This window comes from Rhizobium aethiopicum (genome assembly GCF_900094625.1).
Classification (GTDB): Bacteria; Pseudomonadota; Alphaproteobacteria; order Rhizobiales; family Rhizobiaceae; genus Rhizobium; species Rhizobium aethiopicum.
In genome coordinates this window covers 285827-342208 of the sequence record NZ_FMAJ01000006.1, presented here as the reverse complement: position 1 = coordinate 342208, position 56382 = coordinate 285827, and the positions used below count along the sequence as shown (strand labels likewise).

55 protein-coding genes and 1 riboswitch (2 of these 56 only partly in view) are annotated in these 56382 nt (G+C 61.4%); of the genes, 28 read left to right on the top strand and 27 right to left on the bottom strand.

The genetic code is table 11. The features are described 5' to 3' along the window. On the bottom strand, positions 1–933 hold the 5' portion of the coding sequence (locus GA0061105_RS15810) for a LacI family DNA-binding transcriptional regulator (protein WP_092751364.1). The gene continues 93 nt to the left of window position 1, outside the view; the window shows 933 of its 1026 coding nt (coding positions 1–933); it begins with the start codon at positions 931–933; the stop codon falls past the left edge of the window. A 172-nt stretch (positions 934–1105) separates the two neighbouring features. Between GA0061105_RS15810 and GA0061105_RS15805 the strand changes: the two genes are divergently transcribed. From GA0061105_RS15805 to GA0061105_RS15780, 6 genes are all read left to right on the top strand, one after another. Next, entirely contained in the window at positions 1106–2365 is a 1260-nt protein-coding gene (locus GA0061105_RS15805) for an ABC transporter substrate-binding protein (RefSeq protein ID WP_092751363.1), read from the top strand. 60 nt (positions 2366–2425) lie between these two features. Then, complete coding sequence (locus tag GA0061105_RS15800) at positions 2426–3307, top strand: carbohydrate ABC transporter permease (protein ID WP_092751361.1); 882 nt, start codon at positions 2426–2428, stop codon at positions 3305–3307. Next, positions 3300–4136 (top strand): carbohydrate ABC transporter permease, encoded by an 837-nt coding sequence (locus tag GA0061105_RS15795; RefSeq protein WP_064695716.1) that lies wholly within the window; start codon positions 3300–3302, stop codon positions 4134–4136. The genes GA0061105_RS15800 and GA0061105_RS15795 overlap by 8 nt, the downstream gene beginning before the upstream one ends. A 13-nt stretch (positions 4137–4149) precedes the next feature. Next, a complete protein-coding gene (locus GA0061105_RS15790) occupies positions 4150–5292 on the top strand; it encodes an ABC transporter ATP-binding protein (protein ID WP_092751359.1) in 1143 nt (380 codons plus the stop codon). Between the two features lie 55 nt (positions 5293–5347). Next, positions 5348–6709, top strand: coding sequence for a NosD domain-containing protein (locus GA0061105_RS15785; RefSeq protein WP_092751357.1), 1362 nt, complete (start codon positions 5348–5350; stop codon positions 6707–6709). Between the two features lie 99 nt (positions 6710–6808). Beyond that, positions 6809–8467, top strand: coding sequence for a glycoside hydrolase family protein (locus tag GA0061105_RS15780; RefSeq protein WP_092751355.1), 1659 nt, complete (start codon positions 6809–6811; stop codon positions 8465–8467). A gap of 134 nt (positions 8468–8601) precedes the next feature. Here GA0061105_RS15780 and GA0061105_RS15775 read toward each other — a convergent pair whose 3' ends face one another. Continuing rightward, on the bottom strand, positions 8602–9009 hold the full coding sequence (locus GA0061105_RS15775; RefSeq protein WP_092751353.1) for a carboxymuconolactone decarboxylase family protein: 408 nt from the start codon (positions 9007–9009) through the stop codon (positions 8602–8604). Positions 9010–9301: 292 nt separating this feature from the next. On the opposite strand from GA0061105_RS15775, the gene GA0061105_RS15770 reads away from it, so the two are divergent. Then, positions 9302–10231 (top strand): TauD/TfdA dioxygenase family protein, encoded by a 930-nt coding sequence (locus tag GA0061105_RS15770; RefSeq protein WP_092751351.1) that lies wholly within the window; start codon positions 9302–9304, stop codon positions 10229–10231. A 46-nt stretch (positions 10232–10277) separates the two neighbouring features. Here GA0061105_RS15770 and aspA read toward each other — a convergent pair whose 3' ends face one another. The 12 genes from aspA to GA0061105_RS15710 all read right to left on the bottom strand — a co-directional run bounded on the left by aspA (position 10278) and on the right by GA0061105_RS15710 (position 24330). Then, positions 10278–11705, bottom strand: a complete 1428-nt coding sequence (gene aspA, locus GA0061105_RS15765; protein WP_092751349.1) for an aspartate ammonia-lyase — start codon at positions 11703–11705, stop codon at positions 10278–10280. 100 nt (positions 11706–11805) lie between these two features. Beyond that, positions 11806–12909 carry an asparaginase gene (locus tag GA0061105_RS15760; protein WP_092751347.1) on the bottom strand — a complete coding sequence of 368 codons (1104 nt, stop codon included), beginning with the start codon at positions 12907–12909 and terminating at the stop codon, positions 11806–11808. 66 nt (positions 12910–12975) lie between these two features. Continuing rightward, a complete protein-coding gene (locus tag GA0061105_RS15755) occupies positions 12976–14445 on the bottom strand; it encodes an amino acid permease (protein ID WP_092751345.1) in 1470 nt (489 codons plus the stop codon). A 228-nt stretch (positions 14446–14673) separates the two neighbouring features. Continuing rightward, positions 14674–15381 (bottom strand): FadR/GntR family transcriptional regulator, encoded by a 708-nt coding sequence (locus GA0061105_RS15750; protein ID WP_092751344.1) that lies wholly within the window; start codon positions 15379–15381, stop codon positions 14674–14676. Between the two features lie 48 nt (positions 15382–15429). Next, positions 15430–16149: a FadR/GntR family transcriptional regulator gene (locus GA0061105_RS15745; RefSeq protein ID WP_092751342.1), complete on the bottom strand. Its 720-nt coding sequence runs from the start codon at positions 16147–16149 to the stop codon at positions 15430–15432. 96 nt (positions 16150–16245) lie between these two features. Further along, positions 16246–17067, bottom strand: a complete 822-nt coding sequence (locus tag GA0061105_RS15740; RefSeq protein ID WP_092751340.1) for a bifunctional allantoicase/(S)-ureidoglycine aminohydrolase — start codon at positions 17065–17067, stop codon at positions 16246–16248. A gap of 55 nt (positions 17068–17122) precedes the next feature. Continuing rightward, positions 17123–18979 carry an ABC transporter ATP-binding protein gene (locus GA0061105_RS15735; protein WP_092751338.1) on the bottom strand — a complete coding sequence of 619 codons (1857 nt, stop codon included), beginning with the start codon at positions 18977–18979 and terminating at the stop codon, positions 17123–17125. Between the two features lie 33 nt (positions 18980–19012). Next, the gene (locus GA0061105_RS15730) at positions 19013–20209 is read right to left on the bottom strand and encodes an aminotransferase class V-fold PLP-dependent enzyme (protein WP_092751336.1); all 1197 of its coding nucleotides are present in this window, start codon (positions 20207–20209) and stop codon (positions 19013–19015) included. A gap of 133 nt (positions 20210–20342) precedes the next feature. Next, complete coding sequence (locus GA0061105_RS15725; RefSeq protein WP_092751334.1) at positions 20343–20855, bottom strand: RidA family protein; 513 nt, start codon at positions 20853–20855, stop codon at positions 20343–20345. Positions 20856–20909: 54 nt separating this feature from the next. Next, the gene (locus GA0061105_RS15720; protein WP_092751333.1) at positions 20910–21779 is read right to left on the bottom strand and encodes an ABC transporter permease; all 870 of its coding nucleotides are present in this window, start codon (positions 21777–21779) and stop codon (positions 20910–20912) included. After that, positions 21779–22720: an ABC transporter permease gene (locus GA0061105_RS15715; RefSeq protein WP_167358559.1), complete on the bottom strand. Its 942-nt coding sequence runs from the start codon at positions 22718–22720 to the stop codon at positions 21779–21781. Before GA0061105_RS15715 ends, GA0061105_RS15720 begins: the two co-directional genes overlap by 1 nt. An 83-nt stretch (positions 22721–22803) precedes the next feature. Further along, positions 22804–24330, bottom strand: a complete 1527-nt coding sequence (locus tag GA0061105_RS15710) for an ABC transporter substrate-binding protein (protein ID WP_092751331.1) — start codon at positions 24328–24330, stop codon at positions 22804–22806. A 222-nt stretch (positions 24331–24552) separates the two neighbouring features. Here GA0061105_RS15710 and GA0061105_RS15705 point away from each other — a divergent pair, with 222 nt between their 5' ends. The 12 genes from GA0061105_RS15705 to GA0061105_RS15650 all read left to right on the top strand — a co-directional run bounded on the left by GA0061105_RS15705 (position 24553) and on the right by GA0061105_RS15650 (position 35483). Further along, positions 24553–25137, top strand: coding sequence for a DUF1349 domain-containing protein (locus GA0061105_RS15705; RefSeq protein WP_092751329.1), 585 nt, complete (start codon positions 24553–24555; stop codon positions 25135–25137). Positions 25138–25267: 130 nt separating this feature from the next. Then, positions 25268–25364: riboswitch (TPP riboswitch) on the top strand. 41 nt (positions 25365–25405) lie between these two features. Beyond that, positions 25406–26209: a hydroxyethylthiazole kinase gene (gene thiM / locus GA0061105_RS15700; RefSeq protein ID WP_092751327.1), complete on the top strand. Its 804-nt coding sequence runs from the start codon at positions 25406–25408 to the stop codon at positions 26207–26209. Further along, a complete protein-coding gene (gene thiE, locus GA0061105_RS15695; RefSeq protein WP_092751325.1) occupies positions 26206–26841 on the top strand; it encodes a thiamine phosphate synthase in 636 nt (211 codons plus the stop codon). The genes thiM and thiE overlap by 4 nt, the downstream gene beginning before the upstream one ends. After that, on the top strand, positions 26838–27647 hold the full coding sequence (thiD, locus tag GA0061105_RS15690) for a bifunctional hydroxymethylpyrimidine kinase/phosphomethylpyrimidine kinase (protein WP_092751323.1): 810 nt from the start codon (positions 26838–26840) through the stop codon (positions 27645–27647). Before thiE ends, thiD begins: the two co-directional genes overlap by 4 nt. Before the next feature lie 209 nt (positions 27648–27856). Further along, complete coding sequence (locus tag GA0061105_RS15685; RefSeq protein ID WP_092751320.1) at positions 27857–28336, top strand: GNAT family N-acetyltransferase; 480 nt, start codon at positions 27857–27859, stop codon at positions 28334–28336. 24 nt (positions 28337–28360) lie between these two features. Further along, positions 28361–29383 (top strand): glycoside hydrolase family 3 N-terminal domain-containing protein, encoded by a 1023-nt coding sequence (locus GA0061105_RS15680; RefSeq protein ID WP_092751318.1) that lies wholly within the window; start codon positions 28361–28363, stop codon positions 29381–29383. Between the two features lie 42 nt (positions 29384–29425). Continuing rightward, positions 29426–31072 carry an ABC transporter substrate-binding protein gene (locus GA0061105_RS15675; protein WP_092751316.1) on the top strand — a complete coding sequence of 549 codons (1647 nt, stop codon included), beginning with the start codon at positions 29426–29428 and terminating at the stop codon, positions 31070–31072. Positions 31073–31182: 110 nt separating this feature from the next. After that, the gene (locus tag GA0061105_RS15670; RefSeq protein ID WP_064697250.1) at positions 31183–32160 is read left to right on the top strand and encodes an ABC transporter permease; all 978 of its coding nucleotides are present in this window, start codon (positions 31183–31185) and stop codon (positions 32158–32160) included. A gap of 1 nt (position 32161) precedes the next feature. Then, positions 32162–33040, top strand: coding sequence for an ABC transporter permease (locus GA0061105_RS15665; protein ID WP_092751314.1), 879 nt, complete (start codon positions 32162–32164; stop codon positions 33038–33040). Further along, positions 33037–33840 (top strand): ABC transporter ATP-binding protein, encoded by an 804-nt coding sequence (locus tag GA0061105_RS15660; protein ID WP_092751312.1) that lies wholly within the window; start codon positions 33037–33039, stop codon positions 33838–33840. The genes GA0061105_RS15665 and GA0061105_RS15660 overlap by 4 nt, the downstream gene beginning before the upstream one ends. Beyond that, entirely contained in the window at positions 33837–34736 is a 900-nt protein-coding gene (locus tag GA0061105_RS15655) for an ABC transporter ATP-binding protein (protein WP_092751310.1), read from the top strand. Before GA0061105_RS15660 ends, GA0061105_RS15655 begins: the two co-directional genes overlap by 4 nt. Positions 34737–34805: 69 nt before the next feature. Beyond that, on the top strand, positions 34806–35483 hold the full coding sequence (locus tag GA0061105_RS15650) for a spermidine synthase (RefSeq protein ID WP_092751308.1): 678 nt from the start codon (positions 34806–34808) through the stop codon (positions 35481–35483). Between the two features lie 7 nt (positions 35484–35490). On the opposite strand, the gene GA0061105_RS15645 is transcribed toward GA0061105_RS15650, so the two are convergent. The 3 genes from GA0061105_RS15645 to GA0061105_RS15635 form a co-directional block, all read right to left on the bottom strand. Further along, complete coding sequence (locus tag GA0061105_RS15645) at positions 35491–36285, bottom strand: HpcH/HpaI aldolase family protein (RefSeq protein ID WP_092751306.1); 795 nt, start codon at positions 36283–36285, stop codon at positions 35491–35493. Positions 36286–36347: 62 nt separating this feature from the next. Beyond that, positions 36348–36548: a hypothetical protein gene (locus tag GA0061105_RS15640; RefSeq protein ID WP_092751304.1), complete on the bottom strand. Its 201-nt coding sequence runs from the start codon at positions 36546–36548 to the stop codon at positions 36348–36350. Between the two features lie 90 nt (positions 36549–36638). After that, positions 36639–37544, bottom strand: a complete 906-nt coding sequence (locus tag GA0061105_RS15635) for a choline sulfate utilization transcriptional regulator (RefSeq protein WP_092751302.1) — start codon at positions 37542–37544, stop codon at positions 36639–36641. 98 nt (positions 37545–37642) lie between these two features. Between GA0061105_RS15635 and choX the strand changes: the two genes are divergently transcribed. Beyond that, positions 37643–38593 (top strand): choline ABC transporter substrate-binding protein, encoded by a 951-nt coding sequence (choX, locus tag GA0061105_RS15630; protein WP_092751300.1) that lies wholly within the window; start codon positions 37643–37645, stop codon positions 38591–38593. Positions 38594–38611: 18 nt separating this feature from the next. Next, positions 38612–40126 (top strand): choline-sulfatase, encoded by a 1515-nt coding sequence (betC, locus tag GA0061105_RS15625; RefSeq protein WP_092751451.1) that lies wholly within the window; start codon positions 38612–38614, stop codon positions 40124–40126. A gap of 6 nt (positions 40127–40132) precedes the next feature. On the opposite strand, the gene GA0061105_RS15620 is transcribed toward betC, so the two are convergent. Next, positions 40133–40993: a sugar phosphate isomerase/epimerase family protein gene (locus tag GA0061105_RS15620; protein WP_092751298.1), complete on the bottom strand. Its 861-nt coding sequence runs from the start codon at positions 40991–40993 to the stop codon at positions 40133–40135. A 66-nt stretch (positions 40994–41059) separates the two neighbouring features. Then, positions 41060–42430: an amidase gene (locus tag GA0061105_RS15615; protein WP_092751296.1), complete on the bottom strand. Its 1371-nt coding sequence runs from the start codon at positions 42428–42430 to the stop codon at positions 41060–41062. 271 nt (positions 42431–42701) lie between these two features. Here GA0061105_RS15615 and GA0061105_RS15610 point away from each other — a divergent pair, with 271 nt between their 5' ends. Together GA0061105_RS15610 and GA0061105_RS15605 are read left to right on the top strand one after the other, a co-directional pair. Then, positions 42702–42980 carry a hypothetical protein gene (locus tag GA0061105_RS15610; protein ID WP_208601657.1) on the top strand — a complete coding sequence of 93 codons (279 nt, stop codon included), beginning with the start codon at positions 42702–42704 and terminating at the stop codon, positions 42978–42980. A gap of 93 nt (positions 42981–43073) precedes the next feature. After that, positions 43074–43511 carry a DUF1810 domain-containing protein gene (locus tag GA0061105_RS15605; RefSeq protein ID WP_092751292.1) on the top strand — a complete coding sequence of 146 codons (438 nt, stop codon included), beginning with the start codon at positions 43074–43076 and terminating at the stop codon, positions 43509–43511. A gap of 58 nt (positions 43512–43569) precedes the next feature. On the opposite strand, the gene GA0061105_RS15600 is transcribed toward GA0061105_RS15605, so the two are convergent. Continuing rightward, positions 43570–43758, bottom strand: a complete 189-nt coding sequence (locus GA0061105_RS15600) for a hypothetical protein (protein ID WP_064697264.1) — start codon at positions 43756–43758, stop codon at positions 43570–43572. Positions 43759–43883: 125 nt separating this feature from the next. Continuing rightward, positions 43884–44507, bottom strand: a complete 624-nt coding sequence (locus GA0061105_RS15595) for a TetR/AcrR family transcriptional regulator (protein ID WP_064697265.1) — start codon at positions 44505–44507, stop codon at positions 43884–43886. Between the two features lie 126 nt (positions 44508–44633). Between GA0061105_RS15595 and GA0061105_RS15590 the strand changes: the two genes are divergently transcribed. Then, on the top strand, positions 44634–44849 hold the full coding sequence (locus tag GA0061105_RS15590) for a hypothetical protein (protein WP_009994565.1): 216 nt from the start codon (positions 44634–44636) through the stop codon (positions 44847–44849). 53 nt (positions 44850–44902) lie between these two features. On the opposite strand, the gene GA0061105_RS15585 is transcribed toward GA0061105_RS15590, so the two are convergent. Further along, positions 44903–45433 (bottom strand): winged helix DNA-binding protein, encoded by a 531-nt coding sequence (locus GA0061105_RS15585; RefSeq protein WP_092751290.1) that lies wholly within the window; start codon positions 45431–45433, stop codon positions 44903–44905. A gap of 86 nt (positions 45434–45519) precedes the next feature. Between GA0061105_RS15585 and GA0061105_RS15580 the strand changes: the two genes are divergently transcribed. Further along, positions 45520–49131 carry a hydantoinase B/oxoprolinase family protein gene (locus tag GA0061105_RS15580; protein WP_092751288.1) on the top strand — a complete coding sequence of 1204 codons (3612 nt, stop codon included), beginning with the start codon at positions 45520–45522 and terminating at the stop codon, positions 49129–49131. Between the two features lie 93 nt (positions 49132–49224). On the opposite strand, the gene GA0061105_RS15575 is transcribed toward GA0061105_RS15580, so the two are convergent. Further along, positions 49225–50082 carry an SDR family oxidoreductase gene (locus tag GA0061105_RS15575; RefSeq protein ID WP_092751450.1) on the bottom strand — a complete coding sequence of 286 codons (858 nt, stop codon included), beginning with the start codon at positions 50080–50082 and terminating at the stop codon, positions 49225–49227. 342 nt (positions 50083–50424) lie between these two features. Here GA0061105_RS15575 and GA0061105_RS15570 point away from each other — a divergent pair, with 342 nt between their 5' ends. Continuing rightward, positions 50425–51258, top strand: a complete 834-nt coding sequence (locus GA0061105_RS15570) for an IclR family transcriptional regulator (protein WP_064697269.1) — start codon at positions 50425–50427, stop codon at positions 51256–51258. A gap of 30 nt (positions 51259–51288) precedes the next feature. Here the strand turns inward: GA0061105_RS15570 and GA0061105_RS15565 are convergent, their stop codons facing one another. Then, complete coding sequence (locus tag GA0061105_RS15565) at positions 51289–52497, bottom strand: amidohydrolase/deacetylase family metallohydrolase (protein ID WP_092751286.1); 1209 nt, start codon at positions 52495–52497, stop codon at positions 51289–51291. Between the two features lie 243 nt (positions 52498–52740). Next, a complete protein-coding gene (locus GA0061105_RS15560) occupies positions 52741–53607 on the bottom strand; it encodes a sigma-70 family RNA polymerase sigma factor (protein WP_092751284.1) in 867 nt (288 codons plus the stop codon). 108 nt (positions 53608–53715) lie between these two features. On the opposite strand from GA0061105_RS15560, the gene GA0061105_RS15555 reads away from it, so the two are divergent. Continuing rightward, positions 53716–54174, top strand: a complete 459-nt coding sequence (locus GA0061105_RS15555) for a carboxymuconolactone decarboxylase family protein (protein WP_092751282.1) — start codon at positions 53716–53718, stop codon at positions 54172–54174. Positions 54175–54239: 65 nt separating this feature from the next. Here the strand turns inward: GA0061105_RS15555 and rhaI are convergent, their stop codons facing one another. Beyond that, positions 54240–55532 (bottom strand): L-rhamnose catabolism isomerase, encoded by a 1293-nt coding sequence (gene rhaI, locus GA0061105_RS15550; RefSeq protein WP_092751280.1) that lies wholly within the window; start codon positions 55530–55532, stop codon positions 54240–54242. Positions 55533–55610: 78 nt separating this feature from the next. On the opposite strand from rhaI, the gene GA0061105_RS15545 reads away from it, so the two are divergent. Continuing rightward, positions 55611–55769: a YqaE/Pmp3 family membrane protein gene (locus GA0061105_RS15545; protein WP_064697274.1), complete on the top strand. Its 159-nt coding sequence runs from the start codon at positions 55611–55613 to the stop codon at positions 55767–55769. Between the two features lies 1 nt (position 55770). Here GA0061105_RS15545 and GA0061105_RS15540 read toward each other — a convergent pair whose 3' ends face one another. Beyond that, positions 55771–56382, bottom strand: partial view of a bifunctional rhamnulose-1-phosphate aldolase/short-chain dehydrogenase gene (locus GA0061105_RS15540; protein WP_092751278.1) — the 3' end only. It continues 1485 nt past the right edge of the window; 612 of the gene's 2097 nt are visible here — the last part of the coding sequence; its start codon lies off the right edge, out of view; it ends in the stop codon at positions 55771–55773.

Sequence of the window (56382 nt, the reverse complement as noted above, 5' to 3'; positions counted from 1 at the left end):
GTTCAGCCACTTCGCACCCTCTCGACCGAGATCGTAGTATGGTAACGCCGCAGTCGTCAGCTCTGGCTTCAGCGCCATAGTGACTGTTCGAAAATCGTCAAAGCCGACGATGCTGACGTCTTGTGGAATCCGCAACCCCAGTGCCATAGCGGCAATGTAGATTTGAATTGCCATTTCGTCGTTGCCGCTCATGATCGCGGTCGGGCGGTCGTCTTGTTTGAGCATTTCGGTCGCTGCAGCAAAGACGTAGTTGTTTTCTGCCCCAACAGGCCCATCCATGCCAAGGCTGATAGAGAGATCGTTCTCTGTGAGACCGAATTCGCTTGTCGTTCGGCGAAATGCCTCCAGGCGCAGTTCGGCTCCCAACAGGATCGGATTGAGCCGGATGTAACCGATTCTGCGATGACCCCGTTCAAGGAGGTACTGGGTAAGATCTCGCGCCCCTTGATAATCATCGGGCTCGATAGACGGCAGGAGCTCCCTTGTTTGCGGCCGACAATTTATCATCACGGTCGGAATGCTGACATCGCCCGTCTCCGGATCCACAATGCGGCGGTACATGGTTACATACAAGACTCCATCAATGCGATGGGACTGGAACATTTTCCAGATTTCCACCTCTCGCTCGGAAGAACCACCGGTGTTGGCTATCAGGATGGTTTTCCCATTCGCATTGGCCCAATCCTGAATTCCGCGGACAATATCGACCGAATAAGGCGTCGTGGAAACATAATCGGTGATAATCCCAAAGGTATTGGAGCGGCTGGATCGTATGAGGCGCGCCGCCATATTCGGGATATAGCCGAGGTCCCGAATAGCCTTTTCCACCCTCTCCCGGGTTTGCTCGGTCACGTAGGGCTCGCCGTTGATAACGCGAGAGACTGTTTTATTCGAAACCCCGGCCGCTTTCGCGACGCTGACGATGCTCACCATTTCCGTCAATTCTCCTGATGCGGGTCTGTTGTAATCCACACGCATGACAACGTCGACATATTTTTCTGACAACGTCGACAATCGCAATTGACAACGTCGTCATAGCGCGCCTATGGTCCTGACAATGGAGCAGCCTGAGGCAAGTGCTTCCGGCGGAACAAGGGAGGAACTCATGAAAAAACTGCTTGGCGCCAGCGCGCTCGCGCTCGTTTGCATTACGGCCTCCGCCAAGGCCGAAACCATCAATATCCTTGTGGAAGGCGGCGGCGAAATGCTGCAGAAGGCAGCCGCAGAGAAGTTCACCGCCGAGACCGGCATCAAGGTGGACTTCACCGTCGTTCCCTATCAAGGCGTCTTCGACAAGTTTTCAGCCGAAATCGCCTCCGGTTCGTCGGCGTTCGATGTGGTAACGATCGACGTCGTGTGGAATGCGAAATTCGCAAGCCATGTCGAAGACCTCGCGCCGCTCTTCACCGATGCAGTTCGCAAGGACCTGCCGCCTGCCTTGCTCGCCGACGCGAAGATCGGTGACAAACTGATCGGCATGCCTGCTTGGGCCAATGCCGAAATTGTTTTTTATCGCAAGGACCTCTTCGACAAGCCTGAGGAACAGAAATCGTTCCAGGAAAAATATGGTTATCCCCTCGCGCCGCCGAAGACTTGGCAGCAATGGCGCGACATCGTAACATTCTTCACCCGAGACACAGATGGTGACGGCAAGACCGACTTTTGGGGCACCGACACCATCGGCAGCTTCTCCGAAGAATGGATGGCGCATGTGCTTCAGGCGGGCTCGCCAGGTGTGATCCTCGACAAGGAGGGGAAGGTGATCATCGACAACGAAGCGCATAGGAAGGCGCTCGAATTCTACGTCGCGCCGCACTGCATCGATCATTCCGTGCCCGAAAACGTGAACGAGATCGGCTGGGGCGAAGCTCAGAACCTGTTCTATCAAGGCAAGACAGCGATGATGAAATTCTGGGCGCACGCCTACAAGATGACGCCCGCCGATTCCAAGGTCAGCGGAAAGGTTGGCGTCGCCCCAATGCTGGCCGGCGATGCAGGAGTCGGCGCAATTCCGGGTCCTTGGTACAATGTCGTTCCGTCGACCTCCCAGCACAAGGACGCGGCCAAGAAGTTCATAGCCTTCGCGATCGCCAACAATGCCCTGGGCATCGAAGCGCCGCTTGGGTTAGCTGCGACGAACTCGGCCTATAGCGGCTATGCCAGCAAGCCCGGTTATGAGCATTTCACGCCGCTGCTTGAGACGTTGAGTGCTCCTGCGACGCAAGGCCGTCCGCTGAACGAAAAATATCAGGAAATTGTCGACGAAGCGGTTCTTCCAGCCGTGCAGCAGGCCCTGACGTGCAAAGCGGATGTCGGCAAGGTGCTGGCGGACGCCAAGGAAACGATCGAAGACATCCTCGACTAATCCCTCGTCCGCGAGGAGGGCGGGTGGTCCTCCTCGCATCATCAGCTTTCGGAGAGCGCCATGTCGGGTGAAGACCGATTCGTGCTGTGCATGCTTGCGCCAGCCCTCGCCATCCTTGGCTTGCTGGTCGCATACCCGGTAGGGCTTCTGGTGTTCGATTCCTTTTTCAAGGTCGACACCATTACTCCCCATATACGAGAGTGGATCGGGCTCAAGAACTATATCGATGCGCTAACCTCGAAGCGCGTCGCGGAAAGCGCATTCAGAACAATTCAGTACTCGATCTTTGCGCTGTTCTTCGAATTTACCTTCGGTTTCTGCGCGGCTCTGCTGTTCACGGCGCTCCCCGGTCGGTCGCGCTGGCACCGCACGATCTTCACGCTGCCATTGATGGTGCCGCCCATTGTCGCCGGCCTCTTGTGGCGCTTTCTCCTGGTCGGGAACATCGGCATCTTGAATTACGGGCTCGTCCATCTGGGCGTCATCAGCGACCCCGATGCGATTGCCTGGTTGTCCGACGAAGATATCGTAATCTATTCCGTCTCTTTCGCCGATATCTGGCTGACGACATCCTTTGTCGCCCTGGTCTCCTATGCCGGATTGACAAACATTCCCAAAGACCTGCTCGAGGCGGCGCGGATCGACGGCGCGAATGCGTTCAAACGCTTCTGGCATGTCACGCTGCCGCTGATGCGCCCGGTGATCGCCGTTGTCGTCATCGTGCGTGGGGTGGATGCGGCCAAGACCTTCGACCTCATCTGGATCCAGACGCAAGGTGGCCCCAACCACGCTTCTGAAGTGTTTTCGATGAACATCTATCAGCGCATGGTGCGCTTCGGCGATCTTGGCGAGGCGTCGGCCTCCGGCACGCTGTTTCTGATCGTCATGATGCTTCTGGCCGCCGCTGCCTATTGGAAGATATGGAGGCCGGTCCATGCTTAGTGCGCGCCGCTTCAATCTCAACGGCATCGTGATTAATGCCGCCGCGCTCGTCCTCGTCCTGTCCTATGCGCTGCCCTACGTTTATCTGCTCATGACGTCGATCAAGCCGGCAGCGGATGTCCAGCAAATTCCGCCGAGCTTCTTTCCCGTCGTGACCTCTTTCCAGAATTTTCGCGAAGTCCTGCAATCATCGACCCTGCCGCGGGCCTTCGCAAGCTCGCTGACGGTGGCGGTACTGACAACCATCCTTTCCCTCGCTGTGGCGGTTCCGGCCGCTTATGTCGCGACCCACTACCGGCGCCGGATCACCACCCTGTTCCTGCTTTTCGCGCTGGTCACGCGCATGGTACCCTCGGTGTCGCTCGGCGTGCCATTGTTCCAGCTTCTGAAGTCGCTCGGTTTGTTGGATACCGTTCCCGGTCTGGTGCTCGCCCACACATCAGCCGCGGTACCTCTTGCGCTTCTTCTCATGGCAGCCTTCTTTGAAGGCGTTCCGAAGGATCTGGAAGAGGCGGCGCGCATGGACGGCTGCACCCGTTTCCAGGCTTTTCTGAAGGTCATTCTTCCGATCATGACGGGCGGAATCGCCGTCACCGCGCTCTTTACCTTCATCACGAGTTGGAACGAGTTCCTCTACGCACTGCTGCTGACGTCAGAGGCGACCAAAACGGCACCGATCGTCATTGCTGAATACAACTCCGTCTATGGGCTCGCCTGGGGAGCGATGACGGCGGCGGCCGTGCTCTATTCACTGCCCGTCATCATCGTAACGCTCGCACTTCAAAAGCAGATCGTCGGCGGCCTGACTTTCGGCGCTGTAAAAGGATGAGGGAGGCTAAGATATGGCCGGTATAGAACTACGCAACGTCAACAAGATCTACGGCAACAGCTTTCATGCGCTACACGACCTGAATTTCAACATCAGGGATGGTGAGTTCATGGTATTTGTCGGTCCCTCGGGATGTGGGAAATCGACGGCGCTTCGGATGATCGCCGGCCTTGAGAGCGTTTCGAGCGGCGAACTCAGGATCGGGGACAGGGTCGTCAACAATGTCGATCCCAAGGATCGCGACATCGCGATGGTCTTTCAATCTTACGCGCTGTACCCGCACAAGACCGTGCGCGAAAACATCGCCTTTCCACTGCTGATGGCGGGGTTGCCAAAATCCGACATTGCCAGGCGGGTGGATGAGGCCGCGCGCATCCTCGAACTGGAGGCTCTGCTCGACCGCAAACCGGCGCTGCTCTCCGGTGGCCAGCGGCAGCGCGTCGCCATGGGGCGGGCGATCGTCCGCCAGCCGTCCGCCTTCCTGATGGATGAACCGCTATCTAATCTCGATGCAAAACTGCGTGTGCAGATGCGCGCCGAGATTGCCAGCCTCCAGAGAAAACTAAACGTCACCACCATCTACGTCACTCACGATCAGGTCGAGGCAATGACGATGGGGGACCGTGTCGCTGTCATGAAGGGCGGTGTGCTGCAGCAAGTCGACACACCGCAAAACCTGTACAGCCGCCCTGACAACGTCTTTGTTGCGGCTTTTATCGGATCGCCCTCGATGAACTTGTACGAGGCCGTTCTGAATGGAAGGACGGTGACCCTGGGCAGCAACAGTTTCGAAATTCCTGAAAGGGTTTTCGAATGCCGTCCCTCGCTGAACGGTGCGTCTAACCGTCAAATTCTCCTCGGTATCCGGCCCGAGCACATGAACGACGCTGCAATCCGGCCTTCTCCCGCCGAGATATCGGCCCCGGTCATTCTTGTTGAGGCGCTAGGTTCTGAATCCATGGTGCATCTGAATATCGATGCACCTTGGGTCGATGCGGGCGACCCGGACGCCATCGCCGATATCGGCGACGAAAAAGCTGCTGTAGCCCGTTTTTCCCCAAAGAGCACGGTTCGAGCAGGTGACATCGCGCGCATAGCTGTCGATGCCGAGGAACTTCACTTCTTTGACCCGGGCACCCGCACCAGCATCTGGTGATGGCACAGCCAAAAGAACACAAGATCAACCCTCGCTGTCCGAGGAGAAATAACAAATGCTCAGCGAAAATTGTTATGACGTCACGAGGTATCCATCAGGCAATCCTCGCGAGGATATTGGCGCCGTCATCAATAACATCATTGCGGATATTAAAAACAGGCAAGCGGCTGTCGATGCAAATGACGGCGGAAAACCTGGATCGGTTATCTATATACCGCCAGGCGATTATCGTCTTGTCACTCAGGTCGTTATAGACGTGAGCTATCTAAAAATCGTTGGCTCTGGGCATGGTTTTACGTCGTCGAGCATCCGTTTCAACACACCCGCAAGCGAGTTGGCCCACTGGCACGAGGTGTGGCCGGGCGGAAGTCGTATACTTGTGGACACTTCTCCAGAGGCCGCAGACGGTGAGGCTGCTGGTGCCGCGTTTTATGTCAAGCGCGGCGGAAATCCTCGTATAAGCTCTGTGGAATTTGCTGACTTTTGCATCGATGGCCTGCACTTCATTGATGATGGTTCGGGGCCAAACGACGCAGAAAACACATACAGGAATGGCAAAACGGGAATCTACGTCGGCAGCGCCAATGACTCATTCCGAATAACCGGAATGGGCCTTATCTACTTGGAGCATGGAGTTACTGTTCATGATGCAGATGCGCTCGCGATAGATAACAATTTCATCGCAGAGTGCGGCAACTGTATCGAACTGAAAGGTATGGGGCAGGCCTCAAGAATTGCAAATAATTTTGTCGGCGCCGGATATAGAGGACACTCAATTTACGCTGAGAATTATGCCGGCATTCTGGTTTCCTCGAACAACGTATTTCCTCGAGGAGCGAGCAGTGTCTATTTCTCCGGCGTGGTGCGTTCCTCGGTCACGGGAAATAGGTTCCATTCCTTCTATCCCGGAATGTTGGTTTTTGCTGCTAACTGCTGCGAGAATTTGGTCTCCTCAAATCACTTTCTGCGAGATCGCGAGCCATGGGCGCCGATGCAGAATTACGACAATGGCTTGGATGATCTGTTTGGGCTATTGCAGATTGACGGCAGCAACAATTCGCTGATCGCGAACCATATTTCGGAAACCATAGACACTCAATATATCAGGCCCCCCGCAGCAAAACCCGTCATAATCAATGTAGTTTCCGGCAGTGGAAACTACATAGCCAACAACCACATTGTGGCCACCACCGGAATACCTCAAAATGACCGGAGCGATGCGCCAAACAGTGCCTGTTTTTCCACACAGGTGAGCGCTTTGCTTTCAATCGGGAATTCGACATTGCTCGACGTAACGACAGTGCTGGTGCAAAGGAACTCCGTCGGGAATACGGTCCTGGACTGCGGAAACGTCGAACAAGTGGTGATGGACCGAATGGTAAATGCATTCAGGGGCACCCCGGTTCCTGGGCAATAGAAGGCTTTTTCCGCCGTCATGGGACCGAAATTCCTCCTCCCGGGTATAATTTGAGCCAGTCTTCGGACCGGCCGTTCTTCACTCAGATTGCGTCTCCAAATGGCTAAAGCGACTGTCTCTTTTGCTTCGGGCGAGCGTCTGGAATTCTGGGCAACCGGCCCTGGGGCCGTCACCATTTCACGAGGTGGTGAGACCCTCTGGCATGTACCCGCTTTCGAAGCTCATCCATCATACTATTCCTATCACCACCGCGAGGCCGGCAGCGTTGTCGTTGAATGGGACCGGCCGGAAGCATTCCTTTGGGCCTACTCCTACAATCCGGCAACCGTTGCGGAGGCCGGCATAAAGCTATGGGAATTCGACACGGTTGAAATTCTAATTCGCGCAGGAAAGGAAATTGGCACATGGCTGCGAAGCGATCCTCAGCGGCCGCGAATTCATTTTTCTCCTTGTCGCAACTGGATGAACGATCCCGTGGGTCTCTGCAGGATCGGCGACTGCTGGCACCTGTTTTATCAATTCCATCCATGCGGCGGCGACTGGGGGCCAATGCACTGGGGACATGCTACCAGCCCTGACCTGTTCACCTGGACACACATGCCGGTTTTCCTCCATCCGGAGCAGAACCTCTGGCGTCTCGGTGCAACCGGAGGCGCATTCTCCGGCAACGCATTTCAGGACAGGGATGGCAGCCTGATGTTCTTCTATACGGAACGCCTGCCCGCCTATGACCTTTTCAAAGGCTATCGAGAAATACAGAAGATCGCCCGGCCTGACCGGCGGATGATCAAGGCGGAAAGCATCTCGACCGTGCTCGAGCAGCGCCCCGAAGGAATTGAGCACGATTTCCGCGATCCAAAGGTGTGGTGGGATGAAGCCTCCGGCGCTTATCGCATGGTGCTCGGCGCTTCTATTCACGGCGACCCGGCAGTCTTGCTTTACGGTTCGGAGGATCTGCTTGAGTGGGAATACCTGGGACCGCTGTACCGGGCACCGCCCTTCTTCCGCGAGCAGGGCGCCAGGGCAGTTGAATGCCCTGACTTTTTTCCGATCCAAGGCAAATGGGTGCTGATCATGGGACTTGTCGGACACTGTGATCCTGACAGCGGGCGACACAACCTGCTCTATGGGCTCGTCGGAAGTTTCGTCGATGATCGCTTCATTCCGGACTCCGACGCGCTGCAACTCCTCGATTTCGGCAGCGACTTTTATGCGATGCAGAGCTTCGCGACGGGTGGCAGGCAGATTGCCTTCGCGTGGCTCTTCAATTGGGAGTTCCGCAAGCCTGCCGGATCGCCGTATTCCGGCGAGTTGTCCTTACCCCGCCAGCTATCGCTGGATGCGCGCAACAGGATCTGTATGAGACCCGCTGACGAAGTGGAGGAGGCCCTCACTCGTACGCCTCTGTCTTCCGCAGAGCCCGGCAGATATGTTCTGGACGAAGCGTCCGTCGATATCCGACTGAACGGGATACTCGACGGAACAAGGATCACCGCGACCGAAGCCGGACGATTGTCATTTTCCATCCTGGTGGAAGATCAAAGCATCTCCGTGCAGCTGCCACAAGACGACGGATCGATCCGTTACTCCGCGGCCATTGCCGATGCGACGGATCTGAGAGTCATCCACGACAAGGGAATCTTAGAGATTTTTGCTGACGGAGGAGCCGTCTGCGGCACACGGCGCAACTATCTCAACGTCAGACCGGACAATCTTGTTATTCTATCAAAGGCACATCTGAGCGTTTTAGGGGAGTAATCGCATCGTGCTGAAGTCGCTCTAACAGGTAGCCGCGAAGTTAAGCAAAGTTGGATATGACACTCCCCGCATTTGATGATGCGGGAGACTGCGGACGGGACTGGTCGCATGTGCTTGATCCGAGACGTCGTTTCCTATCGCACCTCGAATTCCGGATCTGTGGGAACCTGCATGGCGAGAGCAAGATGATTTGTCTGCGCGGCAAGCCCGATGATCGTTAGCAGTTCGCCATGTTGGGCATCGGTCATGCCGCGCGCCCGGGCGGCTGCAGTGTGGGATTGAATGCAGTACTGGCAGGCATTGGCCGTCGACACGGCGATGTAGATCATCTCCCGCGTCAACGGATCGATGGCGCCGTCGACCATCATCACCGACTTGAGCGTATCCCATACCCGCTTGAGATTTGCGGGATCGTTTGCGAGAGCACGCCAGAAATTGTTGATGAACTCGGTCTTGCGTGTCGCCCTGATGTCATCGAACACGGCTTTCACGGCTGGAATGGCTGCGGCCTCTTCATCCGACAGGAGTTTGACTGTTGCCATCGAAAGTTCCTTTCCGGGCGCCGATCTGGCCTCATGATTTTGCGGCGATTCCGCGCTGACCGCGGAACATACGAAGAAATGACAATGGCCGCCAGCCTCTCTCCCGGCGATGAAATTGAAGACGGCTGTTTCAGGAACGTAGACAAAATTAGAAATTATTGTCTACAGATTTTATAGGTTATACGGTTCCATAGCCCTGTCGACTTTCAGCGATGAGATTTCGAACGCTCGATGAATCCTTCTTCGGGCGCAGTGACCTGCCGACCTCGTCCAATTTCAACAGGAGATTTCCATGAGCAATCCGGTTCTCGTCAATCTGATCATTCCCGAGTCCGATGTCGTCCCGCTGACCGGCCGTGTCGGAGCCGAAATCAAGGGTATCCGCCTTGGCGGAGATCTTTCGGATGCAACGGTGGCGGCCATCAACCAGCTTCTGCTGAAACACAAGGTCATCTTCTTCCGCGATCAGGAACATCTTGACGATTCCGAACAGGAGGCCTTCGCACGCCGCCTCGGCGATCTCGTGCCGCATCCGACTCAGGGTCCGGTCGCCGGCACAGCTTCCATCCTCAATCTCGATTCCAGCCGCGGCGGCGGCAGAGCCGACCAGTGGCACACCGACGTCACCTTCGTCGATGCCTATCCTAAATTCTCCGTCCTTCGCGGCGTCGTCATTCCGGCGGCCGGCGGTGACACGATCTGGGCCAATACCCATGCCGCATATGAAAGCCTGCCGGCGCCGCTCAAACTGCTGGCTGACAATTTGTGGGCCATTCACAGCAACGCCTATGACTATGCCGCCGTGCGCCCTCGCGCCACCGCCGAAGAGAAGAAGTTTTTCGAGGAAGTTTTCACCTCGACCATCTACGAGACCGAGCATCCGGTCGTGCGTGTCCATCCGGAAACCGGCGAAAGAACGCTGCTGCTCGGCAACTTCGTTCAGCGCCTTGTCGGCCTGTCGAAGAGCGACTCCGTAAAACTCTACGAGGTGTTCCAGTCCTACGTCACCGCCCCGGAAAATACCGTGCGCTGGCGCTGGAGAGCCGGGGATGTCGCGATCTGGGACAATCGCGCCACCCAGCATTATGCCGTCAACGATTATGGCGACCAGCACCGCGTCGTGCGCCGCGCCACGGTTGACGGCGATGTTCCCGTCAGCATCGACGGCCGGCGCAGCGTAACCCACGTCAAGGCTGCCAAGCCGCAAGCAAAGGCGGCGTGATCAGCTCCAGAGAGTGTCGCCCGGAAGCAACGTGAGCCGCACGCCTTTACGAGAAGGAAAGCTTCTCGCTCGGCCGGGTCAGGGTTTCCGGGCGCAGGATCGCATCGAGATGCTCCTTCTGCATCAGGCCGCGTTCGAGAAGGATTTCATAGACGCCCCGTCCCGAATGATGCGCTTCCAGCGCAACCTCCGTAGCGTTGCGGTAGCCGATATAGGGATTCAACGCCGTCACGATGCCGATCGATTGCTCGACGGTCTGCCGCAGCCGCTCGCGGTTAGCGGTGATGCCTTGAATGCAATTCGCTTCGAGCGTCAGGCAGGCATTGGTCAGGTGGCTCAGGCTGCGATAGAGGCTGTAGAAGATCACCGGCTCGAATGCATTCAACTGAAGCTGTCCCGCCTCGGCGGCCATGGTGATCGTCACGTCATTGCCGATCACTTCGAAGGCGACCTGGTTGACGACCTCAGGGATGACCGGGTTGACCTTGCCCGGCATGATCGAGGAGCCGGCCTGCCGCGCCGGCAGGTTGATCTCGTTCAGCCCGGCGCGCGGTCCCGATGACAGCAGCCGCAGGTCGTTACAGGTTTTGGACAGCTTGACCGCCACGCGCTTGAGCACGCCCGAAAGCTGCACGAAGGATCCGCAATCCTGCGTCGCCTCGACCAGATCCGGCGAGGTCACCAGATCGACGCCGACGATCTCAGACAAGCGCTCGCGCACCAGTGCGGCATATTGCGGATGGGCGGTGATGCCGGTGCCAATGGCCGTGGCGCCGAGGTTGATCTCGCGGATCAGCGAGACGGCTTCGGTAAGGCGCGCCTCGTCCTCCGCGAGCATTAGCGCATAGGTTCCGAATTCCTGTCCCAGCGTCATCGGCACGGCGTCCTGCAACTGGGTGCGGCCCATCTTAAGGACGTCGGCAAACTCGATCGCCTTGGCCTCGAATGCCCGGCGCAGGACCGCCATGGCGTCGACGAGACGGTGAACGCCGATCCAGGCGGCAAGCTTCAGCGCCGTCGGATAGACGTCGTTGGTGGATTGCGAGAGATTGACATGCTCGTTCGGATGCAGGTGCTGATAATCGCCTCGCCCGTATCCGAGGATTTCAAGCGCCCGGTTCGCAATCACCTCGTTGGCGTTCATGTTGGTCGAGGTGCCGGCACCACCCTGGATCAGATCGACGACGAAGTGATCGTGCAGCGCACCGTCGCGGATCTCGACACAGGCCGCGATGATGGCGTCGGCGCGTGCCCGGTCGAGAAGGCCGAGGCTTGCATTGGCCTGAGCCGCCGCTTGCTTGATCGCAGCGAGCGACGCGATCAGGTCCGCCGATTCCCGCAGCGTCTGACCGGTGATGGGGAAATTTTCGACCGCACGCAGCGTGTGCACACCGTAATAGGCCGAGGCCGGCACGTAGCGATCGCCGATCAGGTCATGCTCGACGCGGATTTTCGCAATATCGGAGATAGTCATGGCTGAACTTTCGAGAAGCGGCGCTGCGGACCTGAACTGCGGCGGCAGGCCGGAAAAGATGATCGGTTCAGACGCGGCAGAATTGCCGCGTCGTCAAGCGTCATTGTACCAAAGCTGCAGGACGGGAATACTCCCCCTCCGGCTCGGATCCGCGCAGCTGGAACGGAAAGGACAAGCCGCCGGTCGAGACACCCATGGTGTTCACGCGCTTGGGATGATGGAACGCTGCAAGCTCTCCGCGGAGTTCCGGCGAACCGATGCCGAGCCGCTCGAGGATTTCCGTCACAACCGCGTAGAGGATTTCGATGTTGCCGTCCTCGATCTTGACCGAAATGCCGAGCGCCCCATCCGCTCCCAATCGCCTGGTGTCATGCGAGGCGCGCACACCAATTGCATAGCTGGCATCGGCGCCGAGCTTGCCGATCAGCGCGCCGTTGAACACGCGCATCAGCACCGTGCAGTAACGCCCCTCACCCGCGACCAGTTCGGGGTGGCGGGCCATCGCCTGGAAAATGCGAGCGAGCGCTGCGCCACGCGGCGACGACTCTTCACGCCCTTCGACTCCATCTGCTGCCGAAGCAAGCTTGGCATAGATGCGCGCCAATCGATCCAATGGAAAGGCGGGCGTTGGCAGATTGCATCCGTCGACCCCCCATTCCACGTCCCGCGGATCAAGATCGCACAGTTCGGCGACTGTACGCTTCACGATCAACTGCATCGGATGATCCGGCAGGTGATAGCCTTCCACACCCGCTCCGATGGCTTGGGCGCCGGCAATCATTCCGACGTGCTTTCCCGAACAGTTGCTGCAGACCGCCGTCGGCGCATAATCCTGCTTGATCCAGGCGCGGTTCACCGTCTCCGATAGGGAAGGATGGCCGCCGCAACGAAGATCGGCCTCTTCGGCCTTGATTTTCGACAGCATGGCCCGCGTCCGCGCGATATGGCGCTCTTCGCTGCTGTGGGAAGCGCACATCAGCGCAAGATCCGCCTCATCGAATGAGTAACGAGCAAGACCACTCGCCTCCAGGATGGCGAGCGCCTGAGCCGGCTTGGCCGCAGACCGGGCAAGCGTCTGGCGCATCGGGTTTCCCAGCGCGTAAAGCAGCCTGCCTTCTGCATCGACGACCGCCGCATGGACGCGGTGACGGTTCTCGACGATTCCGCCACGATCGGTGACGACGTAATCCTCACTCGGGATCATTTCTCTCTCCATTGATGCGCCCCGGCGGCTTTCGGCCCGCCGGGGCAAGCCCTGCTGTCGCGCGGGTCAGGCCAGATCGAAATCGCGATCATCGCCTTGTTCGGCCGCGATCATGTGGATGCGCTCCCGCATCAGAAGCCAGCCGACGACCAGCGCCGGAATGATCAGCAGCAGAGACGCGACCGTGTAGGTGCCGACAGGATAATCGAGGGCCATCAGGATGACGACGACCACCAGGAAGCCGAGCGTCAGTACGCCGGTATAGGGAGCGCCGAACATCCGGAATTCCGGCCGCGCCAGCTTGCCCTGACGTGACAGGTGCCACAGCTTGAGCTGGCACAGGACGATGACGCCCCACGCCGCAATGATGCCGAGCGCGGCGACATTCAAGCCGATCTCGAAGGCTGCTGCCGGAACGACGGCGTTCAGCACGACGCCGAAGGCGGTCACGACAGCCGTCACCGCAATGCCGCCATAGGGCACGCCTGAGCTGTTCATCTTCGCCAGCGCTGCCGGCGCGGAACCCGAAATCGCCATGGAATGCAGGATGCGGCCGGTCGAATAAAGGCCTGCATTGAGGGACGACAGGACGGCGGTCAGCACGACGAGGTTCATGACGACGTCGGCGCCTTCAACGCCGATCTTGCCGAAGAAGGTCACGAACGGGCTTTCGCCGCCCTTATAGGAGGTATAGGGCAGCAGCAGCGATAGCAGCAGAACCGAGCCGACATAGAAGACCACCAGGCGCAGCACGACCGTCCGGATCGCGCGGGGCATGACCTTGCGGGCATTTTCGGTTTCGCCTGCGGCGGTGCCGATCAGCTCGATCGAGGCATAGGCGAAAACCACGCCCTGTATCACGACCAGCGCCGGCAAGATCCCGCTCGGAAACATACCGCCGAAGTCGGTGATCGTATTCAGCCCCGGAACATGGCCGTCGATCGGTGTGCCGGTGACGACGAAGTATATGCCGACGATCAGGAAGACGACGAGAGCGAGAACCTTGACGAGGCTGAACCAGAATTCCAGTTCGCCGAAGACCTTCACCGACAGGAGGTTCATGGCGAGAACGAGGACCAGCGCCGTCAGTGCGAATACCCACTGATCGATCATGGCGATCCATGGAATGTATGCCTTGAAGAAATTCATGTAGAGAGCCACTGCGGTGACATCGGCGACGGCTGTCATCGCCCAGGTCAGCCAGTACAGCCAGCCCACCGCGAAGGCGAGCTTTTCGCCGTAAAATTCGCGGGCATAGGAGACGAAGGAACCCGAGGTCGGGCGATGCACGATCAGTTCGCCGAGAGCTCTCAGCACGAGGAATGCGAAAAAGCCGCACAGGGCATAGACCAACACGAGCGCCGGGCCGGCGGCGGCAAGCCGTCCGCCCGCGCCAAGAAACAGCCCGGTGCCGATGGCGCCGCCGATGGCGATCATCTGGATCTGACGCGGCTTCAGCGCCTTTTTGTAGCCGAGATCCTCCTCGGCGAAAATTTGGCCATCGGCCTCGGTTCTGGTGGATTCCATGACTGTCATATCTCCTCCCTATCCTGGGTTCGGCAGCCTCCCCGGCCGCCCCTCCGCGCAGTAGATCAACAAGGTGTTAATCTGCTATGCGGTCTGACAGGTTTGTGGAATAGCTGAGGATCCGCGCCACGGTCAAGGGTATTTCGTTCGATAGTGTGCATATATGAACGCCGGTTCGCCGATCAGGCAGCTGCCGATGCCAGGACACATGGTGTTGGAGGAAGCGTTCGCGGCTGCTTAACGCACTTTGGCGCCGAGGATGCGATTGACCGCCGTCTCGACCTTTCGGAGATGAACCTCCATCGCGGCCCGGGCTTCGATCTCCGAGCCTGCACGGATCGCTTCGACAATCGCGCGATGCTCGTCGTTCGACTCCTGACGCCGCGGCCCCAAGACCGTCAGCAGCCCGGATTGCTGCGCCATCGCCTCGCGAACCTCGTCGACGATATCGCGGAAGACGGCGTTCTTCGATGCCTCCGCGATGAGCCCATGAAACTCCGAATCCAGCCGCACCCAGGCCTCGGTATTTTCCTCCTGCTCCATCTTATCGCAAAGCCTCAGCAACCGGGACAGTTCGTCATCGCTTCGACGCAGCGCTGCCCAGCCGGCGGCGGACACCTCGACGTAGGGCCGCGCTTCCATCAGATCCCGCGCCGAATAATCGCCGTAACTGATATCGCCGCCGCCGCCCCCGGCGAGCACATATGTTCCGCTCCCGGTCCGCGTCTCCGTCAGCCCCAGAATCTGCAGCGAGCGCAGCGCTTCCCGCACGATCGGACGGCTCACCCCATATTTTCCTGCCAGCTTGGCTTCCGACGGAAGCTTCGAACCGACAGTAAACCGGCCGGAAAGGATGAGGCTGCGCAATTCCTCAAACACAAGTTCCGAGGCGCTTTTGCGACTGAGGGTCGCGGGATCGGACAGCCAGTTTTCTAGATCGTTCATCGCTCGCATTCGATCGGCCGCGCGGGATATCCGGGCGCAAATTTGGAATCATGCCTTCTCGGCAGCTCGTCCGCCATCGGCAATCCCGATGATGGACCGCTCGACTTCCAGCAGGTGCTCCGTCATGGCTACGCGCGCACCCTGCTCGCTGCCCGCGGCAACTGCCTCGAGAATTCGGCGATGCTCGGCGTTCGACGCTTTGCGCCGGCCGCGAACGTGCTCGACGAGTTCGGATTGCGTCGAAAGCGCGCTGCGAACATCGGCGACGACTTTCCGGAAGATCGCATTGCCTGATGCCTCCGCGATTTCCCCGTGAAAGGCGGCATCCATCCGCACCCATTCCCGGACATCCTCTTCGTCGTCCATCCGATCGCACAAGGATGTCAGTTGGGTCAGCTGCTCGTCCGAGCGCCGCAACGCCGCCCAACCGGCAGCCGGAACCTCAATGCAGGGGCGCGCCTCCATCAGATCGCGGGCGGAATAGGCGCCGCCGCCGAGTTGCCGCGCAGGGCTTTCCGAAACGACGAAGGTGCCACGGCCGGTCCTGGTCTGCGTAAACCCTAGTGTCTGCAGCGAACGCAGCGCTTCACGCACGATAGCCCGGCTGATGCCGTAGCGTTCCGCGAGCTGCACTTCCGAAGGAAGACGGATCCCGAGCGCCAGTTTCCGATCGACAATGGCCGTGCGGATATCCTCGAAGACCGCTTCGGCAGCGCTTCTTCGGCCTATCTCTTTCTTCTCCGACAGCCATGAATCCATATCCCGCATCGAAGGACGATGCGGGCAATCCAGAGAGCTGTCAAGCAACCGAACAGGCTGATCCGAAGCGTGCCGCGCGCGTGCAACGCGCGTCGCGAAAAGCGACTACCAGAGCTTCATATGACGGTTGACGTCCTTGTAGAGCAGGTAGCGGAACCGGCCGGGGCCGCCGGCGTAGCAGGCCTGCGGGCAGAAGGCGCGCAGCCACATGAAGTCTCCGGCCTCGACCTCAACCCAATCCTGGTTCAGGCGATAGACCGCCTTGCCCTCCAGCACATAGAGACCATGCTCCATGACATGTGTTTCCATGAAGGGGATCACCGCGCCGGGCTCCAGCGTCACGATATTGACGTGCATGTCGTAGCGCACATCGGCCGGATCGATGAAGCGGGTCGTGCCCCAGCGGCCGTCGGTGTCGGGCATGGCGCGGATCGGATGCTCGTCCTCATGTGTGACGATCGCCGGCGGCGGCTCCAGTCCCTCGACTTCCTGAAACGCCTTTCGGACCCAGTGGAAGATGGCAGCAGCCGAACCATCGTTTTTGAGGCGCCAGGCCGAACCCGCCGGAATGTAAACAAAGGAACCGGCGCGCAGCGCATGGCTGACACCCTCGAGCTCAACCGTCATGCCGCCTTCGACTACGAACAGCACCGCTTCCGCCCGCTTGTCCGGCTCCGGCCGGTCGCTTCCGCCGCCCGGCTGAACCTCCATCACATATTGCGAGAAAGTCTCGGAGAAGCCGGAAAGCGGACGGGAGAGAACCCAGGCCCGCGTGCCCGTCCAATGCGGAAGGAGGCTCGTGACAATATCGCTCATGACGCCGCGGGGGATGACCGCATATGCCGTGGTAAAAACGGCCCGGCCTGAAAGCAACTGGCTCTGCGGCGGCAATCCGCCGAGCGTCGAGAAATAATCAGTCTTGTTCATGGGCGCGGCTTTCCAAGCATTTGTCTCTGCACCTGCTTTATGCGCCGCCGATCCGTTAGGCAACTCCCAAGCCGGACGAGCGATCGGCCATGACCAGATGGCCCGGCCCGACCTCGCGATAGAAGGCTTTCGAGGGGTTATAGTCGACCGGGCGCATCGGGCTCTTGATCTCGTCGTTCGCCACCAGACGCTTTTCGTGGCGGCGGTCGGGATCGGGCACCGGCACGGCGGCAATGAGCTTCTTCGTATAGGGGTGCTGCGGATTTTCGAAGATGGCGGCGCGCGGGCCGATCTCGACGATCTCGCCGAGATACATCACCGCCACGCGGTGGCTGACGCGCTCGACCACCGCCATGTCGTGCGAGATGAACAGGAAGGCGAGATTGAGGCTCTGCTGCAGGTCCAGCATCAGGTTGATGACCTGCGCCTTGATCGACACGTCGAGCGCCGACACGCTTTCGTCGGCGACGATGACCTTGGGCTGCAAAGCGAGCGCCCGGGCGATGCAGATGCGCTGGCGCTGACCGCCGGAAAATTCATGCGGGTAACGCGAAGCCATATCCGGGGATAGACCGACCTTGACCAGCAGATCGGCGACGACATCCTTTGCCCCTCTCGCGCTGCCCATCCTGTGCTCAAGATAGGGCTCGGCAATCGCCGCCCCCACCGTCATGCGCGGATTGAGGCTGGCGAAGGGATCCTGGAAAATCATCTGCACGGATTTGCGCATCTCGCGCAAATCCCTCCGGTCGAGGCCGAGCACCTCCCTGCCCTCTACGAGAACCGAGCCCGCCTGCGGCTCGATGAGACGCATGATGGCGCGGCCCGTCGTCGATTTGCCGCAGCCGGATTCACCGACCAGCGACAGGGTTTCGCCGGCATGAAGATCGAAGGAGACGTTTTCGACCGCATGCACCCGGCTGGTCAGCCGGCCGAACAGGCCGGAATGGATATCGAAACGCTTGGTAAGGTTCTTGACCTCAAGCACCGGCGTCGCGGCGACGGTATCGGCGGCTTCGGCCGGTATGTCCGATTCGCCCGTCGCCGTATTGACCACGGGAAACCGCAGCGGCCGCTGACGGCCCTGCATCGAGCCGAGCACCGGCACGGCCGACAGCAGCGCCCTGGTGTAAGGATGTTTGCCGCGGTGAAAAATATCGGCGGTGGGGCCGCTCTCGACCTGTTCGCCGCGATACATCACCACCGTGCGGTCAGCGATCTCGGCGACCACACCCATGTCATGGGTGATGAAGAGAACCGAGGTTCCCTCCTCTTCCTGCAGCATCTTGATGAGATCGAGGATCTGGCCCTGGATGGTCACGTCGAGTGCGGTCGTCGGCTCGTCGGCGATCAGCAGCTTCGGCCGGCTGGCGAGCGCCATGGCGATCATCACCCGCTGGCGCATGCCGCCGGAGAAACGATGCGGATATTCGTCGAAGCGCGAGACGGCCGAGGGGATGCGGACCTTTTCCAGCAGCCTGATCGTTTCGGCCCTGGCATCTGCCTTGCTCATATCGGAGTGGCAGAGCAGCGCTTCGGAAATCTGATCTCCGATCGTGAAGAGCGGATTGAGCGATGTCATCGGCTCCTGGAAGATCATCGCCACCTCATTGCCGCGCACTTGCCGCATGGCCTGTTCGGGCAAGGCGAGGAGGTCACGCCCGCCGAGCATGACGCGACCCTCGATGCGGCTGACCTCCGCCTGCAGCAGCCGCATGATCGACAGCGACGTGACGCTCTTGCCCGAGCCGGATTCGCCGACGATCGCCACGGTTTCGCCGGGCGCAACGGTGAAGGAAACGTCGCGCACCACAGGCTTCCAGGCGCCGTCGACCAGAAAGGACGTCGTCAACCCCTCGACGGAAAGAACGGGGATGGCGGTCTCGATCGATTGTGCTTGGACGCTGCCCATGTCGGCTCCTCTATGGCGGATGAGAACGGCGGATCAATCCGGCCAGCGCAGCAAGCCGTCGAAGCGATGCCTGCTGCGGTTTTCGATCGGGGTTGCGATGATCTCGTTGGAAGCGCGCGCCTTGTCGAGTTCCTCGGCCAGGCGGTTTGCGACGATGACCTCCTGGCCGGGATGCAGGTTGCACGGGTCGAGATAGAAGTAGCGGTGCTCCACTTCATGGTCGCGCACGATGATCGGCGGGTTGCCCCTCGCCAGCGCATCGGCGAGATCCCAGGCAGTGATATGCGCCTGTTCGGGATCGACGATTAGCCGCAGCCGGTCGAGCGGATTGTTGGTCGGGTCGGGTTCGATCAGCGCCGTGATGCCGGGGCGACCGTCAAGCGTGCGTTTCCACAGGTTGAGATAGCCGGTCTCGCGTTCCCTGATGCCGGCATGGTCGCGGCGTTCCCAGGCTTCGAGAGCCGCCATGACGCCGAAGATGCTTTCCTTGCCGACCTTCATGCCGCGGCCGATGCCCATATTCTGCAGGAAGGCATGGCGCACCAGCTCCTTGCGACCGGCGACGATGCCCGAGGTCGGGCCGCCGAGGAACTTGTGGCCGGAGTAGAGCGCGATATCGGCCCCCTGCTCCAGGAAGATGCGCAGATCGTATTCCGAAGCCGCATCGACGATGACGGGCACACCCCTGGCATGGGCGATCTCGACGAATTCCCTGAGGTTCAGAAGACCGTAATCGACGACATGATGGGAAACGACGTAGACGGCAGCGGCCGTCTTGTCGGTGATCGCCTTCTCCATGTGGAAACGATGCGTCGAGGTCGCCTGCCCCACCAGCACGACCTTGCCGCCGGCAAGCCGGATCGCCTGGTCGACCGGCGCGCCGTAGCTCACCACATGACCCATCTGCACCAAAACCTCGTTCTTCTCGGGCACGGCATCCGGCAGCCTCTCGATCGCCAGCAGATTGTCGCCTGACATCGCGCCAGCCACGGCAAGCGAAATACCGGCCGAGCAGGAGGCGGTGACGAAGCCGGCCTCGCCACCGGTCAACCGGGCGATGACGCTGCTTGCCTTGCGCTGCAGGTCGTTGATCTCGACGAAGTGCGGCAGGATCGCCGTCATCGCGGCGATCGCCTCCGGAACGACGATCGAGGCGCCGAGGCTGGTCATCGTACCGGAGACATTGATGACGGGGCGAAGGCCAAGCGAAGGTCTGATATCATCGGGCATGAATATCTCCGGAAGTCTGGGACGAAGGGCAGAACATGGCGCGGTCATGCGGCAGTGTCGAGCAGCCGGAGGAAGGACGCCTGATAAAAAGGAAAAAAGTCATCCGAAGACCACTCCAAACACGCAAACACGTTCAGCCATGCAGGGCGACGATCGCCTCGATCTCGACGGTGATGTTGCCGGGCAGCGAGCCGAAGCCGACGGCCGAGCGTGCATGTTCGCCGGCCGCCCCGAAGACGGCGATCAACAGATCCGAGCAGCCGTTGATGACGCTCGGGTGATCCTCGAAGTCGGGCACGGCGTTGACCATGCCGAGCAGCTTGACCACCCGCCTGACGCGGGAGAGATTGCCGAGCGCCTCATGCATGACGGCAAGCAGATTGATACCGGTCAGCCGCGCATGCCGGTAGGCCTCCTCGACACTGACGCCGCCGCCGACCTTGCCCGCATGCAGGAAGCCATTGGCCTCGCGCGGCCCCTGGCCGGAGAGGTAGAGCATATTGCCCTCCACCACATGCGTCACGAAATTGGCGATCGGCGGCGGCGGCGGCGGCAGCTTGATGCCGAGGGCGGCTAACCGTTGGTAAGGCGAGTTCTCGACCTTGCCGGCGGCGTTGGGAAATTGATTCACGCAAACTCCTGTCATGCGAATTTTGGATTGGCGAATTTGGTTTTGGATTGGCCGATTTAGGTCGGCGGATTAAAGGTCTTTGCGCAGTCTCGGGTCGAGCATGTCCCTCAGGCCGTCGCCGACCATCTGCAGCGACAACACCGAGAGGATGATCGCCACTCCGGGGAAAAGCGTCATCCAGTCGGCCTGGCCGATATATTGTCGGCCGGCGGCAATCATCGTTCCCCAGGTCGGGATCTCAGGGCTGACGCCGAGACCGAGGAAGGAGAGACCGGCTTCGGCAAGCATGGCGCTGGCGAAGAGGAAGGTCGCCTGCACCAGGATCGGCGACAGCAGATTGCGCAGCACGTGTCGCGTCATGATGTGGAAGGTCGAGATGCCGAGCGCCCTCGCCGCCTCGACATAGGGCAGTTCGCGAATGACAAGCGTCGAGGCGCGGACGATACGGGCAAGGCGCGGCGAGTAGACGATCGACAGCGCGATGATCACGGTCGTCAAGGACGGGCCTAGGGCGGCGACAAGGGCGATCGCCAGCAGAATATCCGGGAATGCCATCATTGCATCGATCAGCCGGGCGATCGGTGTATCGAGCTTCTGGAAAAAACCGGCAAGGAGGCCGAGCGTCACGCCGATCAGCGCCGAGAGGGCGACGACCGCCGCACCGACGAGCAGCGACAGGCGGCCGGCAAAGATCGTGCGCGAAAAGACGTCGCGGCCGAACTCGTCGGTGCCGAAGAAGAAGATCTCGCTCGGCGGCTTCAGCCGGTTGACGATGGAAAGCTTGGACGGCGAATAGGGCGCGACGAGCGGCGCGAAGACTGCGAGCAGCACGAAGACCACCAGGATCAGCAGGCCGAAAGCCACCGTCCTCCGCTTCATCAGGCGGCGGACGAACTTGCCGCTCTCGCTTTCGACGGGCTTGATTGCAACATCGGCCATCAGTAGCGCACCCTCGGATCGACCAGCAGGTAGAGCATGTCGATTGCAAAATTGATCAGCACGTAGAGAGCGGCGATGACGAGCAGCGCCCCCTGGATGACGGGGTAGTCGCGGCGCAGCACCGCCGAAACGACGAGATTGCCGACACCGGGAAGGCCGAAGACGGTTTCGGTGACGACAGCGCCCGAGATCAGCACCGCCGCCGTCAACCCGAGCACCGTCAGGATCGGGATCAGCGCATTCTTCAACGCGTGCTTGAGGATGACCTTGCGCTCGATCAGCCCCTTGGCGCGCGCCGTGCGGATATAATCGTCGCCGAGCACATCGAGCATCGAGGCGCGGGTGAAGCGCAGGATCAGCGCCGAAGAGACGATGCCGAGCGCAAAGGCCGGCAGCGTCAGGTGATACATCCGGTCGATGAAAGTCGAGCCCGGGCCGCCATAACCGGAGACCGGGAAGAGATTGAGCCGGACGGCGAAGAACTGCATGAGAATGAGACCGAGCCAGAAGCTAGGAATGCTGGCGGCGAACATGGCGAGCGTCGTTGCCGCCTGGTCAATGAAGGAACCGCGCCGATAGGCGGCATAGATGCCGATCGGCAGGGCGATGGCGCTGGCGATGGCAAGCGAAAACAGCGTCAGGAAGAAGGTCGGCTCGGCCCGGTCGAGCAGCGCCGATGTGACCGGCATGCTCAGGAAGATCGACTGGCCGAGATCGCCCTTCAGCAGCTGGCCGATATAATAGACATATTGCAGCCCGAGCGATTGATCGAGGCCAAGCCGGGCCCGGAGATCGGCAATATCCTGCGGCGTCGCATCCGGCCCGAGCATGACGGCGGCCGGATCGCCTGGCGTCACGCGCACGATGACGAAGACGATCGTGACGACCAGAAACATCACGACGATCATGCCGAACAAGCGCTGGAGGATGTAGCGTATCATGAATGCCGGCCTTCAAGTCCTTACAGATGCGGCAGAAAAGATGACCGGTACCGGTCGCGAAGGACCGGCACCGGCGGTGATGCTCACTTCTTGATCGAAGCATTCCAGAAATACGGCCACGGGGCTGGATCGACGCCCTCGAGCTTGACCGACTTCGCCGAGACGGCGTTGAAATCGCCGATCTTCATGAAGGGTGCATCGGCATAGACGGCCTTCTGGACATCGGCCCAGAGCGCCACGCGCTTCTTCGGATCGACTTCCGACGTGAAAGCATCGACGGCGGCCTTGCGGGCCGGTGTATCCCACCAGCCGGGCGAGCTTGTTGAAAGCGAACCGATGAGGGCCGGCTCCGGTAGGAAGGGGCTGTGGGTGATGTAGATATCCCAGAGCTTCGGATCGGTGCGGCGCTGCGTCAGCGTCGCCCAGTCCACCACCTGCATATCGACGGTGAAGCCGGCAAGCTTCAGATATTCGGTGGCGACCTGCGCCATCTTGTAATGGAACTCGTACTGGCGGCTGGTCAGGATGCGGATCGGCTCGCCTTTGTAGCCGGCCTTCTTGGCGGCAGCCGCCGCCCCTTCCGGATCGGCGACGTTATAGGCGCCTTCGACGCCGGCATCCGTCGACCAGGCAAAGGTCTTGGGATAGATCGAGCCGTCGAGCGCGTAAAAATCCGTGCCGCCGAAGGCTGCGGCCAGCATGTCTTCCATGCTGAGCGCCTGGCGGATCGCCTTGCGAACCTCGACATTCCCGGCAACACCCTCCTTCGTGTTGAAGACGAAGACCGGATAACCGAAGGGCTTCAGCATGACCGGCTGCGAGGCGGCCGATGCCTTCAGCTTGTTGTAGGATTCGACCGGGATCGAGTCGACATAATCATATTGGCCTGAGATAGCGGCCTCGACGCGTGTGTTGGGGTCCGGCACCGGCACGAAGCGGATTTCATCGAGATATTGATGACGGGCGCCGCCGTAACCATCGCCCTCGCCGCTGCGCGGCTTGTACCCGTCGAAGCGGACGAGCTGGATATACTGGTCGGCCTTGCGCTCCTTCAGCATATAGGGACCGGTGCCGATGAACTCCTTCATCGGCTCATCCTGCTTTTCGGCAGGAATGATGATCGCGGCCGAATTGTTGAAGGCGAGCAGCGAGGTCAGCGGCGCATAGGGCTGCTTCAGGGTGATGGTGACGGTCGAAGCATCGGTCGCGGTGATCTTGTCGATGAAGCCGGCCACCTGCTTGCCGCGCGAGGCGATCTTCATCCAGCGGTTAAGCGAGGCGACCACATCCTCCGACGTCATGTCTGTATTGTCGTGAAACTTGATGCCGGTCCTGAGCTTGATCGTATAGGTTTTGCCGTCGGCGCTGATCTCGGGCAGGCTTTCGGCCAGAAGCGGCGTGACATTCCAGCTCTTGTCGAAAGTATAGAGCGTTTCGAAAATATGCTGCGTGACGATGCCGACCAGATCGGCGGTCGACGACATCGGATCGAGCGTCGGCGGCTCGCCGATGGTGGCGACATTGATGACGCCGCCCTTTTCCTGGGCAGAGAGCGTCGAAGGCAGGGCGACGAGCGCGGTGCCGAGAAGGAATGCGACCAATGTTTTCATATGAGGGCTCCCGGTTAAGTTCCACAATTATGTAATTCATCTTTTTACAACAGAATAAGAGATGAAGTGACCGTGTCAAGCGGAAGCCGTGGATTATGTCGTGAGACGAGGGTCGCAACGGTAAACAGCGCGCGAACCGCATGTGCGGCTGGCCGCCTGCGCAAAGCTCGCGCATTATGCGAAGAATCGGCAGCGCCACGGCTTCAAGAAAGCGAGGATAGAATGAGCATCGATTTCAACGACGGAAAATGGCTGAACGAACCGGAAAGCTGGCACGCCGACGAAACCGACCTGACGCTGACAACAGGCGAGAAGACCGATTTCTGGCGGGAAACCTATTACGGCTTCACCCGCGACAGCGGCCACTTCCTCGCCTTCCCCACCGCCGACAGCTTCACCGCCCAGATCCGCGTCCAGGGCGAGTTCCGCACCCTCTACGACCAGGCAGGCCTGATGGTGCGCCTCGACGAAAAACGCTGGGTCAAGACCGGCGTGGAATTCACCGACGGCGAAGCCTTCCTCAGCACCGTCGTCACCGACGGCAGATCCGACTGGTCGGTGTCACAGCCCTTCAAGGAGCTTGAAGATTTCCACATCCGCGTCACCGTCGCCAACGGCGCCATGCGCATCCAGGCCTCCCGCGACGGCCGCCGCTGGCCACTATTGCGGCTGGCGCCCTTCCAGGCTGCTGACCGCTATGAGGTTGGGCCGGCTGCCTGCACGCCGGAGCGTAGTGGGCTGGTTGTGCAGTTTTCGGAGTTTTCGATTGCGGATGCGATTACGACGGAGCTTCATGATTTGAGTTAGCCGAATGCGATCGGGATAGCATACCCGGAAGCACGAGCAGCGACGTTCAAGCCTAATGCGCAGCCGCAAGGAGTACCGGACATTCATTTTCGGAGTGACAGCCGCGCTCTTCTCTGCGAAAAAGAGCACGATTGAGAGACAGGGGCGTTCGTCGACAGATGGGCTGAGAAGAACCCTTCGAACCTGAACCGGATAATGCCGGCGGAGGGAGTCGCTCGGGGCATCGCAGTACGGCCGCCCCGCGCCGCCCCCGCCTGAAAGGGGCGCCATGCAGGGCAAGATCACGTCGGGAGCCATGCTGAAGGCGATGCGCGAAAAGCCGCCGCTCGTCCAGTGCATCACCAATTATGTCGCCATGAACATCGCAGCCAATGTTCTGCTTGCGTCGGGTGCCTCGCCCGCCATGGTGCATGCCGCTGAAGAAGCCGGCGAATTCGCCGGCATCGCGAATGCATTGACCATCAACATCGGCACGCTTTCGACGCAATGGATCGAAGGCATGCAGACGGCGGCGAAGGCCGCCAACGCAGCCGGCAAGCCATGGGTGCTCGATCCGGTCGCGCATTACGCGACGGCGTTCCGCCGCGCAGCGGTCGCCGATCTCCTGGCGCTCAAGCCGACGATCATCCGCGGCAACGCGTCCGAGATCATCGCGCTTGCTGGCGGAGAGAGCCGCGGCCAGGGCGTCGACAGCCGCGACCCGGTCGAACAGGCGGAGGATTCGGCACGGCGGCTGGCGGAGCGGCAGCAAGCCGTCGTTGCCGTCACCGGCGCGGTGGATTTCGTCACGGATGGGAAAAGAGCCGTGCGCGTTGCGGGCGGATCGGCCCTGATGCCGCAGGTCACCGCGCTCGGTTGCTCGCTTACCTGCCTCGTCGGCGCCTTTGCCGCGACCGCGCCCGAGGATATCTTCGGCGCGACTGTCGCCGCGCTTGCGACCTTCGCCGTTGCCGGCGAAGATGCGGCGCTGGGTGCCGCCGGCCCGGGCTCCTTCTCCTGGCGCTTCCTCGATGCGCTGGCTGCGATCGACGCCGAAACGCTCGATGCCAGGGCAAGGGTATCGGTCGCATGAAGCGCTTCGACCTTTCGCTCTATCTCGTTCTCGATCCCGATCTCTGCGCCGCGATCGGCATGATCGAAACCGCGCGCCTTGCCGTTGCCGGCGGCGCGACGATGGTGCAACTGCGCGACAAACATGCCGGCACGCCCAGAATGATCGAGACCGGCCGAGCCTTGAAACAAGCGCTTGCGGGAACCGGCGCGCTGCTTATCGTCAATGACGATGTCGAGGCAGCGGTCGCCATAGGTGCCGACGGCCTGCATATCGGCCAGGAGGACATGGATGCGCGCACGGCGCGAGCGATGATCGGACCCGAGATGATCCTCGGCCTCTCGGTCGAGACCGAGGCGCTGGCCGCTGCCGTCGATCCCGGTCTCGTCGATTATACCGGCGTCGGACCGGTCTTTGCGACCCCGACCAAGGCCGACCACAAACAGCCAATCGGCTTTGACGGTCTTGCAAGGCTGGTGAAGGCGTCGCCGGTGCCGTCGGTCGCGATCGGCGGCCTCAAGGCGGAGCATGTGGCGGAGGTGTTCACAGCCGGCGCCAGGGGGATTGCCGTCGTCTCCGCCATCTGCGGCACCGCAGACCCCGAGGCCGCCGCCTGCCGCATCGCCGCAGAAATCCGAAAGGTCCGCCCATGATCCGCAACGTTCTCTCCATCGCCGGCTCCGATCCATCCGGCGGCGCCGGCATCCAGGCCGATCTCAAGGCCTTTTCCGCCCGCGGCGTCTACGGCATGGCGGTGCTGACCGCGCTGACGGCGCAGAACACGCAAGGGGTGAGCGGCGTGCATCTGGTGCCGCCGCAATTCGTCGCCGACCAGATCGATGCCGTCTTTGCCGATGTGCGCGTCGACGCCGTCAAGATCGGCATGATCGCCAATGCCGGCATCGCCGAGGCCGTCGCCGCAGCGCTCGCCAATCGACGTGGCATCCCCGTCGTGCTCGACCCGGTGATGATCGCCAAGGGCGGCGCCGCCCTGCTTGAGCCTGACGCGGTCGACGTGCTGACCCGGCGGCTGCTGCCGCTTGCCACGCTTCTTACCCCGAACCTGCCGGAGGCCGCTGCAATTCTGCACCAGCAGGTCGCAACAAATCGGGCCGAGATGACTGCCCAGGCCGAACAGCTGCGTACCCTCGGTCCGGCCGCCGTGCTGGTCAAGGGCGGCCATCTCGACAGTGACGAGAGCCCCGACGTGCTTGCCACAGCCGGCGGCCTGCACTGGTTCGAGGCCCGACGCGTGCCGACCAAGAATACCCACGGCACCGGCTGCACGCTCTCCAGTGCGCTGGCCGCCGAACTTGCCAAAGGCGCCTCGGCTTCCGAGGCCGTTGCCATCGCCAAGGATTATCTCGCCGGCGCGGTCGCAGCCGCCGGAAAGCTCAGCGTCGGCTCCGGCCACGGTCCGGTGCAGCATTTCCACGCGCTTTGGAAAGAGAGCCAATAGGCGCTGGCATCGGCCAATAGACGCCAATGCAAAACGGCCCGGCTTCTCCCGGGCCGTTTTGCATTGGACTTATCCCCCCGTTGAAGCCGCAAGGAGAACGGCCGGGTGTCATCTGAAAATCCCTGTTGACAAGCCTTCTGAGATGGCGAAATCTATGACATTAAAAGGGGATACATTCTGCAATAACGGAACATCCGGAGGAGAGACAGGTGCCAGACCTGCTTGTGAGCTTATATTCCAACAGGCTCGCCGAACTGAAAGAGCGGGCCGACCTCGTCGGCGCCTCCATCCGTCCGGCTCTTCCTCCGGAACTGCACCTCGTGGTCAACTGGGTTCGCGAACAATTCAGCGAGAATTGGGCGAGCGAGGTTTCCGTCGCATTTTCCCGCCAGCCCGTCGCCTGCCTGATATCAGTCGAAGGCGGCAGGCTGCTCGGCTTTGCCTGCTACGACACCACCGCGCGCGGCTTCTTCGGCCCGACCGGCGTCGACCCGCAAGCACGTGGCAAGGGCATCGGGCTCGCGCTGTTTTCCGCCTGCCTTCAACGCATGAAGACCCTCGGCCATGCCTACGCCTTCATCGGCGATGCCGGCCCGGTCGATTTCTACGCCAGCGCCGCAGGCGCAATCGCCATCCCTGCCCCCGACAAGGGCATTTACGAAGGCATGCTGAGAAGCGCGCTGAAGTGACCATCTGATACCGGAGTTCCAGAATTGTCCTCGACCCCGCTTGCCCTTTTCGTCGGCCTTCCGAATCCTACGATATCGGATGAGGAATTTGCGCTGTTTCGCGACACCAATCCGCTCGGCCTCTTCGTCGGGCGCCGCAACCAGCGCGAGCCGGAGCAGACGAGGCGCCTGATCGACCGCTTCCGCCAAGCCGTCGGCCGTGACGATGCGCCTGTCTTCACCGACCAGGAAGGCGGCCGCGTCCAGCATCTCGATGCCGGCCCCTGGCCGCTCTTCCGCAGCTTCGGCCAATTCGCCGAGCTTGCTCGCCGCGATTTCGATCTCGGCAAAAAAGCGCTGCGCCTTTCCTCCCAGGCCATGGGCGCGATGATGACGGAACTTGGCCTTTCCAGCGGCTGCTCACCCGTTCTAGACCTCGTCTTCGAGACGACAAGCGCGGTCATCGGCGCCCGATCCTTCGGCCCCGATCCGGACTTTATCGCCGCCCTCGGCCGGGAGGTGGTCGACGGCCTGCTCGAGACCGGCAACATGCCGGTCATGAAGCACATTCCCGGCCACGGCCGCGCGACGCTCGATTCCCATAAGGAGCGCCCGGTCGTCGATGCCAGCCGTGAGACGCTCGTCGCCACCGATTTCAAACCGTTCGTCGCGCTGAGGGACACGCCCTGGGCCATGGTCGCCCACGTCGTCTATTCGGCTTATGACGCGGAGCTGCCGGCATCCGTCTCACCTGTCATGCACGACGTCATTCGCAAGGAGATGGGCTATGAGGGCGTGCTGATCTCCGACTGCATCTTCATGGAATCGCTCTCCGGCACCCTGCCGGAACGCGTCGCCCAGGTGCTTGACGCCGGCTTCGACATCGCCCTCCACAGCCACGGCGACCTCAGGGAAAGCGAAGCCGCCGCCAAAGCCGCCCGGCCGCTGACGGATGCCGCCCTGAAGCGGATCGCCGCCGGCAACGCCCGCCTCGGCAATCTCAAGGTCGATTTCCGCGCCGCCCATGCCGAGGTCGAAGACATGTTTGCCAGCGTGCCGGTCGCCTGACCGGCAGATCATTTTCACGCATAAGAAAAAGGGGAATGGAACATGAAAAAATATCTGCTTGCAGCCGCAGCACTGACGCTGCTTTCGGGATCCGCCATGGCGCAGACGATCCTAACGGCGAATATCGAACCGGCGACGACCTGGGTTCGCAACTTCAACCCGTTCAACCAGACCTCGGCGCGCCAGTCGACGCTCGATTTCATCTATGAGCCGCTGGTTATTTTCAATCGCTTCGACAGCAACAAGCCGGTCTATCGCCTGGCCGAAAGCTTCAAGCTGTCCGACGACCTGAAGAGCATCGAATTCAAGCTGCGCCCGAGCCTGAAATGGTCGGATGGCAAGCCGTTGACCGCAGCCGACGTCAAGTTCACCTATGACTACCTGAAGAAATTCCCGGCGCTCGACTTCGTCAGCATCTGGACCTTCGTGACCGATGTGCAAGCGGTCGACGGCCAGACGGTTCGCTTCACGCTCGCCAATCCGAGCTCGCTTGCCGCCGAGCAGATCTCGCAGCTGCCGATCGTCCCGGAACACATCTGGAAGGATGTCGCCGATCCCGTCACTTTCGCCAACGAGACCCCGGTCGGCAGCGGCCCGCTGACGGAAGTGCCGCGTTTCACCGGCCAGACCTACGACCAGTGCCGCAACCCGAATTACTGGGACAACGCGCATCTGAAGGTCGATTGCATTCGCTTCCCACAGCTGGCCGACAACAATCAGATCCTGACGGCAACCGCCGACGGTACGCTCGACTGGGGCGTCTCCTTCATTCCCGATATCGACAACGTCTATGTCTCGAAGGACCCGCAGCACTTCCACTACTGGTATTCGCCGAGCAGCATGGTCGCCTTCCTGTTCAACCTCGAAACCACAAACGAGAACAACAAGAAGTCCTTCACCGACGTGAAGTTCCGCCGTGCAGTCGGCATGGCGCTCGACCGCAAGACGATGATCGACGTCGCCGGCTACGGCTACCCGACGCTCAACGAAGACCCCGGCCTGATGGGCGAGCTCTACAAGAGCTGGGCGGATCCGTCCGTCAAGGCGGACTTCGGCAAGTTCGCGACCTATGACGCCGACGCCGCCAAGGCGCTGCTCGACGAGGCCGGCTACAAGGACAAGGACGGCGACGGCTTCCGCGACAATCCCGACGGCAGCAAGATCTCCTTCTCGATCATCGTCCCGAATTCCTGGACTGACTGGGTCGACACGGTCAACATCGCCGTCGAAGGCATGCAGGCCGTCGGCATCGACGCCAAGATCGAAACGCCTGAGGAAGCAGTCTGGACGGGCAACCTCATCAACGGAACCTTCGATGCGGCGATCAACAGCCTGCCGGCCTCGGCCTCGCCCTATTATCCCTACAAGCGCGCCTTCAGCGCCTCGGACAAGGGCAAGACCCGCTTCACCGCGCAGCGCTGGTTCAATCCCGATGTGGAGAAGCTCGTCGCCGAGTTCACCCATACCGCCGACCTTGCCAAGCAGAAGGAAGCGATGAACAAGGCGCAGCGCATCGTCGCCGAAAACATGCCTGTCATTCCGGTGTTCAACAATCCGAACTGGTATCAGTACAACACCAAGCGTTTCACCGGCTGGTCGACCAAGGAGAACCCCTTCGTCAATCCGTCGATCTCGCGCACCAATCCGGCACGCCTCTTGAACCTGCTCGCCCTGGAACCTGTGAAGTAAGCATCATGATCTCGGGAGTGGCGTCGAAGCATGATGCCGAAAAGTGTTAGCGGTTTTCGGAAGACATCATGCTCATCCAGAAACGCCACTCCCGTCACGACGGAGTTCCCATGGCTTTTCTGCTTCGCCGCCTCGTCTTCTATATGGCGGCCTTCATCGCGGCAGCGACGATCAATTTCTTCCTGCCCCGGCTGATGCCGGGCGATCCCGTGCAGATCATGTTTTCGAGCGCCGGCGCCGAATTGCCGCCGGAAAGCCTGCAGGCGCTGAAGCTCACCTTCGGCTTCATCGACGGACCGCTCTGGCAGCAGTATCTCACCTATCTTGGCAGCATCTTCACCGGCGATCTCGGCCGCTCGATCAAATATTTCCCGCTGCCGGTCACCTCGGTGCTCGGCCATGCGCTCGTCTGGACCATCGGCCTGATGGGAACGGCGACCATCGTCAGCTTCGCGCTCGGCACCTTGCTCGGCATCGTCGCCGCCTGGCGGCGCGGCAGCAGGTTCGATGTCGTCGTCTCCGTCGGCGCGATCTTCGCGACCTCGGTACCAGCAGTGGTCACCTCGCTGATCGTGCTCTTCATCTTCGGCTTCACGCTTGGCTGGTTCCCGAACGGCTATGCCGCCGATCCCTCGCTCGATCCGGCCTTCAGCCTGCAATATATCGGCAGCGTTGCCTATCATGGCATCCTGCCGATGGTGACCCTCTGCACCGTGCTGATCGGCGGCTTCACCGTCACCATGCGCAACAACATGATCAATCTCCTCGGCGAGGACTATATCGTGATGGCCCGCGCCAAGGGTCTGTCCGACCGGCATGTGATGCTCTGGTATGCGGCGCGCAATGCCCTGCTGCCGACCGTCTCCAGCCTTGCCATCGCCATCGGCACCATCCTCGGCGGCTCGCTGGTGACGGAGGTCGTCTACAACTATCCCGGCCTCGGCAACATTCTCTACCAGGCGATCCTCGCCCGCGATTACCCGGTCATCCAAGGCCAGCTCCTCATCATGACCGCGACCATGCTGATCGCCAATTTCATCGTCGACGTGAGTTATGTCCTGCTCGACCCGCGGCTGAAGGGAGCATGAAATGAAGGCCCTGCTTCGAAACCGCAAGGCGCTCACCGGCCTCGTCATCATTGCCGTCATCGTCGTCGTTGCGATCGCGGCGCCGCTGCTGACGCAATATGACCCCGCCGCCCGCACCGGCAGGCCGCACCGGCCGCCATCGCTCGATCATCTGCTCGGAACCACCCGCATCGGCCAGGACGTCTTCGCCCGGCTGCTCTACGGCGCCCGCACCTCGCTTGCCGTCGGCTTCGGCGCCGGCCTGCTGATCACCTTCGTCGGCACCGCGCTCGGCATCATCTCCGGTTATCGCGGCGGCAAGACCGATGAGATCATCAGCTTCTTCACCAACATGGTGCTCGTCGTTCCGAACCTGCCGCTGCTGCTCGTGCTCGCCGCCTTCATTGGCCAGGCCAGTCCGCTTGTCATCGCCCTCATCCTCGGCGCCACCTCCTGGGCCTGGGGGGCACGCGTCACCCGTGCCGAGACGCTCTCGGTCAAACAGAAGGATTTCGTCAAATCGGCCGAGATGATGGGCGAGCCGCAGTGGCGCATCATGACATTCGAGATCTTCCCCAACGTCATCTCGATCGTCGGCATCAATTTCATCGGCAGCGTCATCTTCGCGATTATCACAGAGGCGACGCTGGAGTTCCTCGGACTCGGCGATCCCAAAGCGATCTCCTGGGGCACGATGCTCTACAATGCCCAGAAGGCCTCGGCCCTTTCGGTCGGTGCCTGGTGGGATATCCTCACCCCCTGCTTCGCGCTCGCCTTCCTCGGCATCGGCATGTCGCTGCTCAATTTCGCCGTCGACGAGATCGCCAATCCGCGTCTGCGCACTGGCAATCACCTGAAGCGCTGGTCGCTGCTCGTCCGCTCCGGGGAGGGCCGCCTGTGACGCAGCCGCTGCTTTCGGTGAGGAACCTCACCATTGATTATATCGGCGAGGAGAAGGATTTCCGCGCGGTCGACGACGTCAGCTTCGATGTCGCGCCCGGCGAGGTCTTCGGACTTGCCGGCGAATCCGGCTGCGGCAAGAGCACCATCGCCTTCGCCATCAGCCGCCTGCACAGGCCACCGGCGCTGATCCGCAAGGACAGCCGCATCCTGCTCGACGGCCGCGACGTGCTCGGTCTCGACCGGCAGGCGCTTGCCGCCTTCCGCTGGCGCGAAGTCGCGATGGTCTTCCAGAGCGCCATGAATTCGCTGAACCCGGTGCTGCGCGTCGAGACGCAATTCTATGACGTGCTGCGCACGCATAAGAACATGAGCCGCGTGCAAGCCCGCGAGCGCACCGCCGAGATGCTGAAACTGGTCGATATCGCGCCGGACCGCATGCGCGACTATCCGCACCAGTTTTCCGGCGGCATGCGCCAGCGCATCGTCATCGCCATCTGCATGGCGCTCGATCCGAAACTCGTCGTCATGGACGAGCCGACGACGGCGCTCGATGTCGTCGTCCAGCGCGAGATCCTGCAGCGCATCAACGAGCTGCGCCGCAGCTTCGGCTTCTCGGTGCTGTTCATCACTCACGATCTCGGGCTGATGGTGCAGTTCTGCGATCGCATCGGCATCATGCTCGCGGGCAAGCTTGTCGAGCAGAACGGCGCCGAGGCGATCTACAAGGTGCCGAAGCACGCCTACACGAAAAAGCTCTGGGCCTCCTTCCCATCGCTTCATGGAGGCGTGCTGCTATGAGCAATGCCATCCTCGCTCTAGACCAGGTAACCAAGACTTTCGGCCACGGCGCATCCGCCGTCCATGCCGCCCGCTCGATCTCCTTTTCGCTGCATGCCGGCCGAGCATTGGCGCTCGTCGGCGAATCCGGCAGCGGCAAGACCACCTGCGCCCGGATGGCGATGCGCGAGTATCAACCGACATCGGGGCAGATCCTCTACAAGGGCCGCCCGGTCGAAGGCGCCAAGACGGACGAAATCGCCCGTTATCGCCGCTCCGTGCAGATGATCTTCCAGGATCCGTTCGCTTCGCTCAACCCGGCCCACACGATAGGCCACCACCTCAGGCGGCCGCTGAAGCTGCATCGCCCGGACGTCAAAGGGGCCGACATCGACTCGACGATCCGCGAACTGCTCCGGCGCGTCAGGCTCGATCCCGATCTCGTCGCGCCGAGATATCCGCATGAGCTCTCCGGCGGGCAGCGCCAGCGCGTCAACATCGCACGCGCCCTTGCCGTCAAGCCTGAGGTGATCGTGGCGGACGAACCGACCTCGATGCTCGACGTTTCGGTGCGCCTCGGCGTGCTCAACCTGTTGAACGAGATGAAGCAGGAGATGAACCTCGGCCTGCTCTACATCACCCATGACATCGCCACCGCCCGCTATGTCGCCGAAGACATCGCGGTGATGTATGCCGGCCAGATCGTCGAATGGGGCAGCACCGCTCGGGTGATCGACAATCCGCTGCATCCCTATACAAGGCTGCTGCTTTCGGCCGTGCCCGATCCCGATGTCCGCTTCAACGATCCGAAGGCGCGCCTGAGGCCCGACGAGGTCGACGAAGTCCGCCGCCGTTCCGCCGCACCGCAGGACGAGATTGTCGAAGCGGAACCGGGGCATTTCATGCGGATGGTCTGAGGCGGCTTGCTGGCCTCGCTCTTCGCCCTGTGCTAGGGGACGGTCCCTTTCCTGTGAGGCGAAAACGTCATGCTGCCCTGGATCCAGCTCGATTCCGCGACAATTCCCGGCGAAGACGGTGAGCTCAGGCTGAAGCGGCGCGGCAGCGAATTCTCGATCATGCTTGGCGCCAACGAGTTGATGAACAGCCGCCTCAGCGGCTCGGAGGAAGCGCTGGCAACGCTGTCCTTGGAGCGGATCAAGGCGCATCCGAAGCCGAGAATCCTGATCGGCGGGCTCGGCATGGGCTTTACCCTGCGTGCCGCCCTCGCCGTCCTTCCCGAAGATGCCGGCGTCACCGTCGCCGAACTCGTGCCCGCCGTCGTCGCCTGGGCGCGCGGGCCGATGGCCGAGGTCTTCAGGGGCTGTCTCGACGATCCGCGCGTCGGCATCCATCAGGGCGATGTGGGCGAGGCGATCCGTGCCGGCAAGGCAGGCTATGACGCGATCCTGCTCGACGTCGACAACGGCCCGGACGGGCTGACCCGCAAATCCAATGACAGGCTCTACGATTTTCACGGCCTTCGCGCCGCCCGCGACGCACTTCGCCCCGGCGGCGTGCTCGCGGTCTGGTCGTCCGGCCCCGATCCCAATTTCACACGCCGGCTCAAGGACAGCGGCTTTTCTGTCGACGTCGTCAACACCCGCGCCAACCGCAAACGTGGCGCCCGCCACGTGGTCTGGTTGGCCGTCAAATCGCGCGGCTGAAACGTGCTTAGCCGCCCGACGCAATCCTGCGCGCAGCATTGATCGCCCGGCTGGCACCGGCACGCAGCTGCACGGTCTCGGCGCCGGCGATGACCAGATCGAAGCCGAATTTCAGCAATTCGCCGGCCCGCTCGCCATCGCCGGCATAGGCGCAGGCGAACTTGCCGTGGGCGCGGCAGCGCGAAACGGCATGCCGCATGGCGCTGTCGATCTCGGCGGCGTTCGGTGCTACCTGGTCGCCGTTCGACAGCGCAATCGAAAGATCGGCGGGGCCGACAAAGATGCCGTCGATGCCGGTGACGCCGAGAATGCCGTCGATCGCGTCGAGAGCCGAGCGGGTTTCAACCATGGCGATGGCGACGGTGAGCTCGTTGGCGCTCCTGAGATAGGCATCGGCCGACAGACCGGTATGGTTCAACGCCAATGAGGGTCCCCAGCTGCGCTCTCCGAGGGGCGGATATTTCGTGGTCCTGACCAGGGCTCGCGCATCCTCGGCCGAATTGATCATCGGCGCGATGATACCGGAGGCACCGGCATCGAGCAGCCGTGAAGCCGAGGCGAAATCGCCGACGGGAATGCGCGCAATGGCCGGCTTGCCGGCAAGACGCGTCTGAGCGACGGCGTTTGCCGCCGACTGCATGTCCCACATGCCGTGCTGCATATCCAGCACGACTGCATCGAAAGCTTCCTGCGCCAGATGGTTGACGAGCATGGCGTCGGGGATGCCGACCCAGGCAGAGATCATGCCGGCCTGGTGCTTCCTGATCCGGTCGGCAAAACCGTCGATTTCAGCTGCGCTCATGCCATTCTCCTCATTTCGACAGGCCGTCAACGGCCGGATTGCCGCCAAACGGCAGCAGCAATTTATCCTCTGCGGTGCAGCCGCGAGATGATGACCATCACGACGATGCCGGCGGCCGCCAGAATGGCGCCCCAGAGCATCCAGATCGGTTGGGCGATCATGAAACTCGACGCCGGATAGGGAAAATAGCCGCTTCCCTGGCCGATCCAGATCAGGCCGAACAGGACCATGATCAGTCCGATGACATATCCAGTCGTTCGCATGCTGCAGCACCTTCGCTATGGATTCGTTCCCACAATGTCGAGCGCCGCCGCTGATGACAAGGCTTCTTCCGAGGAGAAATGCAACCCCCGCTAATCATTCCTCTTCACCTCATTCGATAGCCAGGCGCTGAGCCTCTCGCTGTGGACGTTCGGGGATCGCGGAGGCACCAGCCAGTAACCGCGGTCGCGCGCCTCCAGCGGCGGGCCAGCTCGCAGCAGCATGCGGCTCGAAAGAAGCGTATCGACGAGCCCCATCCAGCCGATCGCCACGCCCTGCTCGCTCAGAGCGGCTTGGATCACCAGGGAGTAGGTATTGAAACTGATATCGCCGCGGCCGGCATTGACGTCGCGCCGGACCGAGAATTCGGCAAAATACCTGCGCCAGTCGAACCAGGGCCACGGCGGCGGCGCGTCGAGATGAATGAGCCTCACCTTGGCAAGCTGTTCCGGGTCGCTGAAAGGGCCGTTGCGGTCGAGGAAACCGCGCGTGCAGACGGGCACGACCCTTTCGGGCAGCAGAAGCGTGCCGATGGCGCCGAATTCCTCACGCGTACCGAAAACCACCGCAACATCTGCCTCGTCGCGAAAGCCGGCCGCAAGCCTCTGCGTCGCGACGATCTGCATATCGGTTTCCGGGTGCAGAAGACGGAATCCGTCCATGCGCGGAATCAGCCAAAGTGCCGAGAAGGCATAATCGGTTCTGAGCCTGACGACCGGCCTTTGGGCTTCGATACGGAAGCTGCGGGCGAGCGCATCGATGTCGCCGACCGCCTTGGCGGCCACCTCCAGAAGCCGTTCGCCTTCCGCGGTTAGTTCGACGCCGCGATGCTGGCGGCGCAGCAGGCTGACGCCGAACTGCTCTTCCAGCCGGCGGATCTGGTAGCTCACTGCAGGCTGGGTTAGCCCGAGAAGCGTTGCAGCCGAGGAAAAGCTTCCGAGCCTGCCGACCTCGACGAAGATGCGCATCCATCCCAGCTCCGGCAGACGCTCTGACATAAAAAATCCTTTATGCATCCATGGAAAAAAGCCGTCTTCACAGAGGGAATGATAGCCGCTTCAATAAAGGCATTAAATAGCAAAAAAGGGGAACTACCATGACGACACTTTCTGCGTTGAACCGCCTGGCGGCCAGCCTTCTTTTCAGCGCCGTTTCTTTTTCCGGCGCCTGGGGCGCTGACGCCGCCTCCTGTAAGACCATCCACATGTCAGACCCCGGCTGGACCGACATCACCGCCACCAACGGCGTCGCCAGCGTCATTCTCGATGCCCTTGGATACGAGGCCGATATCAAGACGCTGTCTGTGCCGATCGGCTACCAGTCGATGAAAAACGGCGAGGTCGACGTCTTTCTGGGAAATTGGATGCCGGCGCAGAAAGCCTTCATCGACGAGCTGACCAATGCCAAGGCAATAGAGGTGATGAACAGGAACCTCGAAGGCGCGAAATTCACGCTCGCTGTTCCGTCCTATGTCGCTGAAACGGGCGTCAAGGATTTCGCCGATCTGCGAAAACACGCCGACGACTTCGACCACAAGATCTTCGGTATAGAGCCGGGTGCTCCGGCCAACAGCAATATCCAGAAGATGATCGATGCGAATGACTTCGGCCTCAAGGACTGGAAGCTGGTCGAATCCGGCGAACAGGCGATGCTGGCCCAGGTCGAACGCGCCGCGAAAAGCAAAAGCGCCGTCGTCTTCCTCGCCTGGGCGCCGCATCCGATGAACGAGCGCTTCCCGATCGAATATCTCTCGGGCGGCGATGCCTATTTCGGGGCGAACTTCGGCGGCGCCGAAGTGTATACGGTGGCGCGCACCGGCTGGCCGGCGACCTGCCCCAACGCGGCAACGCTCCTGAAAAATCTAACCTTCGAGATCGGCATGGAGAACACGCTGATGGGAGCAATCCTCGGCGGCGAAGATGCGAAGGCAGCAGCAACCACATGGCTCAAGGCCAATCCGAAGGCTATCGAGCCCTGGCTCGCCGGTGTTACGACACTTGACGGCAAACCGGGCCTTGATGCAGTCAATACCTCCCTTGGCCTTTGAGACGACAGGATCATGCACATGGCGCGTCCGAACATCCTCATCCTGATGGTGGATCAGTTGAACGGGACATTCTTTCCCGATGGTCCGGCAGATTTTCTTCACGCGCCGCATCTGAAATCATTGGCTGAGCGCTCGGTGCGCTTCGCCAATACCTATACGGCAAGCCCGCTCTGCGCGCCGGCGCGGGCGTCTTTCATGTCCGGGCAATTGCCAAGCCGGACGCGCGTTTATGACAATGCGGCCGAATTTGCCTCCGATATCCCGACCTATGCCCACCATCTGCGCGCGGCCGGCTATCAGACGGCGCTTTCCGGCAAGATGCACTTCGTTGGGCCCGACCAGCTTCACGGCTTCGAAGAACGCCTGACGACGGATATCTATCCGGCCGATTTCGGTTGGACGCCCGACTATACCAAGCCCGGCGAGCGCATCGACTGGTGGTACCACAATCTCGGCTCGGTCACCGGCGCCGGCGTCGCCGAAATCACCAATCAGATGGAATATGACGACGAGGTCGCCTATCACGCCACGCGGAAACTCTACGACCTCTCGCGTGGCCATGACGAGCGCCCCTGGTGCCTGACCGTCAGCTTCACGCATCCACATGACCCCTACGTGGCACGGCGCAAGTTCTGGGATTTTTATGAGGACTGCCCGGCCCTCGACCCGGCGGTTGCACCGATCGCCTACGATCAGCAGGACCCGCATTCGCAGCGTCTGATGAAAGCCTGCGACCACGATGCTTTCGACATCAGCCGCGAACAGATCAGGCGGGCAAGACGCGGCTACTTCGCCAACATCTCCTATGTCGATGAAAAGATCGGCGAGATTCTCGATGTCCTCGAACGCAGCCACATGGCCGACAACACGATCATCCTCTTCGTGTCCGATCATGGCGACATGCTCGGCGATCGCGGTCTCTGGTTCAAGATGAACTTCTTCGAAGGCTCGGCCCGCGTTCCGCTGATGATCGCGGCACCGGGCTGGCAGCCGAAGCGCATCGACCAGCCCGTCTCCACCCTCGACGTGACGCCAACGCTCGCCGGCCTCGTCGGGATCGATATCGCCTCGCTGAGACCGTGGACCGAGGGTTGGAATCTTGCAGCGCTCGCCCAAGGCACCGGCAGCCGCGGCCCCGTGCCGATGGAATATGCCGCGGAAGGCTCCGAAGCGCCGCTCGTCTGCCTCAGGGACGGGCGCTACAAGCTCTCGCTCTGCGAGAAGGACCCGCCGATGCTGTTCGACCTCGATGCCGATCCGCACGAACTCGAGAATCTGGCGGCCGACCCGGCGCATGCCGACGCCTTGGTGCGGCTTGTCGAACAGGCCGAGCGGCGCTGGAACCTTTCCGATTTCGACGCAGCCGTGCGCGAGAGCCAGGCGCGGCGCTGGGTGGTCTATGCGGCGTTGCGCAACGGCGCCTACTACCCATGGGATTATCAGCCGCTGCAGAAAGCCTCGGAGCGCTATATGCGCAACCACATGGATCTGAACGTGCTGGAGGAAAACCAGAGGTTTCCGCGTCAGGAGTAAGCTTGATTAACCGGCCTTTCGCGCCGGCGCCTCGCGCAGGAAATCCTCGATGAACTGCTTTTGCAGCAGGATGCCGTCCCATTCATCGGCGAAGAACGGCGAATCGTAAATCAGCGTGAAGGGGCCGGTGTAACCCGCCTTCTCGCACATCTCCAGGCACTTGCGGTAATCACCGGCATCGAGGCCGGCAGCGCTGTAATCGGCCTTTGCGTGGCAGATTTCCGCCCGGCCCATTATATCGGCCAAGCCTTCGTATTTGGCTGGCGCCGCCCAATTGCCGAGGTCGCCGTTGAGCCCGACCTTGCCGCCCAGCTCATCCAGCAGCCAATTCATTTCGGCCGGCGACGGCAGCAGGTCGAACCAGTTTTCGACGACGACACGCACATTGCTGCCTTCCGCCTTGTCGGCCAGCCAGTCGAGGTGACGGGCGGCACGGGCAAGGTTTTCCTGCGTCGGCTTCTGCTTGCCGGCGATGACGCGCATCCTTTGCGCCCCAAGCGCAGCCGCGATATCGATCCAGTCTGCCATCCATCTGACATCACGTTCCGCCGTTTCCAGATGGCTTGGGTCGCCGTCCTCGACGAGCAGCGTCTGGAACAGCACGTTCGAGGCCGCCATCGCGTCCCTGAGTTCACTCATATAGGCTGCATCAAGGCTCGGCAGATGGAAGGAACAGACCTCGAGCCGGTGGATGCCGCGCGCCGCGAGCGCCGCCGGCATGTCGATCAGCGCCGCGCCGCCGGGGCCGGAGGGCTGTTTCAGCGCCGCGCTCTTGCTGGGATCGGGACTATAGCCATAAACGGCGCCTAGCAGCCGATGCAGCGACCAGGTCGAAACCGCGAAGCGTCCGCTCTGTAAAACCTGCACGTGCTTTCCTCCAGGATCTCCTCATCCATCAATGGCAATAAAAGTCCGGTGGTTCAATTGCCAATTTCAGACGAAATCGCCGCGGACCACCGTCTCGGCGGTTAGCGCCGTGCCCAGCAGAGCCTCGTCACGATTTGCGGCCGCCGAAAGAAGCAGACCGACCGGCATGCCTGATGCACCCGTGCCGCAGGGGATGGAAACGCCGCACCAGTCGAGGAAATTGCCGATTGCGGTATTGCGCAGCGTCTTGTTATTCGCAGCGAAGAAGAGTTCGTCGTCCTTTTCAAGCGGCGCGATCGGCGGCGCGACATGGGCGACCGTCGGAAAGGCGATCAGACGGTTGCCAATGAGACGGTCGACATCGGCGATCAGGCGGCTGCGCGCCTGCAGGATCGCAATGTAATCGGACGTCGTTATCCTGCTTCCCAGGCTGGTGCGCATGACGACGCGGTGGTCCATACGGTCTGCGTCCGGTCCCGCCAAACGTTTATGGTGCAGGGCGAAAGCCTCCGCCGTCACCAGCGGACCATATCTCGTCATCAGATCGAAGATTTGGTCGAAGGCGGGAATGAGAATGCGGGAAACAGAGGCGCCGGCGCTTTCAAGGCGTTCCAAAGCTGCCTCGAAGGCGGCGATCACCGCAGGTTCCGCCGCATCGAAAACGATGTTTTCGGGCACGAGCAGTTCCAGCCCCTGCAGCGGACGCCCCACGACGTCAGGCACGGTCAGGCCGCGCATCGCCGCATCGATCCATATCGCGTCCCTGACACTGCGGCAGAGCGGCCCCAATGAATCGAGGCTCCTTGCCAGCGGGTAGACGCCGTCCATCGCGTGGCGGCCGCGTGTCGCCTTGTAGCCGACGATCCCGTTGAAGGCAGCGGGGATGCGCACCGATCCGCCGGTGTCCGTGCCCATCGCCACCGGCACCAGCCCGGCTGCGACGGCGACACCGGCGCCGGAGGACGAACCGCCGGGAATACGCGGGTAATCGGCGCCACGCGGATTGACCGGCGTGCCGTAATGCGGATTGATGCCGAGGCCGGAAAAGGCAAATTCGCTCATATTCGTGCGGCCGATGGCAATCATGCCCGCCTGCCTGAGAAGGGCGACGACCGCCGCATCGCGGTTGGCGGGCGGATCGGCGGCCAGGACGACGGATCCTGCCGTCGTCGGCAGGCCTTCGATGTCGAAAAGATCCTTCCAGGCGATCGGAATGCCCTCTAGCAAGCCGAGCGAACGCCCTTCCCGCAAGCGCTTCGAGGAGGCGCGCGCCTCCTCCATCGCCCGGCCCTCAAGCAGTATGGTGAAGATCGCCTTGTCCGCACAATTTTCGATGGATTCGAACACCGCCTCGGCCACATCGACAGGATCGGCGGTGCCGCCTTGGATGAGGACGGAAAGCTGGGCGACCGACATCGCACCGAAGGATTTGCTCATGGGGCGGTCCTGATGAGAGATGCTGCCAGCACTACCCCGGATCGTTCCGGCGGGCCAGAGCCTCACAATCTTTTGCGTCTATTGGTACGAATTTTTGAACACTGAGTTTGAATATCGCCCCTTCAATTGCCACGATTGAAGACACACATGCATGCACGCATGCCGAGCCGGTTCGGCATGAGGGTGAGAGTTCACTCTTTTGACCGGCCCGCATGTGTTGCAGGAGTAAATTAGAATGACAGATTGTGAAACTTTAAGCCGTCGCCAGGACATGGTGACGCTCCATGTGAAAGAGGATGAAACTGCCGGTGCAGGCGAGCGCGAGTATGTGGAACATGTGAGCGCCCAGAAACTTTCGGGTTTCGAACGCATCGTCGTGGTCGCAGCCCTGGTTGTCCTGAGCTTTGTTGGTTTTGCCGCATATTCTTCCAGTGAGACCGACCCGATGACGACATCGGCTATCGCCGCCACCCCCGGCGACAACGGGCCGCATCATCAGCCTTACGGCCATTGCCGCGACAGCAGCCCCTATGCTGAACGGGTCTGCTGACCGCAAAGCCGACTGCCCCGGGCGAGATTGATCGCCCAGGGCCGGCATGGAGACCTCTGGCTCAGGCGTTGACAGCAAAAAGGGGAAGGAACCATGGCCGGCAATATCGATTACAATCTCGAACGTTTCATCCATGCGCAAAACGGAGTCTACGAGCAGGCGCTTTCCGAGCTGAAGGCCGGACGGAAAACCTCCCATTGGATGTGGTTCATCTTCCCGCAGATATCAGGTCTCGGCACCTCGGCAATGGCGGAGAAATATGCGATCCGTTCGGCCGAGGAAGCCGCCGCCTATCTTGCCGACCCCATCCTCTCAAGCCGGCTGCTGCGTTGCGCTGAGGCGATTTTGTCGGTTGACCGCCGTTCAGCGCGTGAAATCCTTGGCTCGCCCGACGACCTCAAGCTGCGCTCCTCAATGACCTTGTTTGCAGCGGTCAGCGAGCATGGTTCACCCTTTCACAGGGTGATCGAACGCTTCTACCAGGGGAAATTCGACGAACGGACGATGCAAATCCTCCGGACCGGCGATTAATGCACGTCGTGCGAAACCGCGCGCGGTCTTACGACGGCATGCGCAGAAATAAAGTGCTTTAGCGGCCCGGCCTGGTTTCCAGCGCCGTAATCTCCTCGGAAATCTCGCTTAGCCGCTGACGCAGGTCGCTGTCGGTGCCGTCATCGACCTCTTCCTCGCCGAAACAATAGCGGGCATCGTGAAGCTCCAGCTTGGCTTCGAGTTCGGCGCGTTTGGCATATAGGCGCTTGAGATAGACGTAGTTCATCTCCCGGTCTCCACATCGCCGTCCGGTGATGGGAAAACGGCATGGAAGCGCGAAGGTTCCCGCTCCTCGATGCGAGAGTGTTCTGTGCGCGGCTGAAAGGACTCGCGGCGCTACCGAGCATCGGTTCAGGCGAAAGAGGTGATCGCTGCCCTGCAGGCCTTGGCGAAATGACCGCAGCAGCCGGCAGCGCCCATCGCCTGGCGGCTGACGCGCGCGCCTTCGAGCAGCAGCGTCAGCGTATCGGCAAGAAGCTCGGCTTCGCGCGCGCCGGCCGCCGAACAGAGCGCGGCCAGGCGATCGCGCTGTTCAGCCTTGTGCCGCTCGATCATTTCGTGGGCGGGATGGCCCTCCCCCTTGAGCTCGATGGCGGCATTGGCGAGATCGCAGCCAGCGGGCTCGCCGTTCAGACACTGCGCCCGCATCTCCACCCAGGCGTCGAGCTGGGCGCGGGGATCGCCAGGATGGGCGGACTCCAGATCGCGCCAGATGGCATCGGCCTTTTCGGAGGCGCGGCGCAGCGTCTCGCAGACGAGTTCGTCCTTAGAGCCGAAATGGCGGTAAAGCGTCATCTTGTTGGTCAGAGCGGCGTCGGCGATGGCATCGACGCCGATGCCGCGGATGCCGCGCTCGCGGAAAAGCTCCGAGGCGGTCGAGACGATGCGCTCCCGCGGCGGGATGCGATCGTCTGGAACAGCTGCGGAGATTTCATTCGAAGTTTCTGATTTTTTTGCGGACGAAGTCCTTGACATCAATGTGACCGATCGGTAACAACAGCATTGTTACTTACCGGTAACACCACAGACCGCGAAAGTCAACGCAGAGGGTTGGCGGCGGATGTGGAACACGGGCGACCGCCCACGAAAGGAGGACAAGCCATGAGAAAGACCAGAGACGACCTGACGATATCCGAAGCCCTTCGCGACCCCCTGATCGCCATGGTGTTGCGCGCCGACGGCGTGAAGCTTGAGGACTTCAAGCAACTCCTGGAGACGGCCGCCGGCAAACGAGAACCGCGCCCGACGCCGGTGGGCAAGATGATCGGGGCGCTTGCGAGCCGCGCCAATCTGCCGGCCATGCCCTGCTTCGGCTGAAAAAGCCGCCTGAACACCGGGGGATCTCTCCCTGCCCCCGACAAGGGCTGTCGTCATAAAGAGGCGGCGGCCCTTGCTGCTTGATCATAGTGGCCGGAAAGCGCCCTAAGCGTGGCCGCCACCGCCGATGCCGCCCCGGCATCGAGCCCGAGCCCTTTCATCGATTCCACCAGCAGCGCCTCCCGCACCGCACGGTATTTCAGGCAGGTTTCAAAGCCCTTGTCGGTTGCGGTGATCAGTTTCTCCTTGCCCGCCCGCGCGCTTTTCACAAGGCCGCGCTTTTCGAGCTTCTTGAGCGCATAAATCACCAGATGCGTGTCCTCGACCCCAAGCACGCTGCAGAGATCGGCGAGCCGCTTCGGCCGCTGCCGGTGGGCCACCGAATGTAGCACGAGCACCTCGATCGCCGCGCAGCCGGGCTCGCCCGCCGCCGTCATGCAGCGCACCATCCAGCGGTCGAAGGCGTTGCCGGCGAGGATCAGGCCGAACTCCAGCTCCGAAAGAACGGGAAGCGCGCCATCGGCCAGATGCGCCGAGGAGACGATAGGCCCGATTTCCGGTTGTCTTCCGAGCCGATCTGCCATGTCCAACCTCCACCGTCGAGATGAAGAACGTTGACATTTTATCGATAAATCGTCAATAAATTTTCAGTTCAACAGGAGGCCGGACGATGAGCGGACAGTGGGATTTCTGGATCGATCGCGGCGGCACTTTCACCGATATCGTCGCCCGCCGTCCCGACGGTTCGCTCGTCGCCCACAAGCTGCTTTCGGAAAATCCGGAAGCCTATCGCGACCCGGCGGTGCATGGCATCCGTGAACTGCTCGGCCTCAAGCCCGGCCAGCCGATCCCCTCTGATCGCATCGGCGCGGTGAAGATGGGAACGACGGTCGCCACCAATGCCCTGCTGGAACGCAAGGGCGATCCGACCCTGCTGGTGACCACGAAAGGTTTTCGCGATGCGCTGGAGATCGGCTACCAGGCCCGCGCCGATATCTTCGCCAAGAAGATCGTCAAGCCGGAACTGCTGTATGCCGATGTTGTCGAAGCCGACGAGCGCGTGCTGGCGGATGGCACGGTGCAGCGTCCGCTTGACGAGGATGGCCTAAGACAAGCGCTTGAGGCCGCCTATGCCGAGGGCTTACGCGCCGTCGCCATCGTCTTCATGCATGCCTACCGCTATCCCGAACATGAGCAGCAGGCGGCCGCCATCGCCCGCACTATCGGCTTCGCGCAAATCTCGCCTTCGCATGTCGTTTCACCGTTGATCAAATTCGTCGGACGCGGCGACACCGCCGTCGTCGACGCCTATCTGTCTCCGGTTCTCCGGCGCTATGTCGACCAGGTCGCGGCCGAGCTCGGCGCCGTCGAGAGAAAGGGCCCGAGGCTGATGTTCATGCAGTCTTCCGGCGGATTGACCGATGCACACCTCTTCCAGGGAAAGGACGCGATCCTTTCAGGCCCGGCGGGCGGGGTGGTCGGCGCTGTCGAGGTCTCGCGCATCGCCGGTTTCGACAGGATGATCGGCTTCGACATGGGCGGCACCTCGACGGACGTTTCGCATTATGACGGCGAACTGGAACGCGCCTTCGAGACGGAAGTCGCCGGCGTGCGCATGCGCGCGCCGATGATGAAGATCCATACCGTCGCAGCCGGCGGCGGCTCGATCCTGAGCTATGACGGTTCACGCTTCCGGGTCGGCCCGGAATCGGCGGGTGCTACGCCCGGCCCGAAATCCTATCGCCGCGGCGGGCCGCTTGCCGTCACCGACGCCAATATCATGACCGGCAAGCTGCTGCCGGATTTCTTCCCAGAGATCTTCGGACCGGAGCAGGATCAGCCGCTCGATGCCGAAGCGGTGCGGGCCGCCTTCGCAGAGATGGCGCAGACGATCGGCGGTGGACGGACGGCGGAAGACGTCGCCGACGGCTTCCTTGCCATCGCCGTCGAGAACATGGCCAATGCCATCAAGAAGATCTCCGTCCAGCGCGGCTACGATGTTTCGAATTATGCGCTCACCTGCTTCGGCGGCGCCGGCGGCCAGCATGCCTGCCTGGTCGCCGACAGCCTCGGCATGAAGACGGTGCTGATCCACCCCTTCTCCGGCATCCTCTCGGCTTATGGCATGGGGCTCGCAGATATCCGCGCCACACGCCAGCGCGCGGTGCTGACGGAACTTGCAACGGCGTTGACGTCGATCGACGACGTGAGGGCCGATCTGGAGGAAGAGGTGCGCGGAGAATTGATGCTGCAGGGCGTCGAAGCCGGCGACATGGAGGTCGTCACCCGGCTGCACCTGCAATATAAGGGCACCGACACGGCCCTGCCCGTCGCCTTCGGGCGAGAGGAGGAGATGACGCAAGCCTTTGCCGTCGCCCACAAGAAGCAGTTCGGCTTCACCTTCGACGACCGGCCTATCCTTGTCGACTCGATCGAAGTCGAGGGCATCGGCGGCGGCGCCGATATCGAAGAGACGGATGTACAAGCGACGACCTTCGCGCCGCAAGCGCTTCGCACGACCCGGTTCTATTCCGGCGGAACCTGGCACGAGGCCGGCATTTTCCGACGTAATGCGCTGAAGACCGGCGCTGTCGTCAAGGGGCCCGCCCTCATCATCGAAGCGCATCAGACGATCGTCGTCGAGGCGGGGTGGCAGGCGCGGCTTACCGGCCACGACCATATCGTTCTCACCCGCGAGGTCGCGCTTTCCCGAAATGCCGCGATCGGCACCAGCGCCGATCCGGTCATGCTCGAAGTCTTCAACAATCTCTTCATGGCGATCGCCGAGCAGATGGGCGTGACGCTGCAGAACACCGCCCATTCGGTCAATATCAAGGAGCGGCTCGATTTCTCCTGCGCCATTTTCGACCGCACCGGCGCGCTCGTCGCCAACGCGCCGCATATGCCGGTGCATCTCGGCTCCATGGACCGCTCAGTCGAAACCATCATCCGCCTCAACGAAGGCTGCATTCATCCGGGCGACGTCTTCGCGCTCAACGCGCCTTACAATGGCGGCACGCATCTGCCCGACATCACCGTCGTCACGCCGGTGTTCGACGATGCGGGAGAGACCATCCTCTTTTACGTCGCCTCGCGCGGCCATCATGCTGATATCGGCGGCAAGGCGCCGGGTTCGATGACGCCGCGAGCGACGAAGGTCGATGAAGAGGGCGTGCTGATCGACAACTTCCTGCTGGTCAACAAGGGACGTTTCCGCGAAGCCGAATTCGCGGCTATGCTCAAGAATCATCCTTACCCTGCCCGCAACCCGGCCCAGAACCTTGCCGACGTGAAGGCGCAGATCGCCGCCAACGAAAAAGGCGTGCAAGAGTTGCGCAAAATGGTCGCCCATTTCGGGCTCGGCGTCGTCGAAGCCTATATGGGCCACGTCCAGGACAATGCCGAGGAGAGCGTTCGCCGGGTGATCGCGCGCCTCAGCGACAGCGAATTCACTTATCCCACAGACCAGGGCGCCGTCATCACGGTGAAGATCACCGTCGACAGGCAGGCGCGCGAGGCGACGGTCGATTTCACCGGCACGAGCGCGCAACAGCCGACCAATTTCAACGCACCGGAACCGGTGACGCGCGCCGCCGTGCTCTACGTCTTCCGCGTCATGGTCGAGCAACCGATCCCGATGAATGCCGGCTGCCTGCGGCCGATCCGGATTATCGTGCCGGATGGTTCGATGCTGCGCCCGGCCTATCCGGCCGCCGTTGTCGCCGGCAATGTCGAAACCAGCCAGCATGTGACGAATGCGCTGTTCGGGGCGCTCGGGACGCTCGCTGCCGCTCAGGGTTCTATGAACAACCTGACCTTCGGCAACGCTGTTTATCAATATTACGAGACGATCTGCTCCGGCGCCCCCGCCGGCCTGCTCAACGACGGCACCGGTTTCACCGGCGCCGACGGCGTGCACACCCATATGACCAATTCCCGGCTGACCGATCCGGAGGTGCTGGAATTCCGCTTTCCCGTCGTGCTGGAAGATTTCCACATCCGCCGCGGCTCCGGCGGCAGGGGGCAATATCGTTCCGGCGGAGGCACGCAGCGCACCATCCGCTTCCTGGAAATGATGGATTGCAGCATTCTCTCCTCGCACCGAACGATCCGGCCTTTCGGCCTCTTCGGCGGGGAAGACGGACAATTGGGGAAAACCGAGATTCGTCGCGCCGACGGCAGCGTCGAAAGGCTGGAGGGCTGTGACCAGGCAATGCTCGCCGCCGGCGACGCCGTGATCATCACGACGCCGACCGGCGGTGGCTACGGCAAACCACACTGAAGCGCGCATCCTACCAGATCGTGACTACGCGCTTCAGCTCCTTGTTTCCACGCATGCCTTCATTCCGGAACCGCCAATTCCGGCCGACATGCATTAAAGGATCGGCTTGCCGCCCGTGACCGCGATTGTCGTGCCGGAGACATAGCTCGACAAGGGATCGGCCAGCATGACATAGGCCGTGGCCAGTTCGGCCGGCTGGCCCGGCCGTTTCATCGGCACCTGCTTGCCAAAATTGCTGACGCTGTCTTCGGGCAACGTCGAAGGAATGAGCGGAGTCCAGATCGGGCCCGGCGCTACGGCATTGGCGCGAATGCCCTTCTCGGCCAGAAGCTGGGCCAGGCCGGCGGTGAAATTCTGGATCGCGCCCTTCGTCGTCGCATAGGCCAGCAACGTCGGGTTCGGATTGTCCGCATTGATCGAAGCCGTATTGATGATGGCGCCGCCGGGCTTCATGTGGGCGACGGCCGCCTTGGTCAGGTAGAACATCGCGTGGATGTTGACCTTGAAGGTCAGCTCCCATTCCTCGTCGCTGATCTCGTCAATGCTCTTGAAACTTGCCTGATGCGCGGCGTTGTTGACGAGAATGTCGATGCCGCCGAGTTCCTTGACTGCCGTCTCGACAATCTGCCGGCAATGGGCCGGGTCCTGGATATCACCACTGACGAGCACGGCCTTACGCCCGGCCTGTTCGACGAGCCGCTTCGTCTCGTCGGCATCCTCATCCTCGTCCAGATAGGAAATCACCAAGTCTGCGCCTTCCCGGGCATAGGCGATCGCCACCGCCCGACCGATGCCGCTATCGCCGCCGGTAATGATCGCCCGCTTGCCTTTCAGCCTTTCAGAGCCGCGATAGCTTTCCTCGCCGTGGTCGGGAATGGGGTCCATCCGCGCGGTAAAACCGGGCATCGGCTGCTTTTGCGACGGGAAAGGCGGTTTCGGATAATTCGTCATCATGACCTCCTGGGTTCAGGGGCAAACTCGGGCTGTCGCTTCTTGTTCCCAGCGGGATTACCACGGAATAATTTTCGGATTGGCATGAACAGGAATTGGTGATCGAAGCAGCAAGTGGTACGTTTCAATCCGGCGGAAGCCAAGGCTCATCTCAGCGAATGGCTTAACGGCGTCGGAGCCGGCGAAACCGTGGCGCCACATATCAGCAAGCGAGTAAGCTCTCCAGATTCCACTGCTGCCGCATCCGCCCCACGATCAACCCCCAAAATGTTGCGATTTGCCACGGCAACCGCTATGCCATAGTAATGTAACACAACGGCAGTTCTAACGAGGTGCGTCGAATTGGACGGAAAGACATCACCCGCAGTTTACTCCGAAGATGAGAGCCTTGCCGGCGAAGCCGGCGGCAAGGGCGCGCGGCGCGCGCGCGTCAGCGGCATTGATCGTGCGCTTCAGGTGATCGATCATCTTTATGAGACGGGATCGCCCGCCGGCGTCTATGCCATCGCCAAGGCGGTGAAGGCGCCGTTGTCGACGGTTTACGTCATCGTCGACGATCTGGTCGAAAAGAACATGCTGACCCGCCAGGCGGACGGATCGATCTGGCTCGGCGCACGGCTCTATCATTACGGCCTTGCCTATGCCCGGTCGCTGGATTTCATGAGCATCGCCACCCACGAAATGCACGACCTCTGCCGCCAGGCCGGCGAAACCGTGCAGGTCTGCGGCCGCGACGGCGATTATATGCTGGTGCTGGCCATGGCCGACGGCCCAAGCCATTTCCAGGTGGCGTCGCGCGTCGGCACCCGTGTACCGCTGAACTGGACGGCGTCCGGCCGCCTGCTCGTCGGCCACCTGCCTGAAGAGGAGCGCATCGAGCTGTTCAAGCGCTGCGCCCGCTCATCCCCGACCGGCCGGGCCGAGATCGATCCGGGCACGCTGTCGGAAGCAGCCGGAAAAGCCTTCGAGTCGCGCCTGTCGATCCAGGCCGGCGAATCGGATTATGCGGTGGCCTGCATCGCCTCGCCGATCTGCGATCGCGATGGCCAGTGCGTCGCCACCATTTCCATCGTGTTGCCGGAGCAGAAGGCCTTTTCCGACGAGAACCATTATACGGCGCATGTGCGCAGTTCGGCGGAACGGATCGAAAAACTGATGGGCTGGCGCAACCGCTGACGCCTTCTAGATGTGGAGCGTCAGCCGATCCTACCTGTAAGAATAGCCGTGGCTGTGGCGCACGAGCTTGCGCGCCCGCGGCACATAACGGCTGGCAGCGAAGGCCTCGGCACCCATTACGGCATAGCGCGGCTCGAACAGCTTTTTGAGGATAGAGACATCGCCGTTTGAATCCGTCGCTTCGAGCTCGGAGTCGACGAGGTCGAAAATGGTAAACTCGGCCTGCGAGCCGACGGAAAGCCGTCCCTCCATCGGCAGCTTGATGACGGAGGCCGGCGCGTGCGTGACGGCTTCCACAACCTTGTCGAAGGGCATGCCGACGCTGAGCAGCTTCGACATCGTCGTTGCCAGATCCCATACCGGAAAGTTCATCGAATGGCCGTGCAGGTCCGTCGAGATCGAGAACGGCAGAAGCCCGCGCGCGATCGCCGCTTCGGCGACCTTGAAGGAGAAGGAAGCACCGCCATGGCCGATGTCGAGGCGGATGCCTTCCGACGCGCAGCGCTCGGCGAGATTGAAAAGATCCTCGTCCTCCATGATGCTTGAACCGGCCTTGCCGTTGAAGCAGTGGGTGACGACGTCGCCGGGGCCGAGAATTTCGAGCACTTCGTCATAAAGCGCCGGTGGTTCGCCGACATGCACCATCATCGGCACCTTCAGGATCTTGGCGATCTTCTTGCCGAGCTTGACAGGAGTGACGCCCCAGGAGCCGGTGATGACGTGGCTGGCGCGCACCTTGATGCCGACGATGTGCTCGCTGTTTTCGGCATAGACTTCAAGGATCCGGTCAAGGTCGATATCCCTTATATCCCTGAGTTCGGCAACGCGGTTGCAGGCGACAAGGCCGATCGAACCGAGGTTCAGGAAGGCTTTGATACGCTCGCGCGAGGACTCGATGATATATTCCCGGAAGCCATGGAAATTCGCCTCGCCGGCAGAGCCGGCATCGACCAGGGTGGTGACGCCGCGCTCGAGACCGCACTCGGAAGGGCGGATGGAGATATCGGTGCCGCCATGCCAGATATGGACGTGAAGATCGACCCAACCCGGCGAGACGAAAGCGCCCTTGCCGTCGATACGAGTCACATCCTCGGAGACTGCCAAAGACGGACCGGTCTCTGCGATCCTGCCATCGCCATTGATGAGAATATCGATCGCCCCCGAGCCTGTACCGGCACCGAAAGCCATCGGTCTGACGTTGGTGAGGAGAAGCGGCTTCTTCGCCTGGTCGCCGGACATGTGGTGTTTCCTTTCGAAGACTCGGGAACCTGTCTACAGGTCGTCATGGAGGATGATGGGGAGGTCGGAGATGGCGCCTCATCGCACAATCAGGTAGGAATTCCACAACTATGATAGATGAAGCTTTATAATAGAATAGGCCGGGAAGCATCGCTGTCAAGAAGAATGACGCCGGCGTAAGGCTCAGCAGCCGGAAACCGAGCGTCCATTCCGCAAGCGTCTGGTTCCGAACATCGGCATGCATCAATCGCGAAGGATCGAAAATTCGATCCGCCCTAATTGATCCGGGTCGGCGACCGCGTCGATCGCGGCGATGCGGCCCTCGTCGATCGTCAGCGATACTGCGACGCGAATCTGCCCCTCGATCAAGACGACAAAGCCGAGGTCCCCTTCGACGACGGCGATTTGTGCCGCCTGCGCCCGGCCCTTGAAGGCTTCGGCCACGGCAGTCGCGCCGCGCATTGCGCCGATGCCGTATCGGGCGGCCGTCGCATCCGGCCGGAAGACGACGTCTGGGGCGAGCACCGCAATCAGCGCCTCCAGATCTCCGTTGCGCGACGCCGTCAGAAAGGCCTCGGCAATCGTCCGCTTGCGGCCGAGATCGACCTCCGGCGCTTCGTCCGTGCCCTGTACGCGGCGGCGCGCGCGGCTTGCGAGCTGCCGGGTGGCCGCGGACGAACGGCCGATGATCGGCGCGATCTCATCGAAGGGCAGATCGAACATGTCGTGCAACACGAAGGCGACACGCTCGGCGGGCGCCAGGTTTTGCAGCACGACGAGCAGCGCCAGACCGACCGAATCGGCAAAGGCGGCTTCTCGTTCCGGATCCTTGGCGGGATCGGCGATTGACGCATGCACAGGCATTTCGAGCGGCTCCTCGCCTCGTGTCTTGCGGGCGCGCAGCATGTCGAGGCAGATGCGCGCCACCACCGTTGTGAGCCAGCCGCCGAGATTGCCTATTCCCGTCATCTCGGTGCGGTTGAGGCGCAGCCACGTCTCCTGAACGGCATCCTCCGCCTCACTGCGCGAACCAAGCATGCGGTAGGCCGCGGCCCTCAAATGCGACCGATTCGCCTCGAATTCATCCGCCAGCCATTTTTTCTCGTCCATTTGTCACATTCCTCCGCTGCGTTGCGTCAAGGCCATGACGAATGCAACCCGGCCGGTGTGACAGCGCCGGCGGATCGTCGAACACGAAACGCATCAAGGAGACATATCATGCAGGAGAGAATGGGAAATCCCGCCCTCGTGCTTCCCGCGGCCATGCAGGCCCTCAATGCACTCGGCAAGGTACCGACCGAGATAGGCCTTTCAGCAAAGCTGCTCGAACTCGTCAATCTGCGCGCCAGCCAGATCAATGGCTGCAGCGTCTGCATCGACGGCCATTGGCGCATTGCCCGCAAACACGGCGAGACGGATGAGCGGCTCTTTGCCATCGCCGGCTGGCGCGACGCCCCCTATTATAGCGATGCTGAACGCGCTGCCCTTGCGCTGACCGAAGCGATGACCCGGGTCAGCGACCGCGCCGACCCGGTACCCGACGATATCTGGGACGAGGCAACCCGGCATTATGACGGCAAGAGCCTTGCGGCGCTGGTCATCGCCATCGCCAACATCAATGTCTGGAACCGGCTGAACATCGCCACCCGCCAGATCGCCGGCGCCTGGAAGCCGTAAGCGGCGACTGCCGGCAGCGTTTCACCCCACGCTGCCGGCAACCACATTATATTCGGCCCGGCAGCTCAGATGATACCGCCGCCGCCGGCAACGGAAGCCGGACGTTCGGCTGCCACTTGTCTGCGGTAGCCGCTGGCGCGATAGGCGGCGATCGGATCGATCGCGCCGCCGGCCCTGCGGCGGGCCTCGGCAAGGATCGGCTCGACATCGGCGCGATAGGCGCGCTTCAGGGTTTCCGACGCCATCAGCGCGTCATTGTCCTGCTGATAGCCGTCAAGCGCCTTGCGGTCGACGAGGAGCGCCTGCGCATAGGCGCGGCGGATTTCGTTGGCGCTGTTGATCAGGCTTTCGATCGGGTCAGTCACATTATGCGACTGGTCGATCATATGCGCCGGGTTGAAGTCGTTGACACCGCGCTGCTCGGCATCGACCAGCTCGTTGAAGACCAGGAACAGCCGGTAGGGATCGATCGCGCCGGCATCGAGATCGTCGTCGCCATACTTCGAATCGTTGAAGTGGAAACCGCCGAGCTTGCCGAACTGGATCAGGCGGGCGACGATCATTTCGATATTGGTGTTCGGCGCATGATGGCCGAGGTCGACGAGGCAGTAGGCCTTGGGACCGAGGGTCTGGGCGATCAGATAGTTGGTGCCCCAATCCTGAACGATCGTCGAATAGAAGGCCGGCTCGTACATCTTGTGCTCGGAGAAGAGCTTCCAATCGTCGGGCAAGGCCTTGTAAATGTCCGCCATCGAGGCGAGGTAACGCTCGAATGCCTTGGTGAAATTGCTCTGACCCGGGAAGTTCGAGCCGTCGCCGATCCAGACGGTCAGCGCCTTGGAACCGATCGCCTTGCCGATCTCGATGCATTCGAGATTATGCTCCACCGCCTGCGCGCGCGTCGCCGCGTCGGTATGGCTGAGCGAGCCGTACTTGTAGGAATGGGCCTGCCCCGGAGCATCCGAAAAGGTGTTAGAGTTCATTGCGTCGAAGCCAAGTCCGAGCGCATCGCCCTTGGCTTTCAATTCCCGTGCATCCGCCTTGTCCCAGGGGATATGCAGCGAGACGTTCGGCGTGGCCTGCGTCAGCTGGTTGATGACGGCACAATCGTCGAGCTTGTCGAAGATACCGCGTGGCTCGCCGGTGCCGGGAAAACGGGCAAATCGAGTGCCGCCGGTGCCAACACCCCAGGACGGAACGGCAACGAAAAATTCGCTGACCTTGCGTGTCACCGCCTCGATATCGACGCCGCGCCGATCAAGGGTGGCACCCAATGCGTCGTAATCGGCTTTCAGCGCCGCCGCCCGCTTTTCATTTTCCGTCGCGACCAGATCCGGCGCAATCCTGAATTCAGCCATTGTTTCCTCCCACGTCGCGAACCACAGAACGTGGTTTGCGTTCTAACGCTTACATGTTTTCAAAACTCAGGAGCTACGATGGACGTTATCCGCATTCTTCTTGCGATCATCCTGCCGCCCCTTGGCGTATTTCTGCAGGTCGGGATCGGCCTGCATTTCTGGCTCAACATATTGCTGACGCTTTGCGGCTATGTTCCGGGGATCGTCCACGCAATATGGGTGATCCTCCGGAAGTAGCTTAGCGCGTGAAGCTTTGAACGTTGCCGGCGTCGACGTTGATGATGTTGCCGGTCGACTTGGCCGAGAGATCGGATGCCAGGAAGTAGACCGCTTCGGCGATGTCTTCCGGGAACACGTTGAGCTTCAGCATGGAACGCTTGCGGTAATGTTCCTCGAGCTCGTCCACCTCGATCTTCGAGGAGGCCGCACGCTGTTCGCGCCACTCGCCGCTCCAGATCTTCGAGCCGCGCAGGACGGCATCCGGATTGACGGTGTTGACGCGAATGCCCGCATCGGCCCCTTCCAGCGCCAGGCAACGGGCGAGATGGATTTCGGCAGCCTTCGCCGTGCAATAGGCGGAAGCGTTCGGCGAAGCGGCGAGACCGTTCTTCGATGCAATGAAGACGACATTGCCGCCCAACGCCTGCCGGCGGAACAGCCGGAAGGCCTCGCGCGAGACGAGGAAGTAACCGGTCGCCAGAATGTCGATATTACGGCTCCACGTCGACAGCTCGGTCGCTTCGATCGGCGCCGAGGAAGCGATACCGGCATTCGAAATGAGGATATCGATGCCGCCGAATTCGACGCAGGATTCGGCGAAGGAAGCGATCACGGCATCTTCCTTGGTGAC

Excerpts from the sequence above, each read along its gene's own strand:
- GA0061105_RS15805 (WP_092751363.1), top strand. The coding sequence starts at position 1,106 with ATGAAAAAACTGCTTGGCGCCAGCGCGCTCGCGCTCGTTTGCATTACG.
- GA0061105_RS15800 (WP_092751361.1), top strand. The coding sequence starts at position 2,426 with ATGTCGGGTGAAGACCGATTCGTGCTGTGCATGCTTGCGCCAGCCCTC.
- GA0061105_RS15795 (WP_064695716.1), top strand. The coding sequence starts at position 3,300 with ATGCTTAGTGCGCGCCGCTTCAATCTCAACGGCATCGTGATTAATGCC.
- GA0061105_RS15790 (WP_092751359.1), top strand. The coding sequence starts at position 4,150 with ATGGCCGGTATAGAACTACGCAACGTCAACAAGATCTACGGCAACAGC.
- GA0061105_RS15785 (WP_092751357.1), top strand. The coding sequence starts at position 5,348 with ATGCTCAGCGAAAATTGTTATGACGTCACGAGGTATCCATCAGGCAAT.
- GA0061105_RS15780 (WP_092751355.1), top strand. The coding sequence starts at position 6,809 with ATGGCTAAAGCGACTGTCTCTTTTGCTTCGGGCGAGCGTCTGGAATTC.
- GA0061105_RS15775 (WP_092751353.1), bottom strand. The coding sequence starts at position 9,009 with ATGGCAACAGTCAAACTCCTGTCGGATGAAGAGGCCGCAGCCATTCCA.
- GA0061105_RS15770 (WP_092751351.1), top strand. The coding sequence starts at position 9,302 with ATGAGCAATCCGGTTCTCGTCAATCTGATCATTCCCGAGTCCGATGTC.
- aspA (WP_092751349.1), bottom strand. The coding sequence starts at position 11,705 with ATGACTATCTCCGATATTGCGAAAATCCGCGTCGAGCATGACCTGATC.
- GA0061105_RS15760 (WP_092751347.1), bottom strand. The coding sequence starts at position 12,909 with ATGATCCCGAGTGAGGATTACGTCGTCACCGATCGTGGCGGAATCGTC.
- GA0061105_RS15755 (WP_092751345.1), bottom strand. The coding sequence starts at position 14,445 with ATGACAGTCATGGAATCCACCAGAACCGAGGCCGATGGCCAAATTTTC.
- GA0061105_RS15750 (WP_092751344.1), bottom strand. The coding sequence starts at position 15,381 with ATGAACGATCTAGAAAACTGGCTGTCCGATCCCGCGACCCTCAGTCGC.
- GA0061105_RS15745 (WP_092751342.1), bottom strand. The coding sequence starts at position 16,149 with ATGCGGGATATGGATTCATGGCTGTCGGAGAAGAAAGAGATAGGCCGA.
- GA0061105_RS15740 (WP_092751340.1), bottom strand. The coding sequence starts at position 17,067 with ATGAACAAGACTGATTATTTCTCGACGCTCGGCGGATTGCCGCCGCAG.
- GA0061105_RS15735 (WP_092751338.1), bottom strand. The coding sequence starts at position 18,979 with ATGGGCAGCGTCCAAGCACAATCGATCGAGACCGCCATCCCCGTTCTT.
- GA0061105_RS15730 (WP_092751336.1), bottom strand. The coding sequence starts at position 20,209 with ATGCCCGATGATATCAGACCTTCGCTTGGCCTTCGCCCCGTCATCAAT.
- GA0061105_RS15725 (WP_092751334.1), bottom strand. The coding sequence starts at position 20,855 with ATGACAGGAGTTTGCGTGAATCAATTTCCCAACGCCGCCGGCAAGGTC.
- GA0061105_RS15720 (WP_092751333.1), bottom strand. The coding sequence starts at position 21,779 with ATGGCCGATGTTGCAATCAAGCCCGTCGAAAGCGAGAGCGGCAAGTTC.
- GA0061105_RS15715 (WP_167358559.1), bottom strand. The coding sequence starts at position 22,720 with ATGATACGCTACATCCTCCAGCGCTTGTTCGGCATGATCGTCGTGATG.
- GA0061105_RS15710 (WP_092751331.1), bottom strand. The coding sequence starts at position 24,330 with ATGAAAACATTGGTCGCATTCCTTCTCGGCACCGCGCTCGTCGCCCTG.
- GA0061105_RS15705 (WP_092751329.1), top strand. The coding sequence starts at position 24,553 with ATGAGCATCGATTTCAACGACGGAAAATGGCTGAACGAACCGGAAAGC.
- thiM (WP_092751327.1), top strand. The coding sequence starts at position 25,406 with ATGCAGGGCAAGATCACGTCGGGAGCCATGCTGAAGGCGATGCGCGAA.
- thiE (WP_092751325.1), top strand. The coding sequence starts at position 26,206 with ATGAAGCGCTTCGACCTTTCGCTCTATCTCGTTCTCGATCCCGATCTC.
- thiD (WP_092751323.1), top strand. The coding sequence starts at position 26,838 with ATGATCCGCAACGTTCTCTCCATCGCCGGCTCCGATCCATCCGGCGGC.
- GA0061105_RS15675 (WP_092751316.1), top strand. The coding sequence starts at position 29,426 with ATGAAAAAATATCTGCTTGCAGCCGCAGCACTGACGCTGCTTTCGGGA.
- GA0061105_RS15670 (WP_064697250.1), top strand. The coding sequence starts at position 31,183 with ATGGCTTTTCTGCTTCGCCGCCTCGTCTTCTATATGGCGGCCTTCATC.
- GA0061105_RS15665 (WP_092751314.1), top strand. The coding sequence starts at position 32,162 with ATGAAGGCCCTGCTTCGAAACCGCAAGGCGCTCACCGGCCTCGTCATC.
- GA0061105_RS15655 (WP_092751310.1), top strand. The coding sequence starts at position 33,837 with ATGAGCAATGCCATCCTCGCTCTAGACCAGGTAACCAAGACTTTCGGC.
- GA0061105_RS15650 (WP_092751308.1), top strand. The coding sequence starts at position 34,806 with ATGCTGCCCTGGATCCAGCTCGATTCCGCGACAATTCCCGGCGAAGAC.
- GA0061105_RS15645 (WP_092751306.1), bottom strand. The coding sequence starts at position 36,285 with ATGAGCGCAGCTGAAATCGACGGTTTTGCCGACCGGATCAGGAAGCAC.
- GA0061105_RS15640 (WP_092751304.1), bottom strand. The coding sequence starts at position 36,548 with ATGCGAACGACTGGATATGTCATCGGACTGATCATGGTCCTGTTCGGC.
- GA0061105_RS15635 (WP_092751302.1), bottom strand. The coding sequence starts at position 37,544 with ATGTCAGAGCGTCTGCCGGAGCTGGGATGGATGCGCATCTTCGTCGAG.
- choX (WP_092751300.1), top strand. The coding sequence starts at position 37,643 with ATGACGACACTTTCTGCGTTGAACCGCCTGGCGGCCAGCCTTCTTTTC.
- betC (WP_092751451.1), top strand. The coding sequence starts at position 38,612 with ATGGCGCGTCCGAACATCCTCATCCTGATGGTGGATCAGTTGAACGGG.
- GA0061105_RS15615 (WP_092751296.1), bottom strand. The coding sequence starts at position 42,430 with ATGAGCAAATCCTTCGGTGCGATGTCGGTCGCCCAGCTTTCCGTCCTC.
- GA0061105_RS15610 (WP_208601657.1), top strand. The coding sequence starts at position 42,702 with ATGGTGACGCTCCATGTGAAAGAGGATGAAACTGCCGGTGCAGGCGAG.
- GA0061105_RS15605 (WP_092751292.1), top strand. The coding sequence starts at position 43,074 with ATGGCCGGCAATATCGATTACAATCTCGAACGTTTCATCCATGCGCAA.
- GA0061105_RS15600 (WP_064697264.1), bottom strand. The coding sequence starts at position 43,758 with ATGAACTACGTCTATCTCAAGCGCCTATATGCCAAACGCGCCGAACTC.
- GA0061105_RS15595 (WP_064697265.1), bottom strand. The coding sequence starts at position 44,507 with ATGTCAAGGACTTCGTCCGCAAAAAAATCAGAAACTTCGAATGAAATC.
- GA0061105_RS15590 (WP_009994565.1), top strand. The coding sequence starts at position 44,634 with ATGAGAAAGACCAGAGACGACCTGACGATATCCGAAGCCCTTCGCGAC.
- GA0061105_RS15585 (WP_092751290.1), bottom strand. The coding sequence starts at position 45,433 with ATGGCAGATCGGCTCGGAAGACAACCGGAAATCGGGCCTATCGTCTCC.
- GA0061105_RS15580 (WP_092751288.1), top strand. The coding sequence starts at position 45,520 with ATGAGCGGACAGTGGGATTTCTGGATCGATCGCGGCGGCACTTTCACC.
- GA0061105_RS15575 (WP_092751450.1), bottom strand. The coding sequence starts at position 50,082 with ATGACGAATTATCCGAAACCGCCTTTCCCGTCGCAAAAGCAGCCGATG.
- GA0061105_RS15565 (WP_092751286.1), bottom strand. The coding sequence starts at position 52,497 with ATGTCCGGCGACCAGGCGAAGAAGCCGCTTCTCCTCACCAACGTCAGA.
- GA0061105_RS15560 (WP_092751284.1), bottom strand. The coding sequence starts at position 53,607 with ATGGACGAGAAAAAATGGCTGGCGGATGAATTCGAGGCGAATCGGTCG.
- GA0061105_RS15555 (WP_092751282.1), top strand. The coding sequence starts at position 53,716 with ATGCAGGAGAGAATGGGAAATCCCGCCCTCGTGCTTCCCGCGGCCATG.
- rhaI (WP_092751280.1), bottom strand. The coding sequence starts at position 55,532 with ATGGCTGAATTCAGGATTGCGCCGGATCTGGTCGCGACGGAAAATGAA.
- GA0061105_RS15545 (WP_064697274.1), top strand. The coding sequence starts at position 55,611 with ATGGACGTTATCCGCATTCTTCTTGCGATCATCCTGCCGCCCCTTGGC.